This window comes from Labilibaculum sp. (genome assembly GCF_041595635.1).
Classification (GTDB): domain Bacteria; phylum Bacteroidota; class Bacteroidia; order Bacteroidales; family Marinifilaceae; genus Labilibaculum.
In genome coordinates this window covers 1-57,671 of sequence record NZ_JBFHJW010000019.1, presented here as the reverse complement: position 1 = coordinate 57,671, position 57,671 = coordinate 1, and the positions used below count along the sequence as shown (strand labels likewise).

Below are 57,671 nucleotides of genomic sequence, written 5' to 3'. Positions count from 1 at the left end.
TACCAAAAGCTATTGCCACAACTCGATGTGCCTGAAGAGTTAATTGTTTCTTATTGGAATTATTTGGATGTGTTTTCGACTTGGATGGTGAATTCTGAAGAGTAGAGAGACAGGTTAGATGGAAACAAAAAAAAAGCTGTTGAATTCAATTTCAACAGCTTTTTTTTATCGTTATTTCGATTTTAAATAATCAACATTGCATCACCATAGGTACCAAAACGATATTTTTCTTTGATGGCTTCTTGGTAAGCTGCCATTACATTATCGTATCCTCCAAATGCACAAACCATCATCATTAAAGTAGAAAGAGGCAAGTGGAAATTGGTAACCATGCTGTTTGGAACGCTAAATTCATAAGGAGGAAAAATAAATTTATTGGTCCAGCCTTCGAAAGGTTTTAAGGTGCCCATTGTCGAAACTGAAGTTTCGAGGGTACGAACAACTGTTGTTCCTACGGCACAAACATTTTTCTTTTTCTTTTTAGCAGAGTTTACCATCTCAACAGCTAAATCGTTAATTTCGATTTGCTCCGAATCCATTTTATGTTTGGTTAAATCTTCTACATCTACGGTTCTGAAATTTCCCAATCCAACGTGTAAAGTTACTTCGGCAAAATCAATTCCTTTAATTTCCAAACGTTTCATTAGTTCGCGACTAAAGTGCATACCAGCAGTAGGGGCAGCAACAGCACCTTCGTGTTTGGCAAAAATTGTTTGGTAGCGTTCTGCATCTTCAGGTTCTACTGGGCGATCGATGAATTTAGGAAGAGGAGTTTCTCCTAGACCGTATAGCGTTTCTTTGAATTCTTCGTAAGGTCCATCGTATAGGAAACGAAGTGTTCTTCCTCTTGAGGTCGTGTTGTCGATAACCTCGGCCACGAGTAAATCATCATCTCCAAAATACAGTTTGTTTCCAATTCTGATTTTACGAGCTGGGTCTACCAATACATCCCATAATCTTTGCTCGCGATTTAATTCACGCAACAAAAACACCTCGATTTCAGCACCTGTTTTTTCTTTGTTTCCGTGCAAGCGTGCAGGAAAAACTTTGGTATTGTTAAAGACCATAACATCCTCGTCGTCAAAATATTCAATAAGATCTTTGAATATTTTGTGTTCAATTTTCCCCGTATCTTTGTGAAGTACTAGTAAGCGAGATTCATCTCTGTTGTAAGCTGGATGTAACGCAATAAGTTCGGTAGGTAATTTGTACTTAAACTTCGATAACTTCATAATGCAGTATGACTTTTATTTATGGTATTTTTGTTAATAGGATAAGAACTAAGCTCTCCTTTTACGAGAAGATCGCAAGATAGTTATAAATTTTCTAAGAATTTTATAAAATCTTCAATTTCAAGAGCGTCTTTGATGTTAAAATCACCAATTTTTGTCCTCTCAAGAGCGGTTAAATGTGCGCCACTGTTTAATGCTAGTCCAATATCGCGGGCAAGAGCTCTAATGTATGTTCCTTTGCTACATACAACTCTTAATTTTAATAGGTTATCCTTAAACTCGATAATTTCAATATCATCGATAACAAGGGTTTTTTCTTTGATTTCAACTTTCTGACCTTGTCGGGCATATTTGTAGGCTCTTTTTCCATTTACTTTTACGGCCGAAAAATCGGGTGGTCGTTGCTTAATTTCGCCAATAAATCCGTGCACGCATTCCTCAATTAAATCTTTGGTAATGTGTTCGGTAGGATGGTTTTGGTCAACTTCTGTTTCCAAATCGAAAGAAGGAGTTGTTGCTCCCAATTTTAAAGTGGCAATGTATTCTTTTACCTGAGATTGGTAAGTATCTATTTTCTTGGTGTATTTTCCAACGCAAACAATAAGCAATCCAGTAGCTAAGGGATCAAGAGTACCAGCATGTCCAACTTTAATTTTTTTATAGTGGAATTTATGCTTGATTTTGAATTTTACCTTGTTTACTAAATCAAAGGAAGTCCATTTGTATGGTTTGTTCAGAAGAAGTAAAGCTCCTTCCTGAAAATCATTATCGTTTTCAAATAGAATCATTTAGAGGCGTATTTATTGCAAGTGCTATTTTTATTTAGCCTGCAAAAATAGCAATAAGTCCGATAATCGAGCAATAAATTGCAAAATAGATGAGTTTTCCCTTTTTCACCAATTTAATCATCCAGCTACAGGCCAGTAAACCTGACACAAAGGCTGCAAGAAAACCAACTATTAGGGGAGTAGCTTGCAGCGATGTGTTAGTGGATAATTCACCACTAAAAAGGCTAAGTATATTTTCACCGATAATGGGTACCAATACCATAAGAAATGAGAATTTAGCAACATCGGCCTTTCTGTTTCCTAATAGTAAACCACTGGCAATAGTAGCTCCTGATCGTGAGATTCCGGGAAGTATGGCTACTGTTTGTGCTATGCCAATTAGTAAAGCATCGGTAAACGAGATGTTTTTTTCCTTTTGTTTGGCATAGTAAGTGAAAGCCAGAAAGCTTGCGGTAATTAAAAGCATGCAACCAACTAAAAGCATGATTTTATTGGTATTAAAAAGTTCCTCTACTTGATCTTTAAAAAAGAGACCGACGATTGCAATGGGAATCATGGAAATGGCGATTTTCGCTATGTATTGAGTTGATTCGTTCCATTGAAAACTAAAAAGTGCTTTTAGTAGTTCAAGAATTTCTTTTCGGAATACAACAATGGTACTCAAAACTGTGGCGCCGTGTACCACTATAGTAAAAATCAAATTATTTGTAGTAGTAATGCCAAGTAATGCTTTACCAATTTCTAAATGACCACTGCTACTTACTGGCAAAAATTCAGTTAATCCTTGCAGTAAGCCTAAAATTAAGGCTTCAATCCAGTTCATATAATAGAGAAAATTCCGCTTCGAAAAAGGGGGAGATAAATGTTAAAAGTGTTTACTATTCTTTTGGCTTTTTCATGATGGCGTAAATTTCAAAAGCGAAACCAAACAATACAACCATGGGTGCCAGAGTAATTCTTCGAAAGCTAAAAATACTTTCATCAAATACATTTGGGTCATGCGATCCGCCACCCATCATAAGTAGGAATCCAACAATGATGATCACAAAACCAATAAGTATGAGTTTATAGTTTTCTTTCGAAAGAGCAAAATCTAGTTTTTTATCTTGTTTATTCATGTTTTTAAATTATGTCGATTTAGACAAATGAATGCAAATTTACAATAAACTAATCAAAGTGCCTAAAGTAGCATAAGTATTTAGAAAAACATTCCCATTGCAGTTGACCGAAATACAGATATATTTTAGTTTTAATTGTGATAAACCTGTGTTTGTTTTTCTGTAAATGATTTTAATATAAAGATCTGGATTCCAATCGGAGGTACTTGTTTACAGCCAAAAGGGTGGATATCCAGGTAATGAAAAGTCCAATGAGTATAATGAGAAGAAACAGTATGCCAACCATTTCAACATCGTTAAAATTAATGACTTGGTTCAATTCTTTTTGCGATAAATAGATGACTCCGGAAAGCATAGCGTTGGCAATTAAGGCGCCTAAAAAACCATGTATTAGTGTTTTGGACATAAAAGGTCGTCGAATAAATCCGCGGGTAGCACCCACCAATTGCATAGTGTTAATGATAAAACGTTGAGAGTAAATCGACAAGCGAATGGTATTGTTAATCAAGGTAAAGGAAATGGTGAAGAGTAAAGCACTAAAAATTAGGATGATTAAGCTAATTCTTTTCACGTTTTCATTGACCAGGTGAACCAATGACTTCTGATAATCGAGTTCTTGGATTTGTGGTTGTTTGAGTAGATGCTTTTCGATAACGGCAATACTATCGGGATTGGCGTAGTTGGCGTATAATTTCACATCGATAGAAGCACGAAGCGGATTGTAGCCTAAAAACGAGATAAAATCTTCACCCAATTCTTTTTCAAAATCTTTGGCTGCTGTTTCTTTATCGACATATTCGGTTGCTTTTACATACTCGCTGGCATCTAATGTTTTTTGCAATCGACGAATTTCAACCTCTTTAATATTGTCTTTTAAAACAACCGAGATGCCAATGTTTTCTCTCACATAATTGGAAATCTGATTGGCATTTAAAATGAGTAAGCCCATTAATCCAAGCATGAAAAGAACCAGTGAGATACTTATAACCGAAGTAATGTAGGAGGAGCGAAGTCTTCGTTTTGTGCCTTTTTCCTTGTATGTCATTCGAAACAAATTAAAGAATTGTATTTGAGATAGTAGCCATATGTTCAGCAATAACTTGATTGACTGTCATGCGAAAATACAATTTTTCATTCAAAATATATCAACTACTTGCTTCAATTCGAAAGAGCAGTTACATTTGGCATATTTTCACAAGAATTCAATTTTGTTAAATTTGTCTTAAAATCAATAGCTAAAACTAAACATTAGGTGGGAATTATTCGTCAACAAACCATTAAAGGAACTGTAGTTTCTTATTTTGGAGCTATTTTAGGTCTTATCAATACCGGCATTCTGTTTCCACGCATTTTGGGCGAAGATCAGATTGGATTGCTTAACTGGTTGGTGGCGCTATCGACCATAGCTGCACAGTTTTCTTCTTTTGGATTTAATGGTGTTACGGCCCGTTTATTTCCTTATTTCCGGAACGAGAATCGCAATCATAATGGGTATTTGTTCATTCTATTTTGGGTTGGAATGTTTGGTTTTGCACTTTCGCTGGTGGCTTACTTTTTGCTAGAGCCAGTAGCTTTTGCGGTGTATTCTGATGAATCTCCTTTGTATTTGAACTATCTGTTCTACTTAATTCCTTTGGTGTTTTTTACTTTGTTCTATAACCTGTTTGATGGCTACAATCGGGTAATGTACGATGCGGTTTCTGGTACGTTTTATCGCGATATTGTATTCAAAGTAATTGTTTTAGGGATTATTATTTTGTATTGGAAAGAGCTTCTTGATTTTACTCAGTTTGTATTTTTCTATGTAATAGCCTTTTGTTTACCAACGGTTTTGCTCTTCCTTTTGCTTGTAAAACGAGGTCAAATTTCTTTTTCTTCTAATTTAAAATTTGTTACCCCAAAATTGCGTAAATCCATGATTAGCGTTTCTCTCTTTGGCCTTTTAAATGGCTTAAGCGATAAGTTTGCGAATCAATTGGACAGGATTATGATTGTTAGCTATATTGGTTTGGGAGCCAATGGAATTTATGCGACTATGGCTAATTTTGGGGTTCTGGTTTCTATGCCAGCCCGTTCGTTGCGAAAAATAGCCAGTACAGTAATTGCCGAAGCCTGGAAAAAAAAGGATTTAGATATGATTGCCAAAATTTATTCTCAAAGTGGTTTGCATCAATTTATGTTGGGATGTTTGCTTTTTATTGGTATTTGGGTAAACATCGATAATGTGATTGAGATTGTGACTAAGAATTATAGTACAGGAAAATATGTTGTTTTTTTTATTGGTATTTCGCACGTAATACAAATGCTTTCGGGCGTAAGTGGTGTAGTGATACAAGCTTCTCCTAAATATAGGATACAGACTCTTTTTATGGGGTTTTATGGAGTTTTTATTGTTCTTACCAATTTGATCATGATTCCGATATGGGGAATTGTGGGAGCTGCCATTGCCTCGTTTACCGCCAGTTTTTTGTATAACTTATTAAAGTACCTTTTTCTGTGGTGGAAATATGGATTTCAGCCCCTTACTATAAGGTATGTGTATGTATTAGGGATAGCCTTAATTGCTTACTATATTGGTTATTTATTCCCTACGATGGACTGGTTTATTCTTGATATTGTTTTGAGAAGTACTTTGGTAGGCTTTGTTTATTTATTACTGAGTTTTTCTATGCGAATTTCAGATGATTTTAATGGGTTTGTAAAGAAATATCTGAAACTAAAATAATTCGTTTTATTCTTCTTCAATAAATTTTTGAACTCTTTCGATTAATTCAGTTCTATATTTTAAATGAGCGTTAGGGTTTCCTTGCCTATATTTGTTTATTATTTCGTGAAGCTCATTAGAAGATTTTTGTTGGATTTCCTCCATATTAATTGTATTCAACATCGATTTGGTATAACTACTTAATCTACTTGAGTCAAACTTACGACTTAATTGACCATCGATAAAAATAACCGGAGTACCAAAAGCCAGACATGGCAGCGCTGTATGTAAACGCGAAGTAACAACTAGTTTCGCATTGGCAAGTTGCTTTAAAAAATCGGTGGCAACATCGAATCGTTCTTCGTGAGTGTATTTTTTTAAGCTACGTTCCTGAATTATGTATTTGGCTTTTTGCTGAATAGTTTCCGGGAATAGTTTTTTAATTAATTGTCTTTTCTTAAAGGCCTGAAAAATGACTTTAGGGGTTCTAAGAATACTTCGAATAAGTGTCTTGGGCGTTATATTAGGATTGTATCTTGCCATATTGTACAAAACATCGCTAAATATAATCTCATCCTTATAATCCTCATCTACATAGAGATGCTTATCCAGAGTCAGAGTCAGGCAACCCGAAAAATAGGCATTTACGCCTTTGGTTTTTAATAATTCAACAGTATCATGATCGCGACAACCAATAGGTTCGTGTAATTTATAATACTCAATGGCTTTATCGCTAATTAATAAGTCTTTAGTTTTAGGCGAAATATGAAAGGATACAAAAAGAGGATTAATATTTTTACTTGGTGGCCAGTTTTCCGGATAATGCATAAACCAGCCATTTAAAATCAGCTTGTGCTCATCGCCATAATATTCCGAAAGCGTTTCTTTGTTTAGAAATTGATCGACCTTAGGTAAGAAGGGAACTTGTGCTAAACTTTGAATGTATTCTCCTATATTTCTAACCTTATCCCAATAAACTAATAATCCGAATTTCATATTTAGCAGTTTTATTGGTTTATCTCTTAATATAAACAACCTGACCAGTAAGATCAGATAATAGGGTTTGTATAGAAATTTTTGCTACATCTTCCGATTTTAAAAGGCTATCTACCGGTTCGTTGCCAAAGTTCTTAACCCGCATAGGCGTTCTTGTTCTTTCCGGATTAATGCAATTTACACGAATTCCAAAATTTTTCCATTCTTCCGAAATTGCCTGAGTAAAATTAACAGCTGCCGCCTTTGTCGACGAATATAGGCTGTAGGATGCTCTTCCCCTGGTATAAGAGCTAGATGTGAACAAAAGTAAATGACCCTGTGTTTCTTTCAGGTACTCAAAGCCCTCTTTTGCTATATTAATCATACCCAGATAATTAACTGCAATAATTTCTTCAACAGTTTCCTGGTCAACGTTTATTAGTGCTTCTTTGTTTAATATGGCAGCTGTATTTATAATATAATCAATTTTACCTGTCTTTTGATGCACTTCTTCCAGGCTTTTTCTCACATCCTCAACATTTTTAACATTTACATTATTTTCTGATCTGCTAAAAGAGAAAACACTGGCACCTGCATTTTTACAGATATTGTAAATGTCTTTTCCGATACCATAACTACCACCAAAAATAACAATACACTTATTTTTAATCTGATTGATATTTTTAGATTCAAAATCAGAGGTTTTAAATTCCTGATTTTTTAGCTGGAATAGTTTATCGGCGATAAACATATCCAAATCGTAAGTAATCTTTATGTTTTCTGCCGAACCTTCTACCACAGTAATGGTTTCTTCGGGTAAATATTTTAACACCACACCACAATCGTCGGTTGCTTTAAAAAGCGGATCGGCAAGTGCTTTTTTGTAGGCTTTTTTAATGGTTTTTAACCGAAATGCCTGTGGTGTTTGTCCTTGTCGAAGATGATCGCGGTTGGGAACATTTACAATTTGATCCTGATCACTTACCTCAATAATGGTATCGGTCGCTTTTACGGCAACATCAACCGCATTGCAAGTGCTTAGGCTGTTAATTACCTCGTTAATAATGGTTCTGTTAACGAAAGGACGAACGGCATCATGAAATATCAGTTTTATTTGGTCAGCATTCTCCTCATCCTGGTATGCATTTATAGCTGCCAGACTAGAATCGCTTCTTTCTTTGCCACCCAATAATATTTTCTTAACCTTATTGTATTGATTGTTGTTTACAATGGTTTCTATTTCGTTGGTAAAGTTTGGGTTTATAACAATGGCTACCTCATCTATACTCTCGCATTTTTGAAAAACATCTAAAGTGTGTTCAATAATTGTTTTGCCAGCTACCTTAATAAACTGTTTTGGGAGATTGCCTCCAAATCGGGAACCATTCCCTCCGGCTAAAATTACACCAATATTTCTCATATTGTTTTTACCTGATATAGATGAGATGAAAAGATTTGTTCTTTGTTACGAGTGCGAATTTACTATTTATTTGGCTAGTAGGGAAGCCCGAAAGATATAATAGGAACTATTTCATTAACATTTTGTCTATTTCGTTACTGATACGCTCCGACGCTTTTCCATCCTTATAGGTGAAAGCAAGATCGCAAATCTCACTTCTTTTAGCTTGCTGTGTGTCCTTACCATCCATAAGTATATGACTAATCCAATCTAAAAGCTCTTTTTGTGAGTAGCACTTCTCACCTGCTGTAATCCATTCATAATCGAACTGAATAGCTCTATCTTTTTCGATATATTTTTCGTAATCGTAAGGATAATACAATATGGGTTTATTAAGCAAGAGGTAATCCATATAAATGGAGGAATAATCTGTTACTAAAAGATCCATCATTTTAAGAGCAGGATAAATGTCCAACTCATTATCGTACCATATAATATTCGAAAATATTTCCTGATTATCCGTTAAATCCGTGTAGGTGTGAAATTTAAATACAAATACAATGCGATTCCTTTTTGCATATTCGTTTAAGTCTTTTAATTGAATGGCACCGCTCGAAATAGGATCTCCTCCTGTTTCACGATAGGTAGGCGCATATAGAATAAGCTTGTAATTCTCCTGTTTAAATAGACATATTTTATGGTAGGCTTTAAGATCACATTGATTTAAATCGATATCTGTTATTTCTCTAAAAAAAACATCGTTTCGGGGATATCCGGTTTCAATTATTTTGTCCGATTTAAAAGCTCTGCTAAAAAGTTGTTCGCTGTAAAATTCCGATGTTGATATTAAAACATCGTATTTAGGATACAAAGCATATAATTTAGCCTCCATGCGAGGAAAAAACTTTTTCTGATCCTCGATATAGGAAGGACTGTCCAGTTGTATTCGTTTAAAGCCTACACCATGCCAAAGCTGTACTATTTTCGATCTAAAAAGTAGGAAATACCTGAAATCTTTAATCCATTCGTAGATATCGACAACTGCAATTTTACAGCGCAGCAATAGAAAAACCGATTTAACACTTGGATAGCAAACAACATTATTGTAGTATTTTTTAATTTCCTGATATTCGTTTTTGCTATAGGTTAAAAAATATAAGTTGTCGTGTGTTTTTTCAAGATGTTGATATAGGAACTTAATGTTTCCCTGAAAAAGGCCTTCTTTTCTACCACCAATAAAAACAACAAGATCTTTCTTTTTAGGGAAAAGGTAAGTAAGTGGAAGTAAAATGCACCAACCAATAAAGGCATAAATAACAATGCTTATTCTACGTATTATAATTTTCATTTATTAAGACTTACAATATTTTTATAAACTCGTTCGCAATTATTCTGATCGGTAAAGTAGTGATACGTTTTACAAACGCTTTGTCGCCATTCTCTATCCAGTTCAGGATTGTTAATATACTGGTGCAAGCCATCTGTAAGCTCTCTCATACTAGTGAACTTTTTTCCGGGGGTATTACGCTCGTAGTCCAATAAAATACCTTGATAACTCTTGTACTCTTCCAAATCGTAAGGAATAAAACACATAGGTTTGTCTAAAAGTAAATAATCGACCAAAATCGATGAATAATCAGTAATAAGAATATCAACAAATGGCAATAATTGTGTTACATCAACGAAGATATTCTGCTCGGCTTTTTTGACTCTTTCCAATGCAAAGAGAGCTGTATCTCTTTTTATACTTTTTCGTTTTACTGATTCTTTGTGACCTCTAATAAGAAGATAAGCATCATTTTTTTCTAAAAAAGTCTGCAATTGTTCAGGACTGTAATCTTCGAAAGGAAAAAATTGAGTTAGTTTGCCATCTCTCCAGGTTGGGGCGTATAAAATCACCTTTTTATTCAAATAAGGATGCTGTTGAAGTAAATCGGCATTTTTATTATTTTCACTCAATAAATAATCATATCTGGGCATTCCACTAATCCAAATCTGATTTAAATGCACTCTAAAGCCCGAAGCCAACATCAAGCACTCAATATCGGAACAGGCAGTAAGGTAGGAATAGGATTGCAGTTGGTAGGATTTTCCAAATTTATTCCATACCGGAGTTTGGTAACCAATTTGTTTTACGGGTGTTCCATGTCCCAGATAAATGATGTTTTTGCATTTTTCGTGCAAGTAATAAGGAAAAAATACGGCGGCACTGGTTCCATACGAAATGATTACATTTTTGGTTTGCAAAAAAAGCTTTACTGCTTGCAAAGACCATGCATAAGCCACTTCACCCGGAAATTTTTTATTTAATTCCTGATACAAATTTTTGTTGGCAGTAAACAGAAGGCTGTTAAAGTCGTTCTGTGTGCGCATGTATTCGAACAGGTATTTTGAATTGTCGTAGTAAAATTTTTCAGTGAGGAAAAATAGAGCAATGTGATGATTTTTGCGCACCAATTTTTCCAGTAAGTAATAAAAATTCCGCATACAAAACACCACCAAATGCAGAAAGACAATTTTCTGCATAAAGTTTAAGAATTGATATGTTCCTGCGTGTTTGCTACTCATTTTTTAAAGGTTCTTTTTTGTAATTTTTAATTCCAAAAACAATACCACCAGCTGCAAGCAAGAAGAATAAAATCATGCTTGCCAGTGATATATTTTCACCTATGTAGTAGCCTTTAGGTTCAAATTTGAATTCTATTTTATGATCTCCTGCTGGCAATCGCATTCCTCTCAATACATAGTTTGCACGAAAGTGCTTGGCTTCTTTTTCATCGATATAAGCATTCCAACCCGGTTGATAGTATATTTCGGAGAATACCGCTAGCTGTTCCGTTTTTGCGTGGTAATCGTAAGTAATGGCATTGGGAGAATAGTCTTTCATTTGAATACTTGCGGTAGAATCGGAAGCAATAGTTAACCCTTGCAACTGATCTTCGAAGCGCTTGTCTACAAGTACTTCTTTGGCAGGATCGAAAGCAGATAATGCCATAATTTCTTCGTTCGAATTAGCTACGATCTTAAAGGATTTAACCAGCCATGCGTTTCCCAAAGCATCCGGATTGTAATTTGCCTGCATTCCTTTATCACCTTGAGTGATTTGGTAGCGTACGTTTAGCATGTTTACTACTTTCGCATTGCCTTTTTCAATTTGATAATCATATAATTCCTGAATGCGACGAAGTTTAGCTCCGTGGTAACCTCCTATTGATTTATGAAAGTAGGAAGTTCGTGCATTTTGGAATGGAGAGCCTGTTTTTTCAAAAACCCGATAATTGGTATGGTAGGTAACGGCCCAAAGTTGAGCAGCTACTTTCTCATAATCGGTGGCTTTTCGATGCTCGCGAGTATATTTCGTTAAGGCATCATTAGCGATGGTCTGTAATTTTGGATTGTTTTTTAGTTCCGATTGAAGAATCTGATAATCGGCCATATTAGGCATGTAGGCCAAACTCAAATCTTTCTTTTCTACAAAGTTGTCGTTTGTAGTAAATCGTTTGTTTACAGGATATAAATCAGCAATTATTAATACAACAAGAGCAATAATAAACACTTCGGTTTTGATGTGTTTTTTGAAGAATGCAAACAAAGCCACTATGGCTAATGCTATAAAAACAATGGATCTTAGTGCATCGGCTCTAAATATATCAATTCTTGCCTCTATCAGATCGTTTTGAATTTGGCTGATTATTCCTATTGCATTTGGGTTGGCTTGACTAATTTGTTGGAAGTAATTTACTTCCATTTGACTCAAAAAATCTAATCCTAAGGTAGGAATCAGGTAAAGAAGAGCAGAAAGTCCAGCGGTTAATGCTAAAGGAATAACAAGTACATTTACTGAAAGTGAGGAAATGGATATTTTACTTTTTAGGATTTCGGGTTTTTCAATGATTTTTTTTACGGTAAGTATTGCCAATAAGGGAACACAAAGTTCTACAATAACCAGAATTGAAGAAACAGCTCTAAATTTATTGTACAAAGGCACATAATCGAAGAAAAGGCTTGTTAGTGGTGGGAAATTGTGTCCCCAGGAAAGCATAATTGCCAAAATAGAAGCAGTTAGTAAGCCCCACTTTAATCGTCCACGAAGAATGAATAATCCTAAGATAAAAAGGAAAAGTATAATGGCTCCTAAGTAAACAGGTCCAGCTGTAAAAGGCTGATTTCCCCAGTAGTGATGGTTATCTACCTGTTCTAAACCGTAGTAATCGGCAACACTTTTCATTTGCCCGCTGTTGATATAATTTAGCACTTGCATGCCTTCTTGTGGGGCTCCAGCTCCACCTTTTACATTCGGAATAAGCAAACTTAAAGTTTCCTGAATACCGTAACTCCACTGAGTTCCATAGTCTTTATCAACTCCTGATGTTTTGTTGTCTTTATCGCCTAAGCTAAGTTCAGATTTGGCACGTATGGTTGATTTTGTGTAGTCGTAGGAGTTGTATAAATTGGTGAAATTTACGCCCAAAGCTATAATAGATGCTATAGACAGAACACCAATTGCTCTGAAAAAATGAGCTAGTTTTTTCTGTTTAAATTGATGATAGAATTCAAAACCTAGAATACAAAGAACCATAATTACAAAGTAGTAGGTCATTTGTATGTGGTTGGAATAGAGCTCCATGATTAGGAAGAATGTTGCGAGTAATCCACCCCAAAGATATTTTCCTCGGAGCACCATTAATATTCCGGCCAGGGCAGGAGGAATAAAAGCCAATGCATTTACTTTCCACAAATGACCGGCTCCAATAATAATAACAAAGTAAGTGGAGAAAGCATAGGCAATAGCTCCAGCTATGGAAAGCCAAGGATTAACCCGAAGGCTAATAAGTAAAATGTAAAAGCCAATCATGTATAAAACCAGATACTTTACAGGATCGGGAGTGTTAAACTCCATCAGTTTCTTAAAAACGGACATGTCTTTTGCTTGATAATCGACATTAATGTGGTAGGAAGGCATGCCGCCAAACATGGAGTTGGTCCATAAGGCATTTTCCCCTGTTTGCTTGCGATAATCAATAATTTCCTTCTTTGCTCCCCAAGCATTTATCGAGTCTCCTTTTTTTAATACTTTACCTTCTAAGGCAGGTTGAAAATAAACGAAAGCAATACTTACAAATATGATTATGGAAACCAGATGTGGCAATGCCGATTTAAATATCGATTTAAAACTCATATTTAATTATGAATTAGCAGTTATAAATTATGAGTGAATCAATTCATAATTTATCATTAATAATCTTACTTTTCGATTCAGCGCCTAAATTACAAAAAGACCAGAACAAATTTATACAGAGCTACACTTAATATTCTATCTTGCTGTTTTTCTGTCTTGCCAGCTACTTTTTAAATTGGGAGATTATGGTTTGTTAGAGGGGAAGGCGAGTTAGATAGGAATACAAAAAAATGGCCATTCTCATTGAGAATGGCCATTGCTATATTTGTAAGAAAAACTTATTTCAATTTCTTGAATAGTTTTTTCATGCTTACTTGATCTTCAACAATAGCAAATAGTTTAGAGATTTCAACACGTTCTTGCTCCATAGTATCGCGATGACGAATGGTAACGGTATTGTCTTCTAATGATTGATGATCGACAGTTACACAGAAAGGAGTACCTATGGCATCCTGGCGACGGTAACGCTTCCCAATTGAATCTTTCTCGTCGTACTGACAGTTGAAATCGAATTTCAAGTCGTTGATGATTTCACGAGCTTTATCGGGCAAACCATCTTTTTTCACCAATGGCATCACGCAAAGTTTAACCGGAGCCAAAGCAAGAGGTAAACGAAGAACAACACGTTCATCTACCTTACCATCTTCTTTTTCAATTTTTTCTTCCTGATAAGCTTCCGACATAATTTGCAGGAACATACGATCTACTCCAATAGAAGTCTCAACTACATAAGGAACATAGCTTTTATTCAATTCAGGATCGAAATATTGAATTTTCTTACCCGAGAATTTCTGATGCTGGCTTAAATCGAAATCGGTACGAGAGTGAATTCCCTCTACTTCTTTAAATCCGAATGGGAATTTAAATTCTACATCCGTAGCTGCATTGGCATAATGAGCCAATTTATCGTGATCGTGAAAACGGTATTTGTTATCCTCAAAACCAAGAGCTTTGTGCCAACTCATACGAGTTTCTTTCCATGCGTTGAACCATTTCATTTCATCGCCTGGGCGAACAAAGAACTGAAGTTCCATTTGTTCAAATTCACGCATGCGGAAAATAAACTGACGAGCAACAATCTCGTTACGGAAGGCTTTACCAATCTGCGCAATTCCAAAAGGAATTTTCATGCGACCCGTTTTTTGAACGTTTAAGTAGTTCACAAAAATTCCCTGGGCTGTTTCCGGACGAAGGTAAATTTTGCTGCTTCCATCTGATGTTGATCCCATATCGGTAGAGAACATCAAGTTGAACTGACGAACATCTGTCCAGTTTTTCGATCCCGAAATAGGACAAGCAATCTCATTATCTACAATAATTTGCTTTAATTCGTCCAAATCGTTTTTATCCAAGGCTTCTACAAAGCGAGCATGCACAGCATCCATTTTTTCTTTGTTAGCAAGCACACGAGGGTTGGTTTCGCGGAATTGAGCTTCGTTGAAACTCTCACCAAATCTTTTCTTGGCTTTGGCAACTTCCTTGTCCATTTTTCCTTCGTACTTCGCCATCAGATCTTCAATTAAAACATCAGCTCTGTAACGTTTTTTCGAATCTTTGTTGTCAATCAATGGATCGTTAAATGCATCAACGTGGCCAGAAGCTTTCCAAATGGTAGGATGCATAAAAATTGCAGAATCAATGCCCACCACATTTTCGTGCAGTTTTACCATTGAATCCCACCAGTATTTTTTAATGTTGTTTTTCAACTCAACGCCCAATTGCGCGTAGTCGTAAACGGCACTCAATCCATCGTAAATCTCCGATGATTGAAACACGAATCCGTATTCTTTACAATGAGCTACCAGTTTTTTGAAAACATCTTCCTGAGCCATAAATCTTATATTTTGTAGTTTGTTAAAATTTTGGTTTTGATAAATAGTGTCTTTTTGCTTGAAAATCAGGAGTCCTAAAAAACAAGCAGGGAGCAAAAGTACAAAAAAAAGCCAATTAACGCTTTAGCCAATTGGGTTTTTAATTTTGCAACGATCTTAGCTTAATTAATCATCTACTTCCTCGAAATCCACATAGTCGCCAATATCTTTTTTGTTTGGATTTCCTTTTGTAGTACTGGTTTTGTCGATGGTGACTTCGCCTTCTTTCTTTGTTTGTTGCTGTTGTTGTTGCTTGGCTTTGTCCTGCATTTTATCGAAGGTCTTTTGCACCAAAAAAGGAAAGATCGCTCGAATTGTCCACTTTAGTAGATAATAAATGCCAATGGCTATGATGATAAATTTTAATAATCCCATGTTCTTTTGTTTTGAAACACAAATATAAGCATTTCATTATTTTTTCAACTGTTCTTTGGCATCGACTTTTGGTCGTTCCTTTTGTGCTGATTTTTCCTTGCAAGTTCTCTCTCTTGTTTCTCGCTTTGGGGGCGTTACTTCAATTGTTGAGGCATATGACGCAATTAGATATTAAAAAAAGACTGCCTTGTTGGGCAGTCTTACTTGAGTGGTGGTGTACTCATATTTAGCGATACAAAGGTTTCTTTTTATTTTTGATTTTGTCTTCGAAAGAGCAGGAATTCTTCTTTTTGGTTTTGTCTTTGCATCCAAACAATAGGTTGATTCCAAAGCGAACATTCGCCAAATGTGCTGAATTGGGCTGAATGGCAGCCATTACATTATCGCTAACCACATAAAATTGGGTAGGTCCTAGTTTTGCAGCCAAACCAAATCCAATGTTGTTGTATGAATTGTTAACAACCGAATAGCTTAGGCTTGTGCTCAAATTTCGGAAGAAGCGAGCGTTGGCCGATAATGTTAATGACGATTGAACGGTACCATTAAAAATTTCGGTTCTGCTTAATGCTCCAAGATTTACTTTTTTGTTGAGGTCGTATGTTCCTCCTAAGTAAATTTTTGTAGGCAAAGCAACCGAGTAGGAACCCGTTGCATCGTTTACTCGAAACTCATCAACAATAGAATCGCTTAGGTCCTCAAAAACATCTTCAATTTCTTCATAGTTTGGATCATTTGAGTTCCCCGATTGTGACCAATCGGCACCCTCCCAAGTAAAGCTTCCATCTTGAGAAAATTCGTAACCGTCGGTTTTCCATTTAATGGCACCAATATCTAAAATACTAGCATAAAGGCGAGTTCTCTCATCCATCTGATAGGTCATACCAAGGTCTACTGCAAATCCTTTGTTGTCGGTATTGGTAAAGAAATCAGCATCGTAATCGTCTCCTTCAATATTGATATCGTCTACATAGCCATCGGAATCTAGGCGAATTTCGTTGATTGGCATAGAAACTAACAAGCGATGTTGAGAATTTAGAACAATCTGATCGCCAGTAGATGAGGTGAAAACCGACATAGCAGATTCTGCCATGTGCATGTTGGCAATTCCAAATAGCATTTTTCCCTTCACACCAACCGTCCATTTGTCGTTGATTTTTTTCGATACGCCCAGCGCTATTTCATGGTAGTAGCTAGCATCCAAACCAAGTCCTCCCCAGTTGGATGTTCTTCCTCGGTAATCGTAGTTTCCATCCTTTAGAAAAGTGATCATTTCCTTGTCGAAATTAAAACGAGAATCTTCCTTTTCAATCACATCAAGGGTAAAGTAGTAGTCTTTGGCACGTATTCCCAGTGCAAAAAGGGTGATTTCTATCTGTTGCGATACAAAATTTGTAGTTTGTAATGCATCGTGAAAGCTATTGACATCTACCACCAAGGAGTCTGCTTGAATTCCTGTCCCATCGGTAATTACATCATTATAGGCAAAGCTACTGTTGCTGTAGTTTAGATAGATAGAACTTAGGGCTGGAAATCCAACGAAAACTTTACATTCGGGTTGAATAGCCGGATTTAGTTGATTCGATTGCGGCACATTTTGCATCAAATACAAGCTGTTGTTCATTTTTTGTCCAGAAACAGAAAGGGATAGAAATAGGAACAAAAAGCCTGTTAAAAGGATAGTATGTTTAGAGTTATTCATAGGTGAAAAGACTGGTATTACTTAGTTTGAAAGATTGACTTGAGCTTGAACTGAAATTGTGAATACTAATTCATCGTCGCCCATTAGTTTTACAGCAATGTTATCATTATCGGTGCTCACACTCGCATTGATGATCAGGTTTTTGGTTTGGTTTAGGTTTTCGATTTGACTTTCGGTTAATTCTATTTCGTGTGTTACTTCCTGAATTGATGATTCGTCGACTTCACCTATATTATCACCAGTTGTAAATACTTCAGCGGCATCAATTACTTCCTGATCGGAAATGGAATCGATTATCTGGTAATTCTCATCTGTAAAGTAAATTTTATCAATACTTACGTTTAGGGGGTATCCATTTTCTGCTACAATAATAATTGCGGCATTCATAATGTCTTCTGTATCGCTAATGTCTAAATTGTTAACGGTATCTTTCAGGGTTAAATTGTCTGCTGTAAGATTTAGAGGAACATCAATTTTAATGTCGACATCGATGGCCGATTGGTTGCTAATGATGTTGGGCGAACTTGAACTTGGAGCAGTACTTCCTGGATTTAAAGTTACGGAGCCTGAATAACTCAATTGCTCAGAAGGTGGCAAAGCCATTAAATTAACAATATCAGAATTGTCTTTGTCGAAAATTAGGGTATCGGTAATGCCGCTGGCCACTTCTGCAATAGTAGTCGGGAAATTCTCAAATTGTGCTTCACTTGAAGGATTTAGAGAGGCAGTGTTTCCATTGCTGCTGTATCCGGTAATGTCGGCGTTAATTTGAAAGGGAACGCCAATGGAATTTTGTGCGTAAAGAGAAATGCTCGGATCGGTAAATTGATAATCTCCTTCCACATTGTCCCAAAAATCAACATTCATATCTATGTTTCCACTTTCCAGGGTAATAATTTGATTTCCAAAATCGCCTTGGGCCAGAGAAAAATCGATATCTTCAACTGCCAGGGTGATTTCCAGATCGCCAGAACCTGTAATAATGTGACTAGCATTATCCTGAACTGCAATTTCGAAAGTAATGTCGATTTCGTTACTGTTTGTATAGGGATTATTGAATAGTATGTTTAAGTCGGATAAACTTAGGCTTTCCTCCTGATTCGTTGCGTTGGCTGCTATGGTGTAGGTTTCCGTAACGCTACTTTCAGTAGAGCTGGCATTGGGTAGGCTAATGTTAATTTCAATTTCGGTATTCAAAGGATTAGTGAATAAAAATTGGATGTTCGCATCCAGATCCAACTCATAAAGAATAATGTCTTCCTCAGATGTTATGATCTGAATTTGATCAGTTTGAGGATCAGGATTTTCAAAAGATGAGTAAGAGATTCCTAAAGATGCATCGGGCAGGGAATATGAAAAATCGAGAGCTTCTTGATTTGGGAAATCCAATACATCTGCCACAGTGTAAGAAAAAATATCTTCCTGAGAGTATTGAATGTGAAGCAGTCCTTCTTCATCCAAAACAATACTTTGATCTTCGGTATTTGCTTCGTGCTGATTGAGTAAGTACCAAAGTGAATAACTTCCGTAACTTACGGGAACAATTAGGTTTGGTGTCCATTCAATATTATCAGAAAGTCTATCAAAGTCGTAATCATCTTCGTTAAAACAGGAACTTATAGAAATGGTAAGCAGCCCCAGTAAAAGAAAGGCTGTTAAGATTCTAGGTCTTGATTTCATAGGTTTTTTTTTATGCAAAAATGTAAAATTTTCATTCGTAAAAAAGAAAAGAAAAAATTCATCAACCTATAATTTGGGTTGATGAATTATCTCTTTTTAGTTGATAAATGGCTTATTGTACGGAATAGTTAAGCAGGAAGTTTCGATTATTTCCTACATAAAGATTAAAGGATTTATTGCCTTTTTTCGAAAAGCCAATTGAGAATTCCGTATTGCCTTTTAGTGGAAATCCCACGTGGTTATTTCCTTCATTATCAATTAGGAAAATCTTATTCTCATCTTCAAGGCAGATGCCAATTTCGGTGTTTCTTCTTGAGAAACTGTACACATTTGGTTGAAAGCTTATTCCAGAATCGAATTTTTTATCGAGAATTTGTTCACCCAAATCATTAAATATCTTTAATAAGTTGTAATCGGCAAAGAGGTATTCATTTTTTCCATCGGAGTTCATATCGGCAGCCAAAAAGAAATGAGAATCGGAGAGTTGGGTAAATACTTTTTGTTCCACTTTCCCATTGAAATAGATGTAGTAAATGCTTCCATTTACATCAGTAGTTACTAATCTGTCTTCTTGTTTTCCGATAGATCTTTCCAGATAAAAAGTATTCTTTTCCGATTTGGAGAATTGATCTTTTAATTTCACTCTTTCTTCGCCTCGTCGGTTTAAGATGTAGACCCGATATTGGTCGGCATAAACGATATAATCTTTGTTGTTGACTCTGAAATGTTGCACTTCGCAAGTAATTTTGTTTTCAGCTTCAGCGGGATTCCAGCCACTAATAATCTTTCCATCTTTGCTATAGGCATAAACCTTTTTATCTCGACATGGAATAAAAAAGCGATAGTTCTTATTCTTGTCGTAATCGAATACCGAAACGCCATGAGCAGCATCTGCTTTTAAGCGAATGGGGTAATTGCTTACATTATTTCCATTTCTATCGACTAACTGAAGATGGTTTTTAGTGGCAAAAAGATATTGAAGTTTTCCATTTTTAAAGAGATCTATTTGGTGAACTTTGCCAATGATTTGAGAGTCAAGAGGCTTTTTCCATAAAATTCGTCCTTCAGGATTTAGAAGATAAAGTTGATTGCTGATGTCCTGAATCAGGATTTCGGTTTCTTTGGTATAATGATTTGTAACCAAATAGGGTTTGTGTGTAAAGCAGGTATCGAGGTGAGATTCCCAATCGGTTTGAGGAGCTAACTCCACAATGGGATCGTATTGAACGAATAAGTTGTTGTAAATCAGATTTCTATTCGAGCTAATTTGCAAGCCCAGTGCTTGAAACTTGTTCACACTTTCTTTGTGATTCTGAACCTCTTTTTGCAATAAAGGATTTAACATGCTCGACAATAGAGCATTTGCTTTTGGTGTTGATGCATAGAAATAAAAGTTTGCTTTGTTGGAAAGGAACTCCTTATTTTCCATATAGTTTTTATTGGTGTTGAGTGTTTTTCCAAGTACCGATTCCTGAATAAACTGCGAAAGAGAAGCCCGATCGGGTCCCATTACCATGTAGTTACCAATAAAGGTAAAGTAGGCCGATGAGGCATCACTAAAGAAGCTTCCAAAAAGTTTTTCAGGAATGCGATCTTCAGGCAGTTTAAAAATATCAAAATGGGTTTCTTTATCGAGCTGATAAGTATACTGATAGTAGGAAAGGCTACGTTTTTGTTTTTGCGCGTAGGAAGAAATCATTTTTAGCATTTTTTCCTGAGCAATACTTGCACTTTTTGTTCTAATGATGGTAAATCGCTTGCCGTTTTTTCCTTCGCCAAAAGTCAAGCCAATTTCTTTGTGAATGATGGAATAAATCAGCTCTTCGTAATTGACTCCTGTTGTATTTTTTATCTCGTTGATATTTTTCTGATAGTTCGATAATTTTCCAATCTGATCGAGATATTTTCGGTATTTGCCTTTGTGTAGTGCAGGATCGTTCATTCCAAGAATGGCTAAAATACTAGTACTCGATGGAATCATATCTTCCATTTCCATTTTAATTGGTTCTTGCTGAAGAAAGAGATTCATTAGTTTGCCTTGTTGAGCATCGCTATAGGTAAAACCATTTAGCAGGATGATGTCATTTCTGAAACTCAGATCCAATTCGGTCCAATTGGCAAGGTTGGTGTAGTTACGAATGAATTTGCTGTAGCTATTGTCTAGAGATAAAGAAACTTGTTTGGGAAAAGTTTTCAGATTTAGAAAAATATTGGCATCCACATTTTTGCCTATGGTTCTTCTTATCTTCTCAAAGCCTTTAGTTTTCGAAATGGAATTTTCAGTACTTAGCTGTAATATTGAGTTTTCGAGGAGTAAGATCGATCGACTGACAATAAATAATCCTTTTGAGAAAGTGAAATGGGTGCTTTTAGCTTCTTTTTTGGCAGGAATGCTGTAAATGTTTGTTTTGTGGTATTGTCGTTCCGAAACCGATGAGTCGAGTCCTACCCAATTAAGAATGGCATTTTTAATTTTCTTTTCTTCCAGATAGTCCGAAATGGGAAGAATGTAGAGGTATTCAATTTCATTTTTTCCTTGTAAGTGACTTGCCAAAGTAAACGATCGATCCAAAGAGATGGATCCTTCCGAATCAAAATTTCCAATTAAACTGTCTAAAAATTCAAGGTTTTGGTTGATTTTTGCAATCCCATCGAATTTACTGAGCTCTTTCCACGCACCCGTATTGTTTTCCAATTTTGTAATTAAGTGTTCTAAACTTTCAAATTGAACAATCATTTCGGAATTCACAGGAATGGCAGAGAAAGGATCGATGCCTTTGTATTCGCGTTGTTTTTTAAGATATAAATAGCCTAAAGTGGTAATTGCCAGAAGCAAAAGAATTAGCAAAGAGGTCAGAATTTTTCTTAGCATGGTAATTAGGTTGTGTGGTAAGGTAATGCATCAAAAATAGCAATTTAAAGAATCTTTAGGAAATTATGTGTTGGATATTATTCCTCTTTAATTCGGATTTAGGATTCGTGTAAACACCTGTTTTTGTGGGCTTTTTATTTTTCTTTTTTAGAATGCGCTGCATGAGGGCTATTAAGAAGCGAATAAAGAGAAATTATTGATTGATATTATTGATAATAAGAGTCAGTTTTGTGTAGAAAGAAAAAATACCCCGGCAATTGTCGGAGTATTCATTTCAGAATAAATGTAAGTGTTTGGTGTGTTGTTTTTAAAAATCAAATTTAATTCCTTGAGCTAAAGGCAAGTCTTCGCCATAGTTTATGGTATTAGTTTGTCGTCTCATATAGGTTTTCCAAGCATCAGAACCCGATTCTCGACCACCTCCGGTTTCTTTTTCTCCTCCAAAAGCACCGCCAATTTCGGCTCCCGAAGTTCCAATATTCACATTGGCAATTCCGCAATCGCTGCCCACAGCCGAAATAAACGTTTGAGCCTCTCGCATGTTCATAGTAAAAATTGATGAGGAGAGTCCCTGAGGCACATTGTTGTGTAATTCAATGGCTTCATCAAGAGTTTTGTATTTCATGATGTACAGAACCGGAACGAAAGATTCATCCTGCACAATTTGCCAGTGATTTTGCACCTCGCAAAAGGTAGGAACCACAAAATTTCCGTCGAGAACTTTATCGCCAAAAACAATTTTTCCGCCCGCTTTCTTTACTTCGGCAATGGCCTGTTTGTAAACCTCAACAGCAGCGCTATCAATTACTGGTCCAACCAATGTTTTTGCGTCAAGCGGATTTCCAATTTTTTCTTCTACTTGTTGGTAGGCATTCAGCAATCGGTTTTTTACTTCCTCGTAAATACTTTCGTGGATAATCAGTCGTCGGGTAGAGGTGCATCTTTGTCCAGCAGTACCTACCGATCCGAAGACAATTCCCGGTATGGCTATGTCTAAATCGGCTGTTGGAGCCATAATAATTGCATTGTTACCTCCCAATTCGGCAATGGTTCTGCCCAAGCGAGCACCTACTTTTTCGGCTACTCGTTTTCCTATGGCGGTTGATCCGGTTACTGAAATCAAGGGAACACGTTTGTCTTCTATAAAATTATCACCCATCACAGAGGATTTGGCAACCACCAAGTTGAAAACGCCTTCGGGTACATTATTTTCTTTTAATACTTTTTGAATGATATTGTGGCAAGCGATAGCGCACAAAGGTACTTTTGAGCTTGGCTTCCAGATGATAACATCGCCGCAAACTGCTGCCAACATTGCATTCCAAGCCCAAACGGCAACGGGAAAGTTAAAAGCCGAAATTACACCTACAATTCCCAGTGGATGATACTGATCCATCATTTTATGATTTGGGCGTTCCGAATGCATGGTAAACCCGTAAAGCATTCTCGACTGGCCAACAGCAAAATCACAGATGTCTATCATTTCTTGTACTTCGCCTAATCCTTCTTGGTAGATTTTTCCCATCTCGAGACTCACCAGTTTTCCCAAATCTTCTTTAGCCTCGCGAAGTGCATTTCCTATTTGCCGAACAATTTCGCCTCTTTTGGGTGCAGGCATTTTTCTCCACACCTTAAATGCTTCCTGAGCAGTTTCCAATACCTTTTCGTAATCGTTAAGATTGGCATTTTTAACCTTTGCGATTAGCGATCCATTAATGGGAGAGTGAGATTCGCTTGTATTACCCTTGCAATTGAACCATTTTGTTCCGGTAGAAACTCCTTCATTAAGGGGAGCGATTCCCAAGCGTTTAAGTGTTTCCTGAACTCCAAAATCTTTCATTTTTTGTATGATTTGTGTTTGCCAGAGAGTGAATCTCAGTCAAAAAAGGATTTATAATCTCAAGTTTTTATTCGTAAATACAAGATAATGATTGTAAGTGCTTTTCAATATGATATATATCATGTGAGTCGTTTTGATTTGAGTGCAAAAAACTACACGAATCAACAGAATTTAGCTTGCTTTGCTATCAGTAATTATTCATTTAAAGAACAAAATTTCTGAAATTCTTCATGAATTGTACTCTTTCAAAAGCAGCGGGATCATTCGATTTCGATTGGCTCATTTTGCCTTTAAAATCCTCTATGCTTTTAAAATTGTGTTCTTCCATCCAAGCGTAAATTTCCTTCGAAAGAACATCAATGTATTCAGGTCCGTTTTGATAGAGAATCGAGGCTATCTGAACAGCATCGGCACCGGCAAGTAGATGTTTTATAATACTTTCGGATGTGTGTATGCCTGTGGTACCAGCAAGAGAACAGTTAACTCGCTCCGACATAATTCCTGTCCATCGTAAGGAATTTTTATAATCGTCGGCATTGGATAAGATCTGTCCGCTTGTTACGCGTAAGGTATTAATGTCGAAATCGGGACTGTAAAAGCGGTTGAACATTACAATTCCATCGGCATTCATGTCATCGAGACGTTTAATTAAGTTGGACAGGTTGGAATGATATGGACTTATTTTTAAAGCAATGGGAAGTGCAACTTGTTCTTTTACTGTTTTTAGAACATCGTAATAAATTTGTTCATTTTCATCGCCTGTTCGGTTCATGTCGGTGGGTAAAACAAAAAGGTTAATTTCCAAAGCATCAGCACCTGCTTTTTCTATTTCCTGAGCAAAGTAGGTCCATTTTTGGGCGCTTACACAATTAATGCTTGCAATAATTGGTATGGAAACAGCCGCTTTGGCTTCTCGAATCAAGCGTAAATATTTTCGAACAGTGTCCTCTTCGGGTTCTTCGTTCATGTAATCGAAAGTCTCGGGATAAACAAAAGGACGATTGGTCATGTTTTGGATTTGTTCATCCATTTCCATGATAATTTCTTCCTCGAACAGAGATTTAAGCACAATTGCTCCTGCTCCGTGCACCTCTAATTCAATGATTTTCTCAATTGAATCGGTGAGTCCCGAACTGGCAACGATTATAGGGTTACTAATTTTTAATCCGAGATATGTGCTAGCTAAGTTTGGCATGATAGAAAGTTTAGTTAATGTGTTGTTTGATATTTGTACCTGAGTGATGATTGGAATGTAAATTACAACAAAACAAGTAATGTGTAATGCTAATATAGAAAATCTTGTTTTGATTCGCTAGGATGTTTCTGGGGGAAATGAGTGCTTATTTTGATTTTTTGCGATGGAATCAATTTTTGTTCTTTGAAAATAACAGTGCCTTTTTACAGATATAATTAAATGAAGCTCAGTACATCCGATGTTTATTGACTTATAGCTTGTCTTAAGAGATGAAAAAAAAATCAAAAAAATGCAGTTTTTGTTTTGTGGGAATGAAACAAAGGTCTATATTTGCATCGCATTCAAAAGCAATGCCCAGGTGGCGGAATTGGTAGACGCGCTGGTCTCAAACACCAGTGGGGCAACCCGTGCCGGTTCGATCCCGGCCCTGGGTACACTTAATAAATGGAAGTATCTAAAACCCTGTTAGTTATCTAGCAGGGTTTTTTATTTGTCCCCATCCTGTCCCCATATTTCAAAATTAATTGGATATTTTTTTCCGTTCTCCAAAAAACTAATTATTAGGCTCAAAAGTTAAGTTTCATTAAGTTCTTAATCATTTGCGCTCTTTTTAGATTTACGGAAATGCAAATTTTTTACCATTCGATATTTATTGGCTCATCAATAGTACTATTGACTGTATTGATTTTAGGTAAGGCGTAAGGCATTAATTTAATTAAGATATCTAGTCTATCTTTTGGGTCAAGACTTTTCAATTGATTTTGTAATTGTTGCAATTCTTCGTGAATAACATTCTTTAGACTTATTCTTAATTCTTTGGTCAACCTGTTTGGCGTGCCTTTTTTTCTACCTCCATGTTTTATTCTTTCGCTCATCGTATTTTCTATTATTGACTACTTTAGTAAAAGTAATGATTTTTTATTTTCCATAGATTTTATCTATCTAGGTTGATCAACCAACATTAAATAAACGATATTGATCTACTGGATAAATTCGTTTCTGTTTTATTTCAATATTGCTTTTGGTATTCCTTATATTGTGGGCAATCTCTTTGACTTGCTTTTTTAAATCAGGTTCATCCCAATAATCAGATAAATATTTTCGTTTCAACATTTCAAATATTTTCGGGTAATGCTTTTGATAAAAATATAATCCTGTATGCGATAACATTGAACTATCTTTTTTCTGTTCGTATATCGGTAAGCCTGTAACCAAACAAATTTTATTCTCTTTCGATTGGGGTATCTGAATTGACAATATAACTAAAGGGTCAATAAGGATACCCTTGTCCATTTTTATAGTGTGCAAAATGGGAAAGTTTGAACTGTGTTTTTCTTTATCTTCCTGATTCAATTCTTGGTCAATTCGGATACCCCTACAAGAAAGGATATTTCCTTTTTGCTCAATTAGGTTTGTAATCTGTTCTGATATATTGTCAGAATTTTGATTAATTAGTTTAGATAACTGTCTTTTATGCTTTTTAAATGAAGAATTTGAACTTCTTTCAATAAGTTCCTGCCAATACATCGGATTTTTATATTTTAGTAGTAATCTACTGTCTGATTTGATAGTAGAATCATAGAATAAAATCCTTTGCCATTCCTCAACCAGTACAGATACAAAGTTTTCTAATTTGTAATTAAGTAAGTCCTGGAGGTTAACAATTCCTAACTTCTTTACTTTCTCCATTTTCCGATACTTAATCTCAAACCTAAGTAATTCATGTTCAATATTATATCCTTTATCTCGATATTGTTTTGCTTTGTTGTAAATTTTTATAAAATATTGCGAGTGTTTCGCCTGTATGTATTCGCCATTGTTTTGAACATTACACCATTTAAAAGGTTCTGAACAATGAATAAAACAAGACCTTAATATTTGCTTTGTATCGTGCGTTGGTGTGATGTTTACGCCCAATTCTAAACCTTTTAAAATCATTTGATGAGGTGCAATATTAAATTTGTCTTGTATGTCCTTTAAAACGTTTAAAATTGATACAATATTGAAGTCGTTGTAATTGTGTTCGCCATTGTTCCAGTATTTATGCAAACTGCCTTGAATAAGTATGTAATTACTCGGGAAAATTTGAAATAACAAACCTCTGTATTTTGCTTTTCCTTTTAGTACTTCGCCCGTTGCTTCGTCAAATTCACCAATAAAATTCAAATACTTATTTTCTTTTAGTTCTGAAATATTGACGCCTTGCAATTGAACTTTGATATAGTCAATCATATTCCTAACTTAGTAGGGTAATGCGTTGCCAGTATTACTACATTTGAATAATACGAAAGGAGGTTTTAACGCCTCCTTTTGCTTTACCCTGTGATTTCTATTGGTATTTGTCTAATATTGCTTTAAAATTGCCATTGGTAGGGTAGTATCCTTTGTAGTAATCTATCAATAGATACTCTTTGTCTTTAGAGAATTTAAAAACGATGAGGTTCTTTTTTCCTAAGTGCATACGGTCGCCAAAAAACACGTTTGGGTTATTGGTTTTCTTTAATCCTGTAACCTGTTCACACTTCGCCCAATTGGTAGTATCTCTTAATCTCAGATATTCATCAAATCCTTTTCCGTTGCTGAATTTCCGAAACTGTTCTATTCGGATTAAGTCGGTTAATACTCGGATTTGTGCACTTGGTTCTAACTGATAAACTGTGTAGACCTTTTTCGCTCTCTCTACCTTGTAGATGTGGCGAATGTATTTTACGTTGCCAGTCATCACCTAAATAGATTGAATTGGAATAATTGCCTGTTCTACTTCGTGGCGTTTGTAGTAAATGCGGTTGCCTATGCCATACGCCTTTAGTTTGCCTTTCTTAGTCCAGTTGTGAACCGTACTCAGGTCAACATGAAGTAATTCCTTGACTTCGTTTCTGGTCAAATACTCGGTGGGTTCTTTCGGTTGAAACAGATCTTTTAAATCGTTTAACTGTTCCTTTACGCCTGTAATAATGGCTTTTTGTAGTTGCTCAGGTGTTACCTGAATGAATTGAATTGTGTTGCTCATAACATGAAGTATTAATTTGAATTATTAATATTTCAAAGGTTGTATGCAACACGTATTGCAGTGGTTACGGTATTGTATTTAGTCGGGTACGGTTCTGTATTTGTTAGTTTTTCTATTGTTTTTGCTTGTATTTGATCGTACCTAGTTCAAATTTATTATTTCTATTTTTTTCAGATTTTAAGTCAATTGATTTTAATTGTGACAAATTTGTATTGAAATGCTCGTTCATATAATTGTAAAACTCTTTAGGTGGCGTTTCGTCATGTATAAATTTGGGTTTCATTTTGGTAAATAGATAACTGTAATCTGTAACATTACCAGGTTTTGGGTCAAAGTATTCAACTTGATGAACAAAAAATAAAAACGATTCATAATTTTTAAAAATCCGACTATTATATCTTTTGTCTTTTTCTGTTTGTTCTTCGTGTGGTAGGTTGGTGTTTGTTTTTGTGGTTAGGTGAATCTTGTTTGATGGAGAAGTGGTAGATTCAGATAGTTGATTATCTAATAAAGCATCTCGTTTTTTTATTGAAATTTCTAGTTTCTTTTTCAGAAATGCCAATTTTCTTTTTGCAGAATTTCTTACTAATCTTTCATCTGATGTATAATAACTTGGGTCAATATCATTAACGTTATTAGTTTCTACAAGTGGTTTAAGAAAACTTATTTGTTCTTCAATATATTCAACTTCTGTCATGTCATACCAATCATTTAAAACAAATTTATCTCTATTTGTTTCATAATTTGATATGTAATCTTTGGAAGAACATAATTTGTCTTCGTTATTTAGGAAGTGTTGATTGGTGTCTACTATTATTTTTAGTGCTTTTTTAACTTTTTTTGATGGTTTCATTTGAATAATATTATTAATGTACGTTGCCAGTTTAATAATATAGAATTAATCAAAAACCACTATCTTTTGCGATGTGGGTTTGTTTTTTGTTTTCGTTATTGTAGGAATTCATCCACCAGTCATAATTCCATACCATTAGTTTTACAAGATATACGGTTCTGCCCGATAAGATGTAACTGATAGGATACATTTGTACAATTGTTGAATTATCACTTTTATTTAGTACTAATCCCCATTTGCTATGTGAAGCAACATAGTTTACGGGTGCATTCCACCATTCATTATCAATAAAAGTTTCGTAACCAAGAGATTCAAAAAAACCTCGTGTGTGAGTCAGGTAATTAGCAGCAAGATCATAAGACTGACCAAAAGCACTACCTTTGGGAGTTAGAAGAATACCTGCCAATTTTCCATTGTTATAGACAAAGTTTTGGGTGTATATTCGATAAATAAAACCATTTCCAATATCTATGTTGGTGTATTCTAATTTATTTGTCTTGAACTCCTTTTTTGCTTCTGATTTTGTCATGCCATATTCAAAACCTTTGAAAATAGTTTGGCTGTAACAAAAACCGCATAGAATAATTCCGATAAAGACTAAGACTAATTTTTTCATAAAATAAATTTAATGATATTTTTTTATGTGTGTGTTAATTTGCCTTTTTAATAATTTTTAATTGCGTTTCTTGCTTTGCTTCCAACGTTTCTTTAGTCCAGTATTCTGCTAATTGTTGGGCTTGATCGGTTGCACTTTTGCCAATATAGATAAGGAATTTTTTTTCTGTGGCGTGTCCTGTTGCACTCATTAGTAAAGGGGTTGGAATATCACCGTAATAATTGGATGCAAAAGAACGCCTGCAAGTATGTGAGGTTATAAGTTCATACTTTGGATAAACTCCTTTTTCTTTTCTTTTGGTTTTTGGGTTGATCTTAGAACCGTTAATAAGTTGATCAATACCCGCAAGTTTGCATACTTCTTTTATGTACAGGTTAAATTTAACGTCTGATATTTTATAAGGAAAATAACCCTCTCTTTTATCTAGTATTTCTTTAACTTCGGGATGAAGTGGTAAGGAAATTTTTTTACCCGTTTTGATTTGAGTCAGTTCTATTAATTGCAAACCACTTTTAAATACAATATTGTCCTTTGTTAGTTTTAGAAGATCTGAAACTCTTTGTCCTGTAAAACACCCAATTATTAACCAATCTCGTGCATTGCTCAATGCCTCTCTTTTGTAACTGGTTTTTTTTATCTGTTCAATTTCTTTAAACGTTAATATAATCTTTTCGGTATCTTCCTTAACTCCTGTAATGTTATCAAGGTTGGGACTAACATTTAAACCATCTTTTCGTGCGTTTTTACACATGGTTTTTAGATTAATTGAAAGAGTACCTATGTAATTATCTGAATAGTTATTCTTGCGAAGAAAGGCATCGAACAGATTTATAAAATCAGGATTAATATCCGATACATTGTATTTTCTATTTTTTGCTTCTTGTAAATCAACTAATCTTGCTTTTAGAGTTACAAATTTTTTGATTGTATTTTTAGATACGCCTCTTTTTCCACTTCTTTGTACATGAGTAGGTAAATAATTAATATAATAGTCAGTATAGGTTAAGAGGTTGCCTTTTTCTTGTTGTTCACTTGTACCTCTGTTCTGTATGATGTTAATTTGATCTGCGAGCCATTCGGGAGTAATAGAAATTCCGTTTTCAATTGCTTCATTAAAGTTACTGAGTAAAGATGTTTTAAGTTTACTTAAATTAAGTGCAATTATTTTTCCCTGTTCGGTAGTTCCTTTCGGTTGTTGCTTTTTAAGATTCCAATCTTCGGGCAAAACCTTGAAACTTGTATCTTTTGAAAGATCTACATTTTTCCCATGTCGCAACCTTAAATAAATTGGCATTAATTCTGCCTTTCTTTTTACTATAAATCGTATCGTTGCCATAAAATGAGGAATTGATTTAAAACAAATATAGTTTTAATATTTGTCTTGTCCCCATCCTGTCCCCACCTTGTCCCCATCTTATTCAATTTATTTCAATTTACATCAATAATGTAATTAGTCTCCAAATCACCTGTATCTATTGAGTTTGTTGCGTTAGTCTTTGTTTTTTGGGTGTTTGCTAAAATGTGCAAAATGACTGGTTTGTACTTCGGCCCTGGGTACATATTAATCCTTTCGATATTTTCGGAAGGATTTTTTTTTGTGAAAATCTTCGGCTTGATCCATTTTCAGTTCTCTGATCTTTTCTTTACATTATTAGGTTTCTTTTTTTTAGCGGTCGTCAGAAACTTTAGTAGGGCAGAAATCTTTATTTCATGTCTTCTTAGAGTTCCGAGGCAGAGATATTCTTTAGGCTTTTTTGTATAAAGCCGTGCTATTTAAAATCTTCTACGTCGTAACGTCCTGCAAATATTGGTATTATAGGGTCTTTTTCTCCTGAAGCATCAATGATCTTATGTCGGAAAGTTTTATTGTTAAAACCCTTATGATGACAAAGACCTAATATGCCCATATTCTCACGACTTCCAACTTGTGCACGAAGTTTTGTTTTGGGAATAAAGTCTAAGATTACAGAATCGACCTGAAATGAATTGAGGATTTTTTTAGGATCGTCTTCTTTTAAAAGCGATTCTGGTACCGAAGCATAAAGATCATATAGGGCTGCAAATGGCTGAATACAGTTTAATCCATATGCCTTAAAAACAGATATTTCACGATCGGATGTGTCTAGTCCGCTAATTAGTATATCTTGAAGAGCTTTTTTACCAACTCTTGGGAGTTTGTAATATTCAACACCATCAATAAATTCACCAGCATAGTCACAGGTAAACTCGTTCATTAAATCACCGGTCAAAATAATCACTTTTTCATCGTCAATCGCATTCTGTGTATCGATATATTCTTTAATATTTGATGCAAGAAGGATATTTAATGCTGCACAATGAACATTAAAGTCCCTAAAGTCTTGACACAATACTGGGGCTTTCTCGAGAGCTTGAAGTATTTTTTCTTCATTTGTTGGGAAAACAAGATGTTTAATACCTAGCTGCGATGCAATTTTTTGGGATTTCTCAGAATCTTCTGATTTACCTAAATCAAGTGTACAAGCGATAGGGTTTTTAAGAAACTGCTTAGCTTTAGATGCAATAATAGTACTATCTAGTCCACCAGATAAGGCTACAAAAAAGGTCCAACCATTCTTCTCAAGTTCTCTAAATTGGGTATACAAAACCTCAAGACGAGTAGTAAAGCGTCGTCTGAAATTGAGGACACTTTGATCCTTATTTTTTTCAAAAGCACTTTTGTATAGGTTCTCATCAATTATTTTTGGAGCTCCAATATTTCGGACCAATTCACGTCGACCTCCTGAGCCAATATTTACCATCGTTCCAGCAGGAACTGAATAAATACTGCTTTTATGTGCGAATAAATCAGCAAACTTCTCAGAGAAATGGATTTTACCATCAGGAGTTTCAGTATAGAATATTTTGCCAATTCCGAGCGGGTCACGTACGGCACTAAAAAGTCCTTTTTCAATTTCTTTTATTGAAGCAAATTGTCCGAGATGGTATCCTTCTTCAAAAACTGTTGGATCGGCTGGTTTGAGATCAAAAGGAAATCCCAAGTGATAATAATAATTTGGTTCTAAGAGAATTGGATTGATATGTTCTGTTTTTTTCATTGTTTGAGATTTAACTGTTTTTGGGCTGTATTGTGCTCCTAGTTATGATGACAGTTTAAATATTATCTTTAGAACTTTACTAAAGTATCAAATCTAAACTAAGATTCATATAGTTAAAGTTGATAACTTTATTATACTTTCATCTGTCGTTCTTCTGCAACTTCCTGTTGTTACACCGAACTTTCAGCTCTCTGAGCTTTTCTTTATTTTTAGCGGTCGTCAGAAACTCTAGTTGGGTATAAATTATTATCTCATAGTCTTTTAAAGTTCCGTAGTAGCGATACTCTAGCATAATTTGAAAGTATTTAGAGTAGAAAATAGTCTGTTAAAATATATTATTTTTCAAGATCACTATAAATACTTCTGTATTTTTGCATCAAATTAAGGATTATGAATTTTAAAGACAAAGAGCTTATTATATTCGACTTTGATGGAACGCTGATCAATAGTATTCCAGATTTAACCTTGGCAATAAATAGGATGTTATCGCATTATAATTTATTCCCATTAACGATGGAACAAGTTACTCCCTTTATTGGAAATGGAGCTAAAGCTCTTGTTAAAAGATCCTTGGAGTGTTCAGTTCCAGATCAAAAAGTATCGAAAGCGTTTTTAGAAGAAGCTTTTGAAATTTATTTTGCGGCTTATCAAGAAGTTACTTGTGAAGAAACATACGCCTATCCTGGTGTAATAGAAACCTTAAACGATCTACATAAAAAAGGGTATAAAATGGCAATTTGCACGAATAAACCTTATGGTTTTATTGAGCCCATTTTGAATAAATTAAGCATTAAACAATTCTTCAACTATTGGATTGGTGAAGATTCATTGTCTAAAAAAAAGCCAGATGCGGCTCCTCTGTTGCACTTAGCTAAGAAGATGAATATAAGCATAGATAAAAGCATAATGGTCGGAGATTCTAAAAATGATATTCTTGCAGCTCAAAATGCAGGGATGGAAAATATTGGTCTGACTTACGGCTATAATTATAACCAAAACATTGCAGATTATAAGCCAACGGTAGTTGTGGATAATTTTGCGGATCTACAAAAATTATTTTAACATGGGTAAAATTTATAATTTAGGTATCATAGGCGGGGGAGTTTCTGGAGTTGTTACCGCTTTACAATCATCTAAATATGGAATAGATACTATTTTGTTTGAACAAGAGAAAAGCCTTGTAAACGGACCACCATTCTGTCATTTGCATGCAGGTGGAAACTTATATACAGATATATCTGATGAGCAATGCAGAATGCTTATGAAACAATCGATAGATATGGCGCGATTATTCCCGCAATCTATCGACGAAAGACCAACATTTATTAGCATTCCTAAATCAGAAAAATACGAAGTAGATAAAATTGCGAGTCGTCTTGAAATGCTAGTGGAGTATTACAAGGAATTAATTAATGAAGATCCAGATAATGAAATACTTGGTACTCCAAAAGCTTACTATAAAATATATACTAAAGGAGATTTACTTGATTTAACGGAAAAGCCAATTGTAAAAATTCCAAGATCTGCTGATGAATGGATGTCTAATACGATTAAATATATTGATCCCGAAAAGTTAAAAGTTCCTGTAATTATCGTTCAAGAATACGGCTGGAACCTTTTTAGATTCGGAGCTCAAGCTCAATTAGCTTTAAGTAAAACGGAGAAATGCAGTCTGAAAACAAATACCACGGTTACGAATATTATAGATGTTCGGAATCAAAATTTAGATTATAATTGGGAAATATGTACTAAGGATAAGGTTTATAAAGTCAATTATTTGGTGAATTCATGTGGATTTAAGACTGGGGAAATTGATCAATCTTTACATTTGAATGCGAAGCGTTTGATTGAATTTAAAGCGGCCTATATTTCTAAATGGGAACCCATTCCAGGTTTAATTCCAGAACTTATTTTTCACGGTGAACGCGATACACCACATGGAATGGCACAACTGACTCCTTATTGTGATGATTACTATCAGCTACATGGCATGACAAAAGATATTACATTATTCGAAAATGGATTGGTACAATCAAAAGTTAATGAGACACAACCTAAATTTAATAAAGGTATCCAGCAAAAATTATGTGGTGCTTGGGAAGAAGATGAAGTCAAAATAAGAACTGAAAATGCGATTGAATTTGTTGCTAAATTTGTTCCTTCATTTAAATCTGCAACTGTTGGAGGACCGCCATTGTTCGGAGCGCAGCAAATTCCCGGTGAGGATTTAAGCTTACGAGTTGGGGAAGTTAGTTTTCCATGTAAATCTTATGCACGAAGCGAAATTGTTAAGGTTTCTTCGGCCTTAACTGTAGCCAATCAAATCATCAATAAAATGCAGGAAGAAAACATCATTCCTACAATTCACACAAAATCAAAGCAAAACAGATTATTAGATGATATTTCGAAAAATGAAATTGACAAATTGGCTTGTGAATTAGCGGTTCAACGTAATTATCCTGAAGCACTATCCCGATTGATGATTAAAAGAAACTGATGGGACTATTTTTAGGGGATGGATAAAAATATTAATAAGGGATGTGACAAGGATCGTAGCATCAGAAGCTAGGATCCTTATCTGTTTTTTATTCTGTTTTTTTGTGGAAAGTTCGTTTGCAGTAGTCAAGCAGGATATATAGTGCCGCTCAATGAACACTAAAAAACTTACTCTACCTGATTTGATTCCGTAAGATCATTAAAATGGGATCAAAATAGAGAAGAAAAAGAGAATTGATTTTACGCTTTTATTCCATTTATTTAAGCAAGATTTGAGCGGTGTTGTAAATCATATAATTGACCAGAACTTTTTTCTGATATAGTGTCGATCTTATGCGCTGGGCTTAATATTCTGATTGACCTTAAATAGATTGTTTGGATCGTATTGTTTCTTAATTTGAGCCAAGCGATCGTAATTATGTCTGTAACTTGCCTTAACACGTTCTTGTCCTTCGTCCATTAAAAAATTTGAGTATGCACCACCGGAAGAATAATCGTGTAAGGCTTCCCAATAGTCCTTGCACCATTTGGTAATTTTGTTTGCGTTAACTGGATCGGGATCCACTCCAACAATTACCCCCGTATACTTAGCATCACGATATGCCCAGGCAGTTTCTTCTTTTCCAATTCTGCTGGCCGCGCCACTAATGGGGTATAAATGCATCTGAGAGAGTGGGGTAGGAATATTGGACCCATATTTTAAATGTTGTGCTCTTACCTCTGCTCCCAATTCATTAAAAAAGTCAGCTCTCCAATACCATTGCATTCCAGGAGGCATTAAGCCGTCAAAAAGTGTTTGTATTGCAGGATAAGGCATTTCTCCAACATGCTCAAATATTGGATTTTTAGCTAATATGGGTTTGAAAGCTTCTTTCGCTTTAGCCATATCTCCAGTATAACACCAAACAATACCACAGAATTGTTTAAGGTGTAAGAATTCTGGGAATGGAGGCCCTGGAATAGTCATTGTGGCAATAAAGCCATTTAATTCATCGGGAGCATTTGTAATGAAATCATGATACCATGCCATTATTTCCTCAGTTTGTTCAATGGGCCATAAGGTAGGTCCCCCAAAAACTGTTTTAACAGGATGTGCCTGAAATTTAAAGGCAGTTACTATGCCGAAGTTGCTACCTCCACCTCGTATAGCCCAGAATAAATCAGTATTTTGATTGGCATTAACAATCACAAAAGAACCATCTGCCAAAACCATATCAGCTTCCAATAAGTTATCAATGGTTAAGCCATATTTTCGAGATAAATGCCCCACACCACCACCTAGGGTAAGACCTCCAACTCCTGTTGTTGAGATGATTCCTGCTGGAATCGCCAAACCAAATGGATGTATAGCATGATCAACCTCTCCCCAAAGGTTACCTCCACCAACCCGAACGGTATTGTTCGAAGTATCTACTCGAATAAATTTGAGGCCAGACAAGTCGATTACCATTCCGGCATCGCATAAGCCTAATCCTCCACCATTATGGCCGCCACCTCTTATGGCTACCAAAACATCATTTTCTCTGCCGAAGTTGACCGAAGCGATCACATCGGCGACATCAACACACATTACAAACATACCCGGACGTTTATCAATCATTCCGTTGTATACTTTTCGTGTTTTGTTATAGTTCCCATCAGTAGGCATCACCACTTTCCCTCTTAATTGACTCTTAAATGAGTCAATGATCGTCAAATCAATATCTCTTATTGCCTTCATAATTATGGATTTTATATGAATGATGTATCAAAATCGATAAAGTAAAATTAGAATATGTATATGTCAATTCATCTCACAATTGATCCAATAAATGATACAATTGATTCATTATGAGTTAAAACTGCATAGATAATTAGGAAGCGGAGAGTTTAACAAATAAAGTGGGCAGAATAAGATTCCTTTTTCTAAATACTCGTGTAAAATAAGCTATACTGCTAAAACCCAAGTCATAAGCTGTTTCAGTTATTGTTTGATTATTGTCTTTTAGTTTTTTCAGAGATTGCCGCAGCCTTACTCCCTGAATAATTTAATGTTGGGCCAGTTAATGATTTAATTTTTCGATATACATGCTTTGTTCTATTGTAAGCTTTTTGAGGAGAGTATGAATTGAATGATTTCTACTCGAAAAAATAGATGAGTAGTAGTAGTTTATGGGATGGATAATTCTATACCATTTTGATGGATATCCAATTATAAAAACTAATTTCATTCTGATTTTAAGGCAGTGGGAGAAGAGATAGGGCTTACTAGAAATGATGGCTCGAAGTATGGAATATTTTCTTAGTAGAAGAATCCGATTGTGATTTTTTGAGTCTGAAATTTCTTTGTTTCGTGCTCTCAGGGTGGTGTGTTTAGTGAAACTAACTCGTAAAAAGATTAGAAAAAGATCCACCTTACTATTAATTATAGGTCTAAAATAATAACTTTATTTATGATTTTAAATAAGGAGTAGGAAATCATGCTTTTCTACCATTAAAAATAAATAGTTAACATGAAAACTAAAATTGGGATAATCATTGTATTTGTAATGCTTATTGTAATATTTGCGCTTCAAAATACAGAAATAATAAGCGTTAAACTTTGGTTTTGGGAAGTTCAAACACCAAGGGCACTATTAATTCTTTTGTGCATAGCAATTGGATTGTTTATAGGTTTCTTGGTTCCTTCTCCAGCTAGAAAAGAAAAACAGGATGAAGAGGAATAGTATTAAATTTATATTCAAAAATACTATGAAATAGATTATGCAATAATGACCAGATGTAACTATGTTAAATTTTGAATGTTATTGCTTTAATATACAAAGCAATCAAAATAAGTGCAGCAAAAGAGTATTCGCAATAAGAGAAAGGTAAAAACCAAGATTTAAAATAGATAATAAGTAACAAGATGGCTAAAGCAAAAAAATTCGGAACTTTTGGAGGCGTATTCACTCCTTCGATACTGACAATTCTTGGTGTGATTATGTATTTGCGTTTCCCTGCAATTATTGGGCAAGCAGGTTTAATAAATACCATTGGCATTATTTTTATTGCACACATCATTTCCATAACAACCAGTCTTAGTGTGGCTTCTTTATCTACCGATAAGCCAGTCCAAAACGGAGGTACCTATTTTATGATTTCACGAAGTTTAGGTTTACCTATTGGGGGAACTTTAGGCTTAGCATTATTTGTGGGATTATCTTTTAGTGTAAGTTTATATCTGATTGGTTTTGCAGAAAGCTTTTTGCAATACTGGGGCATAGCCAATACAATATTTAATATCCGGATAGCGGGTACCATTGTACTTGCTGTTGTTACAACAATTACCTTTATAAGCACTTCTTTAGCAATAAAATCGCAGTATTTTATAATGGGTGCTATCGTATTATCACTGCTTTCTATTTTCTTGGGGAATCATGATTTTGCTCCCACTGGCGTAAATTTAAAACCATTGGCCACATCAGCTCCTTTTATGTTACTATTTGGTATCTTTTTCCCAGCAGTTACAGGTTTTGAAGCTGGTGTTTCCATGTCTGGAGATTTAGAAAATCCGCGTAAGTCACTGCCATTAGGAGCCATTATGGCTGTAGGAGTGGGATTTGTTGTTTACATAGCACTGGCTTTCTTTTATGCTTTTACCGTTAATTCGGATGCATTGGCTAACGATCCTGACATCCTTTTTAAGATTTCTCTTGTTCCTCAATTGGTTATCGCTGGTATTTGGGGAGCCACATTATCATCTGCTTTGGGAAGCATTTTAGGTGCTCCGCGTATTCTCCAAGCCATAGCAATGGATAAAATAGCGCATAGAGTTTTTGCTAAAGGAACCGGTGCTACCAATGAGCCCAGGAATGCATTGCTAGTAGCATTTGTAATTGCAGAAGCTGGGATACTTATTGGGGAGTTAGATGTAATTGCACGTATTGTATCTATGTTTTTTATTACCACCTATGCTTTTTTAAACTTGGCTTCAGCTATAGAAAGCTGGTCTAGTTCAGACTTTCGCCCTGCTTTTAAAATCCCAAAATTTGTAAGTATTTTGGGTGCTTTATCGGCTTTTATAGTCATGATTCTTTTAGATTTTCTGGCACTAGCAGGAGCAACAATTGTATTGGGTTTACTCTATTTCTATTTACAACGAAAAGAACTGATTTTAGAGTCGGGTGATGCATGGAGCAGTTTTTGGACCAATTTGGCAAAAAAAGCACTTTTAAAACTGAGTGTTCAAAAAGTGAATACTCGTAACTGGCAACCTAATATCATTTTATTTAGTGGAGGTGAAAATGCACGGCCTTACCTTATTGAAATGGGACTTTCGTTAACAGGAAAGTTGGGAGCTTTAACCGATTTTCAATTGTTAGTTGGTCAGGAAAGTAGGTCTGTAAAGGAACTTTCTGTTGCACAAAAAAAACTGACATCAAATTATTTTACGCGTCAGTACTCCAGTGCAACATTAGAGGAAGGCATTAAAACGGTGACCAATGCCTACGGATTTACAGGTTTTGAACCCAATACCATTCTAATGGGATGGAGCAAAGACATAAAAAATGCTGAATTTTTAACCCATGTACTTCAAGATTTTAAAGCTAAAAGTTTAAATGCCATATTTTTAAACTACAATAAGGAAGTTGGTTTTGGGAAAAAACAAAATATCGATATTTGGTGGAACGGAAAAGGAAGAATTCTGAATTTGGGTCTTCAGATTATTAAATTTTTATTGATAGATCCTAAATGGAGAGATGCAAAAGTTCGCATTCTAATTATTAACAATAATACATTTGTTGGTGATACCTTACAACGCAACATTAAAGAATTACTCGATGATAGGCGTATGGTTGCAGAGGTTAAAATTATTGGTAATGATTTTGGAACACGTACGAAAGAATCAATTATCAATACAGAGTCGCAAGGTTCTGATTTGGTATTGTTAGGCTTATCACAAAAAAGAGAAGCATATAATTCTGAATACATTAATACGGTTAATCAGCTTACCAAATTACCTGCAAGCATACTATTTTTAAGCCCTTCTGATGAATTTGATGTTATTGATTTAATAAGTCCTTTGGTGGATGCAAAAGCAACAAGACCAGCAATTGTAAAAGGTATAAACCTACCATCAATACCCGAAATAGAAAACACACTTGTTAAATCCAACATTAGTAGTTTGGAAACGAAACTTACTTCCTTAAGCAATCCGCTACTAGAGGAAGCTTTGCTTCAAACTGTTGATAGTGAATTGTTGATATTAAACAGTATTCGAGATTTTGCTCTAACTAACCATTCCAAGTTAGAAAGTGAACTGGCTGAATTAGGAAGGCATGAATATGAAAAAACCATAAACCGCAATCATCAAGCTTTCCTTAGAAGTATTAATAAGATTGTTGAGGTAAAAAATCCTCAAGTATTACTAGCAGCTCAAAAAGACATAAATGCTGGTATTAATGAATTAACAGCAAAAAAAGGCAATTTAATTTACGAGACAGCTGAACAGCTATCGGTTGCTTTCACAAATTCAAATAAGCACAAAGAAATCAGGTATAAATTAAGCTACAAAAAAGCCATCGATTATTATCTGAATAACGAACTTATTCCAAAAATTTCTGATCAGTTAATGGAATTGGATGAGTTCTCGGTACAATTATTTACAACGCTTAGGAAATTCATTTTTGGCATTAATGATCAATATGAAAAGCTTCTATTGCAAAAAGATAGCCCGAAAGAAATTTCTCTTTTTGATCTATCAGAAAGTTTATCCGAATTAAAAAAGCTTGAAGACGAATTACTAGAATTTAAGTATCAATGCAATAATGTAATAACACGTTCGGTTCGTCAGGTTTTGATATCCCTTGCAGAAGATTTGGACAACCCAAAATCCATAAAGTCTGCAAATGCAAAATTTAAAACGCGAAATATTTTACAAGATGAGTACCTAAGTTCGTATGCTGACAATTGGGAAACGGCAGTTCATTTAATTAATGAATCTTTACATCTTGATATCCTTATAATTTCGCAACAAAAACTTGGAGTTAACCTCTTGCTTGCTGGTAATGAGCGCATGTATTCACACATTCACGAATTTGTAATTAATCCAATATCCAAATTGGCTGAAAATATAGATAGAGTTGCAAAGACTGATATTGCTAATGTGAAATCTCAAATTTTTCCAGATAATTTACAAATACAGACCATCTTTAGTGAATCATATACTAAATTGTCCAAAATCATTGATGAACTACCTGAAAATATTCAACTACCAACAGCTATTTACAAAAGCTCTAAAGCTGTTCCTTTTAGCGAACTAACAAGTATAGAAATTAATCTTCGGAGAATGGGATCTCATTCTTTTGATACTTTGTTTTATGAGCCTTTTTACCGTGAGGTATTAAGTCTTGGTGGGGTCGTTAATAAAGCTGTTATGGAATGTAGAGAATTCAGTAGTTTGCTTCAGTTTCGATTAAGCAATAGAGATAAAAAATCGGATGCATTCAAGGAAGAACAAAGTCAGCATCAAGAGTTTTATCAAAAATTAAGTCGTAAGGTATTAACCGAAAAGGTAAAGGTAGAGGAAGCTTTATTGGCATTAGATAAAAAGGCCATTGACCTGATGTTAGAAACATTCTCCAACTTTTTCTATCATGCTATTTTAGAATCAGAAAAAAAGATAAGTACATTAAAACGTGAGAGTAAGAATAAAAAACTAAGTAAAAGTATTAGCGACAAATATCAATTTTTAAAAAGTAAAATAACTAATGTATTTATCCAATTACTCAATAATACAAGTAGCGGGATTATTCTTTCAAAAAAATACCTAACAAACGTTAAGCCCAACAGTCCAAATGCAGATGAAATTCTTGACATTATTGAACAACTCATTCCCAACAAAAGAGTTTATCAGCGTGTTCCCGTTTTTTACCGTAGTTTATTGAGTGGGAGCTCAAAAATATCAGATGAGTTTTGGGTTGGCAGAGATGAGGAGTATGCCAAAATAAAACAAGCAATGCAGCGCCATATCAATGGCATAAGTGGTGCGGTATTGATACATGGAGTGCATGGGTCAGGTAAAACGGCTTTGTCGCGGTATGCCGCAAACAATTTGGGTAAGAAAAATAATGTCTTTTGGGTCAATCCACCCAAAAATGGTTCTGTTGATCCCAAGGTTTTATTAAGTTGCCTGCAAGAACAAGTGGTTAATATGACTGATTTTGATGCTATTTTTAATAGCATTCCCCACAATAGTATTGTTGTAATGAATGATATTGAGCTGTGGTGGGAGAGAAATCATAAAGGAGGTGATGTGATAAACAAAATTATCGATCTAATAGAAAACTATAGCAGCAAGGTATTTTTTATTCTGAATTGTAATAAGTATTCATACAACGTTATAAAGGAAACATTGCCGCTTCAAGTCCATCTGCTTTCTGTTATTGAATGTGGTAACTTTAATACTGAGCAATTGCAGAAGCTAATTATTTATAGGCATAAATCAAGTGGTCTTAAATTAAATTACAATGGTAAAAACGAAGAGGATATATCGCCACTTAATTTGTCCTTGTTGTTTAGTGCCTATTTTAATTTTACAAAAGGCATTCCTGGAATGGCATTAAATACCTGGAAAGCCAATATTGTAGATTCAGAATCTGGCATTATAAGTATTAAAAAGCCGTCTAAACCAAATATGGAGATATTGAAGCGATTGGATGCTGACCTCTTAATGGTTATTGCTCTTTTTATTCAACACAAACATATTGATGCTGAAAAGCTTAAGCGCATTACTGGTTACGATTCTAAAGCTGTAGATTTACTACTACTAAAGTTGAATAATTTAGGACTTATTGTAACCAAAGGAAACAACACATTGAGCCTTGGTCGCAATATTGAGCCTTTTATGGTAGAAACATGTATAAATAAAGGAATTATTTAAGCACTAAGCATATGTCTGTAAAATTTTTAGTTATCGTATTGGGCATTCTTGTAACATTCAGATTAATTGGCCTTATTAATCGATCCTTAAAGTACTCAGCTACTATTAAATATCACACTACCTACTTATTAACATTAACAGAGCTTTTATTGTGGCTCGTTATGCTAATATGGTTGGTTAGACATTACTATAATTCTGAAAATACATTTGGACTCATTTCGGTGGGAATTGTTATTACACTTGCAATTGTGCCTTCATTTTATCTTCTTAGAGACTTTCTTTCGGGAGTCTATTTAAAGATTCAGAATAAATTAAGTGAGGGTAGTATTATTGAAATAAATGGGCTCAAAGGGAAAATAGAAAAAATTGGGAATTTTAGTCTTAACCTTATTGATAAAAATGGCGATATTAAAAGCATTCCCTATCATAAAATAAGTGCCACCATTATTAGTAAACAAAGTAATAATCCTAACCTTAATAAAGTTAATCTTAAGTTTGTTTTTCCTAGCTCTGTACGGGCCAATTACATCATACCCAAACTAAAGGTTGAAATTATTAACTCAGCTTGGGTAGCTGTATCACAACCTGTTATTATTGAAAATATTGAACACCTAAATGATGAATATTCTATTGAAGTAGTGATATATACCTTACAGCCTCATTTTGCCGAAGACATAAAAAATAGAGTTGAAGAAAACATGAAAAGCTATTATTAAGCTAGGTTTTATTTTAAAAAGCTGTGGCGTTCAACTTCTTAGTCTTTCTAAAACAATTCTAACACAAAAAATCTATAAAATAGGAAGCCGCATTTTTGTTGCCTACAAATAAGAACGATCTGATTTCTGGTAAATCGTGTCTTTTTTGTGCCAATAAGTGTTAACCATTTAAAATTACTATTATTAAAGCTGACATATCTATGGGTGTGCTTAGCTCTAATTTTAAATAGCCAGTATTCAGGGGATTAATTCTTTTTTTGTGCTTACTTATAATATCTGATGCCCAAATTTCCTGTTCATTTCTCATTTATTCACATTCCATTCATCGAATAATTGCATCCATACTTCTAGATTCTGCCGTGATCAGTCTAAAGTGATTGCGCGAAGCATGAGAATAGTCCAAATTTGCTACTGTAAAAATTTCATAGTTGAATAAGTGTTAGAGGTATATCATTTCCCGAACTCATTACACCGAAACTAAAGAATGTAATGAGTTCGGGATGATTTACTCTTAATATTGAAGATTCAATAAACTGAATAAAAAATTAAAAACAATGAATACTTTATTGAAAATAGGCTTGCTATTTTGTGTGCAGATGAGTTTGTTTGTGCTCCCTGTGAAGGCTCAGGATAAGGCTTTTACACTTGATGATTGCATTGCATATGCATTGGACAATAATACAACTATTGGGAGGGCCAATAATGAAATTGAGAGTCACACATCTTATCTCGAACAACGAAAAGCAGCACAAGGACCTGATTTGTCAGTGTCGGCAGCAAATACCTGGTCTTCGAGTAATTCTCATAGCAATACTTACGCTACTTGGAGTAGAAGCACTGGTAACGATGCTTCTGTAGGGTTAAGTTCAGATCTTACCTTATACAATGGAGCCTCACTTAAGAACTCTATCAACCAGGGAAAGGTGAACCTTTCGGCAGCCGAAATCAATGTGAAAACCGAAAAAGAACTACTCTCTTTGGATGTGTTAGCTGCCTATATTTATGTGATGCAGGCTAAAGAGCAGGTTCAAAATAGTCAGTTACAGCTCGAAACTACGAAAAAAGAGTTGGAGGAAGCTACTATTCGTCGAGAGGCTGGCGTGATGGCTCCTGCCGATTATTTAAATATTAAATCGGAATATTCATCCGATAAGGCAGATTTGGTAAGTTCTCAAAGTGAATTGAGAATTAGCCTTGTTTCTCTAATGCAACTGATGAATATGCCAGTTAGTGGTAGTTTTGATATTGAAGATGTGGATTTGGAAGCCTTACTAAAAGAGAGTCCGATTACCGATCCTTCTACCGTTTATTCGGTTGCAGTAGGAATACAACCTTCGATAAAAACAGCCGAATTGGATGTGAAAAGTGCAGATTTTGATATTAAACTTGCCAAAGCAGCAGCTTTGCCTACTTTAAGTTTAAGTGCTAGTTTATATAGTTACTATGATGATGATACGGATGTGAATTTAGGCGGGCAGCTATCGCACGCAATTACACCTTCGCTTGGTTTGTCCTTGTCTATTCCTATCTATCAGCGTAAAGAGGTGAAAAACAATATCAAACAAGCTACCATTCAAAAGCAATCCTATTTGTTCGATTTGTTGGATATTAAAAACGATTTACGAAAAGCTATTGAACAGGCTTGCACCGATTCACAAACTGCGAATATTACCTTTTCATCTTACCAAGAGCAATTGGAAGCGGAACAGGAGTCTTACAAATTGGCTCAGAAAATGTTTGCAGAAGGCATGCTTAGTTCTACTGATTTTTTGACTTCAAAAAATAATTTGTACGAAGCTGAAGTGAATTTAACTTCCTCGAAATATGATGTACTTCTTGAAAACGAAATTCTAGAATATTACATGGGTGAACCCATCGGATTTTAAGCTTATTTCATCAAGCTTAAAAAAGTTTAATTAGTAAAATATAAAATTCAAGATATGAATAAGAAAGGAATAATTTATGCATCTGTTGTTGGCTTTATAGCTGTAGCGGGAATTGTGTTTTTCCTGAGTAAAAACAGCAGCTCAAATTATGTTTTTGATACGGTGAAAGTTGCACGTGGCACCATTAGCAATACGGTAACGGCTACCGGAACTTTAGAAGCTACTGAAACTGTTGATGTAGGTTGTCAGGTGTCGGGAGTGATTGAAACCCTTTATGTGGATTACAATTCCATTGTGAAAAAAGGGCAACTTCTTGCAGAACTTGATAAATCGACTTTGCTGTCTACTCTTAAAACATCAGAAGCTCAATTGGAAGAAGCAGATGCAGATTATGAATATCAGGGTAAGAACCTGAAGAGGATGAAAACATTGTTCGAAAGCAATGTTTTGGCAGAAAGTGAATACGATGAAGCCATTTATACCTACAAACTAAGCAAAGCAGCTGTAAAATCAGCGCAAGCAACAGTAGAGAAAGCCAATCGTAATTTGGGTTATGCCAGTATTTACTCTCCTATCGATGGAATTGTGAAGGATGTTGAGGTAGAAGAAGGAAATACGGTAACTGCTAGTTATAGTACTCCCGAGTTGTTCATCATTACCAACGATCTGTCCGAAATGCAGGTGGAAGCAGATATTGATGAGGCTGATATAGGACAAGTTAAATTAGATCAGCGTGTAGATTTTACTGTGGATGCTTTTCCGGATGATACATTTTCAGGTAAAGTATCGGAGATTCGTTTGGAGCCTACCGAAGAATCGAATGTGATCACCTATACCGTTATTATTTTGGTTGGAAATCCTGAAAAGAAGCTAAAACCAGGTATGACCGCTAGTATTACCGCCTACGTTCAGGAAGCCAAGGATGTTTTATTGGCTTCAGGTAAAGGTCTTCGCTTTACTCCCGATCGGGAAATGATGACAGAATACATGAGTGATTTGCCAGAGGGTCAAAGAATGGGACCTCCTAATGGTGAAAATGGCAAGGGTTCAGGAATGAGACAAGGTGCTTCAGGAGGAAAACAAGGACCTTCTTCGGAAATGGCAGAAGAAGACGATACGCATAAAACCCTATGGATTAAAGAGGGAGAAATTATTAAACCCGTTCAAGTTGAAATAGGAATTAATGATGGAAGTCAGATACAAATTTTATCGGGACTCGAAGAAGGACAGGAAGTGGTTGTGTCGATGAAACAAGGTGATGATGAAGAACAACAGGCTACCGTAGCAGCAAGTGAGGAAGAAACGAATCCTTTTGCACCATCAAGACCAGGAGGAGGACCAGGAAAAAAATAGAAATTTAACAGCAGACGGATATTTGAGAAAAGCAGAAGTATCAGTTTTAAACTTTGGGTAAAACCGGAGTGTTTTTCGAGCATTTATTTGTTCTGATTGGAATCTATTTTAACCGTAAACTTTGTAATTATGAGCAGTGATTCAATTATAGAAATAAAAGACTTACATAAAAATTATCAGGTTGGAGACGAGCTTGTAAGAGCACTAAGAGGTGTTGACCTGACCATTAGTAAAGGAGAGTTTGTAGCTATTATGGGCACAAGTGGCTCTGGAAAATCAACCCTATTAAATATTCTAGGTTGTTTAGATAAGGCATCGGAGGGAGACTATTTTTTGGATGGTAGAAATGTAAAATCCTTAAAGAGAAATGAATTGGCTGAGATCAGAAATACGAAGCTGGGTTTTGTATTCCAATCCTATAATTTATTGCCACGAACCACTGCTTTGGAGAACGTAGAATTACCCTTGCTTTATAATACTTCGGTGAGTAATAAATTGCGCCGCGAAAGAGCCGAGGAGGCTCTGATTGCAGTAGGACTAAAGGATAGAATGAAACACCTCTCCAATCAAATGTCTGGTGGACAGCAGCAGCGTGTTGCCATCGCTCGTTCCTTGGTAAATAATCCAGTAATTATTTTGGCCGATGAGGCTACAGGTAATCTCGATTCCAGAACTTCTTATGAGATTATGGCCTTGTTTCAGGAGTTGAATGATAAGGGAATAACCATCGGTTTTGTGACTCACGAGGCTGAAATTGCTCGTTTTACAAAACGAAATGTGGTCTTTCGTGATGGTAGACTGATTAAAGACATAATGGTGAAAGACCGAGGAATTGCCAAGCAGTCTATTTTAGATTTAAAAGATGAAGATTATAATTTTTCATCCTAATTAAACACTGAAAAACAGGAAATATGAAGATTATTAATCTGTTAAAAATAGCCATTTCAGCTATTCGACGAAATAAATTGAGATCTTTTCTTACCATGTTAGGAATTGTGATTGGAGTGGGAGCTGTAATCACCATGCTAGCCATTGGGCAAGGATCCAACGAAAGTATCAAAAGTAGCATTGCTTCTATGGGTACAAATCTTATTAATGTAATGCCTGCAAGTCGTAATAATGGTGGAGTGCAACAGGATAGAACCAGTTCGCAAACGCTGAATGAAAAGGACGTGGAGTACATGAAAAAGAATTGTACTATGGTAAGCTATATTTCACCAGAAATGAATAGCTCTGGACAAGTGGTTATGGGTTCAAACAATTGGCCTACGAGCGTTAAAGGGGGAAACGAGGATTATACTTCAATCAAGAAATATGAAATTTCTTCGGGTCGTTTCTATACCGCTAAAGAAATTAAAACGGCGGCCAAAGTTTGTGTGCTAGGGCAAACTGTTGTCGATAATCTTTTTCCCGATGGCGACGATCCAGTGGGACAAACCATACGTTTCGAAAAGATTCCCTTTAAAGTGATTGGGGTTTTTAAAGAAAAGGGCGATAATACTTTCGGAGATGATCAGGATGATGTGATGTTGGCTCCCTACTCAACGATAATGAAAAGGATTACTCGCGAAACGCATTTACGAGCCATTGTATTTTCAGCATCATCGGAAGATAAAATTACCGAGACCAGTGCCGAAATTGAGGAGCTGATGCGAATTAGTCATCGAATAAAAGATGCTGAGGATAATGATTTTGAGATAAGAACGCAGGAAGAATTGATCAGTAATTTTGGTTCGATATCAGAATTATTAGTGGTTTTGTTGGGTTCTATATCAGCGATTTCCTTACTGGTTGGAGGAATTGGGATTATGAATATTATGTACGTATCGGTAACCGAAAGAACTCGTGAAATAGGTCTGCGTTTAGCTATTGGCGGAAAAGGAAAAGACATTTTATGGCAGTTTCTAATTGAAGCCATGCTCTTGAGTGTGTTTGGTGGAATTATAGGTGTGATATTGGGCTACTTAGCCTCCTTTATTGTCGAGCATGTGATGAAATGGCCGGTTTTAATTACCGAAAGTTCGGTTGTTTTATCCTTTATGGTTTGTACTTTTATCGGCGTATTCTTTGGTTGGTATCCAGCCCGAAAAGCATCGGCTCTCGATCCGATTGTTGCTTTGCGTCATGAGTAATTGAATTATGATTCAATTTGCTTTATCGCGCTTGAACTGAAAGATATTCCTTCTCATCATTGGGTATGTAAATGCCAAATGATGAGTTGTTGTACACGATTCAGTGATCATTAAAAAATTAACTTTGCTCTATGCTTACAATTAATAATAGATTGAGAAATGCATTGCCACATATTATTGGCATTATTTTTATTTTGTTACTGCCCTTGTTTGTTTTTGGCAGAACCGATAATCATTTAACATTTTGGGTTTACAACTACTACTATCATATCTTTTTTACAATTCTTATTTTCTATGGAAATTTTCTATACTTAACTCCTCGTCTTTATTTTAGACCTAAGAAAGTTCTGTATGCACTTAGTTTGCTGACGTTCATGATTTTTATTGTGGTGATATCGCAATACGGATATTATTTATTTGGAATTGATAAACTCAGGGAACCTATAGGTTTAATAGACAATACAAACTCGGCTCCCAAACAGTTTTTTATTCATCCTCGCTTAATTGATAATTTTTTCTTGTACCTACTGGTTTTAGGAGCAAGTTTGGGTGCAGCTATTATTAAGCGCCAAAACCAGAACGAGAAAGAGCAACAGGAAAGAGATAAAGCGCATCAGGATACTGAGTTGGCTTTTTTGAAAAATCAGATTAGTCCGCACTTTTTTTTCAATGCTTTAAATAATATTTATGCATTGATTGCCATTGATGGCGACAAGGCACAAAAATCAGTTGAGAAACTTTCTGGCTTGATGCGTTACCTAATTTATGAGTCGGACATTAAGCTAATCGAGCTGAACAAAGAATTCGATTTTACCAGAAACTATATCGAGCTAATGCGTCAGCGTTTAAATTCGAAGGTGTCTTTAGATGTTGATATTCAGGAAAATGTAGCTAATGTAACAATTCCTCCTTTGCTATTCATTCCTTTTATCGAGAATACTTTTAAGCATGGAGTAAGCTATCGAGAAAAATCCTTCATAAAAATCTCGCTGAAAACGGAGAAAGATAAACTTCGTTTTAATTGTGAAAATAGTATTTCTCAGCACAATTCGAAGGAGCAAAACAAAAAGGGAGGTTTGGGAATCAAAAATGTGAAGAAAAGACTCGATTTAATGTATGGAGATAAGGCCCAATTAAAAATGGATATTCAGAATAATACATTTATTGTAGAATTAGTGATTCCTATTTAGTCGGTCTGTACTATCTTTATCCATTACAGAATTCTCGAATTTGCTGTGAAAAGGAATTGCCTTTACCAACTTTTATTGACTACTTGTAGGGGGATCTTTTCTGATGGTAAGAGAATATCAGTACATTATTAAATAAACTCGCATAATTTGAACCAATGAAGACAATTACCTGCATAGCAATTGATGATGAGCCTTTGGCCTTGGGATTGATGGTTTCTCACATTAAAAAGACTCCTTTTTTAGAACTTATTGGCGAATTTGATAACCCTATTGATGCCATGGAATTTCTTCAGGATCATGAAGTGCAGCTTATCTATTTAGATATTCAGATGCCTGATTTAACAGGCGTAGAGTTCGCTAGAACTTTAAATAATGCTAGCAAAGTGATTTTCACGACAGCCTACGAGAAATATGCCTTGGAAGGTTTTCAGCTTCATGCCCTCAACTATCTCTTAAAACCGGTTAGTTACGAAGTATTTTTAAAAGCAGCCATTCATGCCAAAGAACAATTCAATATTGCAGAAGCGGCTTCAAATTCAACATCGGAAAATGAAATTAGTTCCAGTAACGATTACTTGTTTGTGAAGGCTAACTATCAGCTCCGACGCATTAACTACCAGGACATTATATATATAGAGGGTTTGAAGGACTACGTGAAGATTCATCTGGAATCGGAGCAAAGACCTCTGGTTTTTAATGCAACCATGAAATCGCTTGAGGAAAGACTTCCCAAAGAAAATTTTATGCGTGTTCATCGCTCCTTTATCGTCAACCTCGATAAGGTAACAACCATCGAACGTTATCGAATTGTTTTTGGAAAAGAGCGTATTCCTATTAGCAAACAATACAAAGAGGCTTTCGACGACTTTGTAAAATTAAAATTTCTGAAGTAAGATCTAAAAATGCTTGCTCAATCAATTTGCCTGTGCTTTTTCATCTTCACAGGCTGCAAGTTTGTTTTTGTCTTTCCATTGTAATTACTTTAGAAGAATGCTTTTCCATTTAGTGGCTATTACTTTTGCAAAGGCAGCATATTCTTCACATGAAATGCAATGCTGTTAGTGAATTTTCGCCTAGCATTTATAATACTGCAAAAGGTCCTGTTCATTGCGTTTTATATTACTCACTTTCCGATAATGATTTCACATTCTTTAACATTTGTTCTCCTTTGTTAACTCTATTTTAAGTTATATTTGAAGTATAAGATAAAGGTTTAGGTTTTTCATAGATATAGTAGATTAGAAATTTCAAATAGATTGAAGCTCGGTTCATCACCGAGTTTCTTTTTTGGGAAAAAAGAGTTTCTTTAGAGATTAAAGATTTTAGGTTTATAATTTGTAAATGAGTCTGGTTCGGTACCAGACTTTTTTATTTGGAGCTTTTTTTCTTCCATTCAATCCTATTTTTTTATTGGTGCTTCAAATAGCTTTTTTATTCACAAAAATGATTATTTGTTCTTATATTATTGGGGTAGGAAACATATTTTGTAGCTTTGAATCGAAAGACTTAGAGAATTTTTTCTAATCACATTAGAATATTTACATCATGAAAAAATCGTTTTTAGTATTTTTAGTATTTTTAAGCTTTACCCTTAGCGCTCAAAACACAAAAGTAGAGGTGTTAAAAGAGTTTTTAAAAGGTAGTGTTCAATTTCAGCCTGCTTCAGTAAACCTAGATCAGCCAATATTTACAATTAATGAGTTGGCAGCTGTTCAGGCCGATAAGGTGTTCGATCTAAATAAAGAAAATGTAGCCGAAGTTTTGGCAGAAGCAAAAACATACTCAACCTGCATTATTACTGTAGGAATTCATACCATAGTGAAGGTTACTAATTTTGATGATTGCAGTCCGAGTGGTGTTTGGGGCGTTTGCATGCCCATGGGAAAAGGCTATATTCAAAAGGCCAATGTGTTAACAGAAGTGAACGATTATCTTAAAAATATTATTGGGCGACCAAGTTCTCAGGAACATAAAGTATTTCTTTTTAAATAGAAATCATCCGTTTAGGAAAGAAGGGAAGTCTTATCAAAAGAAATTGATAAGACTTTTCTTTTGGTAAGGATAGAGTTCTGAATTGGTTTGGAAAAGTAGGTAGCAGTAGAAAATATTTTTTATTTATTCTGAGTAGTTTGATGCTTTTGTCCTACGAAACTGCTCAGGGAAATTTGTTGTATTCTATATTTATCGAGAAGCTATTCTCCCGATATATTTTATACATTTGTTTAAATCATTTAAAAGAAGAGAAAATAGATGCAAAATGATAAACAATTAGAGTCTGATCAAAAACAAGATAATTTAGATCGACGTTATGTGAGAATGGCTTTAATTTGGGCTGAAAATTCATATTGTGTACGAAGACAAGTTGGGGCTTTGCTTGTGAAAAATCAGATGATTATATCGGATGGCTATAATGGTACACCTTCTGGTTTTGAGAATGTTTGTGAGGACGAAAATTGTAAAACCAAGCCCTATGTATTGCATGCCGAGGCCAATGCAATCACTAAAGTTGCTAAATCGAGTAACAGCAGCGAAAATGCAACTCTTTATGTAACGGCTACTCCTTGCATCGAATGTGCAAAATTAATTATTCAGGCAGGAATAGTGCGGGTTGTTTATTCTGAAGAATACCATAGTAAAGAGGGAAAAGAGTTGTTGGAAAGAGCAGGCATTGAAGTGAAATATGTAAATGTAAAAGAAACGAAATAAATATTTTTCCATGGGAATTAATAATAAGAGAATTACAATTTTATTTCCAATACTTTTGGCTTGTGCCGTGGTGTTGGGCATGTTTTTGAATTCAGTTTTTCAAAAAAGAACAGGTGCTGATACGGGGATTTTTAAGTTGCCACAAGCAGGGAATAAACTGGATATTGTTCTCAATATGATTGAGAAAGATTATGTAGACACGGTGAGTGCTGCTGATTTGGTAGAAGATGCGATTCCAACTATTTTGAAAGATTTAGATCCTCATACGGTATATATACCTGCGAAAGATTTGCAAAGAGTAAATGAAGATTTAAAAGGTAATTTTGGTGGCATTGGAGTTCAGTTTATTCGCTATCAGGATACTGTGGCGATTGTTCGGGTGATTCCGGGCGGACCTTCGGAAAGTGCTGGAATATTGGCTGGCGATCGAATTGTACAGGTTGATGATTCGCTTGTAGCAGGTATCGAGATGTCGGATAATGAAATTATGGATCGATTAAAAGGTCCTAAGGGAACTCCGGTAAAAATTGGAATTTATCGCCGAGGAGAAAAGGGTATTATCCAGAAAGAATTGGTGAGAGGATCTATTCCTGTGGCTAGTGTTGATATTGCTTATATGCTTTCGGAACAAATTGGTTACATTAAAGTGAGTCGATTTGCTGCAACTACCTATTTTGAGTTTTTTGAAGGCCTTCAGAAGTTGAATGCAAAGGGAATGCAAAAGCTAATTGTTGATTTACGAAGTAATACAGGCGGTTATCTTTCCGAAGCAACTAATATGATAAATGAATTTTTACCCAAAGGGAAAATGATCGTCTACACACAGGGCAAATCACAACCGAAATCGGATTACATGTCAACAGGAAATGGACAATTTCAAGAATTGCCCATTATTGTTCTGATTGATGAGGTATCGGCCTCGGCAAGTGAGATTTTTGCCGGTGCAATTCAGGATAACGACCGAGGTAAGATTGTGGGACGTAGATCTTTTGGAAAAGGATTGGTTCAGGAGCAGAGAATGCTTTCTGATGGATCTGCACTAAGATTAACAGTTGCCCGATATTATACGCCTACAGGTCGATGCATTCAAAAATCATACGAGAATGGAACAGAGGATTACTACAATGATTTGAATCATCGCTATTTAAACGGAGAATTTGAAGAGCAGGATTCCATTCATTTTAATGATTCTTTAAAATACATTACACCAGGCGGAAATATAGTGTATGGTGGAGGTGGAATTATGCCGGATGTATTTATTCCTGCCGACACTTCTGGTTACTCTAACTATTTTCGTGATTTAAGAAGAAAAGGAGTTATTTACCAGTATGCATTTTCATTTGTAGATAAGCATCGCAAAGAAATGTTGGGCTTAAAAGATTATCAATCGGTATTGGCCTTTATAAAGAACAAACCAGTAATAAAGGAATTGGTTGCTTATGCAAAAAATAAAGGAATACCAGCCGATTCGAAAGGATTAGCAGAATCGCGTACGGTAATTGAAACTCAAATAAAGGCATATATTGCCAGAGATGTTATTGACGATGAAGGATTTTATCCGATTATTAAAGATGTTGATGCAACTTTGCTGGAAGCCGAAACTTTGTTCGATTAATTTTATCTCCAAAATATCTAAAAAAGACTCGCTTTGTGCGGGTCTTTTTTATTTCTGATATGTTTCGATTAAACCTTTTCGAAAATTGAAGGTCTAAAACCCGAAATCGATTTACAAATGCACAGAAATTAGGAAGGCAGATCCTAGTATTTAAGTATAACAGAAAATAAAGTGAAAAGATGAAAAAAGCAAAACGAAGTATTGTGGTTTTAGGATTGGTTAGTTTATTCATGTGTGCTGGTTTCTTAAATGTAAATGCACAAAAAAACAGACGATCGCCAAATAATTGCACACAAAGAATTGAGTTAAGTGATCAGCAAAAAGAGCAAATGCAACAAACTCGTATAAAATTTGCCATTGCCACTAAGGATATAAAAAATAATTTGGCAGAATTACGTGTTCATCAGCATACCTTGATGTCGACAGATAAAGCAGATTTGAATGCTATTTATGCGAATGTTGATAAAATTAGCGACTTAAATAATCAGTTAATGAAAGAAAAATTTGCCATGAGAATGAGCATGCGTTCTTTCTTAAACGAGGAGCAAATTCAAATGCTGGGCGAAGGCTTTGGTCCTAAGCAAGGCAGAAATTTGAAAGGAAAAGGAAGAATGGGCAATGGACAAGCTAAAGGCGATTGTGATGGGATTGGTTTAGGTCAAGGACAAGGACAAGGACAAGGTTCAGGTCTGGGTTTTGGAAGAAAACAAGCCGCTGGATATGGAAATCAGAATGGAGAAGGTCGTGGTCCTAACGCGAAAAAAGCAGGTAGATTCGATAACAATTGGTTGAATTTATCGGACGAGCAAAAAGAGAAAATGCAGGAATTGCAACTTGCAAATCGGGAAGCAAACAAAGTATTGAGATTCGAGATGGAGGAGTTGCAATTAAAACAAAAACACTTATTAAGCTCCCAAGTAGTGGATGAGAAATTGGTGTTGAAAAATTTAGATCGTTTATCAGAAATTAAGAATCAATTAGCAAAAAAGAGAGTCGATCAGAAAATGGAAGTGCGTAAACTTCTAGATAAAGATCAATTAGTGTTGTTTTTATGTCAATCAGCAATGGATAGAGGTAATCGCAATGGACACAGGTAAAGACATTAAACGATTAACTTTCATAGATTTGTGAGGAGGGCTGCCAAGTGTTTGGCGCCCTTTTTTTAATATCTTATGTTCTGATAATTCAGAATGTATTTTTATTTGTATCTTTTCAGCCTTAAAATAAAAGTGAAAATGAAAAGAATTTGTATTTATTTGGGTCTTGTTCTTGCCGTATTTATGAGTTCGTGTGGCAATGAGAAGGCTGAACATGTTAGACTAAAAATTTTAGGCACTAGTGATGTTCATGGGGCATTGTACCAATACGATTTGGTAGAAGATAAAGAAATATCTTCTTCCCTAGCGCAGGTGTATTCCTATGTTGATCAGGAACGGAAAAATGGCGATTCAGAGGTAATTTTGCTTGACAATGGTGATATTCTTCAGGGAGATCCTTTGGTATACTATTCAAATTTTGAGAAAACAGAAGCAGAACACCTTTGTGCTGAGGTAATGAATTTTATGAAGTACGATGCAGGTACTGTTGGCAATCACGATATAGAGCCTGGTCATGCAGTATACGATAAATTGGTGAAGGAATTCGATTTCCCATGGATGGCAGCGAATGCAGTTCGAAATTCCGATGGAGAACCTTACTTTACTCCTTATATCATTCTAAATAAAAAAGGAGTGAAAATAGCTGTGTTGGGCTTAATTACACCCGCAATTCCTCAGTGGTTACCCGAAAAAATATGGTCTGAAATGCATTTTGAGCCGATGATAGAATCGGCAAAGAAATGGATAGAGATTATTCAGGAGAAAGAACAGCCCGATTTTGTGATTGGTTTGTTTCACGCCGGAGCAGGTGAAGAAAGTAAAGCTTGTGCTGGAGTGGTTGAGAATGCATCGGTTCTAGTAGCCAAGCATGTAGCAGGATTTGATATGGTAATTTGTGGGCACGATCATCAGGAGAATATTATTTGGGTAGAAAATCCCGATCATCAGAAAGTTGTGGTTATTGATCCACAAAGTAGAGCTCGTTATTTGGCTCAGGTAGATGTTGATTTAGAATGGAATAAGGAGAGTGAAAAATACAACAAAACTCTTACTCCTAAATTAATAGAGGTAGAAAATTTGTCTTCTTCTAAGGAATATATAGATCGTTTTCAAGCACAATTTAACGAAGTGGAAGAATATGTTTCTCGTCCGGTAGGAATGTTTAAGCATAGTATTTCTACGAGAGATGCTATGTTTGGCGATTCCCCTTTTATTGATTTGGTGCAGCAGGTACAGATGGATCTGACTAGTGCTGATATTTCTTTAGCAGCACCACTGTCTTTCAATGCAAGTATCGATTCAGGTGAACTTCAGATTCGGGATTTGTTTAAATTGTATCGATTCGAGAACTTGTTGTACACCATGAATTTAACAGGAAAAGAAGTAAAAGACTTTTTGGAGTACAGTTACAAATCGTGGTTTCAGCAAATGAAAAATGCTTCCGATCCAATGCTATTTATCACAAGTAACGAAAAGGGAAGTCGATTAAGTACTATGTTTTTTAACTACGACTCGGCCGAAGGCATCGAATATGTTGTTGATTTATCAAAACCTGCCGGCCATCGAGTAAAAATTCTACACATGAGCAATGGAGAGGCTTTTGATGAGGCGAAAACCTATCGAGTAGCATTAAATTCTTACCGAGGAAATGGAGGCGGCGGACACCTTACCGAAGGTGCTGGTTTAAGTCATGAGGAGTTAACTTCTCGCTTGGTGAACTCTACTATTAAAGATTTAAGGTACTATTTAATGAAATGGATAGAGGAAAAAGGGATCGTTGATATTCATTGCAATCAGAATTGGAAAGTAGTTCCTGAAGATTGGCACAATGAGGCGGTAAAACGCGACTACAAATTACTTTATGGTGATGAGTAAGCGGTAAGCAAAATAAGAGGTAAAACAAAGAGCCAGTAAGGAATGTGATTCCATGCTGGCTCTTTTTTGTGCAATTTTGGACACTGTCCCGCAAAGTGTGTAAGTGATATTTCCAGGGTTAGACTTTAGTTAAGTCTGACCCTTTCTTCAAATATAGCTAAAAACTGATTGAGTATCACTCCCCAGTTTTGGATCGGCATCGTCCATTTTATGGTCGCT

General features: G+C 35.4%; 45 protein-coding genes and 1 tRNA gene (1 of these 46 running past the window's edge). 19 read left to right on the top strand and 27 right to left on the bottom strand.

All coding sequences use genetic code 11. The features are described 5' to 3' along the window. Window positions 1-105 carry the end of a hypothetical protein gene (locus tag ABYT26_RS07760; protein ID WP_372752568.1) on the top strand. It extends 327 nt beyond the left edge of the window, so only the last 105 of its 432 coding nucleotides appear in the window; its start codon lies off the left edge, out of view; it ends in the stop codon at window positions 103-105. A gap of 77 nt (window positions 106-182) precedes the next feature. Here the strand turns inward: ABYT26_RS07760 and queA are convergent, their stop codons facing one another. The 5 genes from queA to ABYT26_RS07735 form a co-directional block, all read right to left on the bottom strand. After that, window positions 183-1,232, bottom strand: coding sequence for a tRNA preQ1(34) S-adenosylmethionine ribosyltransferase-isomerase QueA (gene queA / locus ABYT26_RS07755; RefSeq protein WP_372752566.1), 1,050 nt, complete (start codon window positions 1,230-1,232; stop codon window positions 183-185). Window positions 1,233-1,315: 83 nt separating this feature from the next. Continuing rightward, window positions 1,316-2,020, bottom strand: coding sequence for a tRNA pseudouridine(55) synthase TruB (gene truB, locus ABYT26_RS07750; RefSeq protein WP_372752564.1), 705 nt, complete (start codon window positions 2,018-2,020; stop codon window positions 1,316-1,318). A 34-nt stretch (window positions 2,021-2,054) separates the two neighbouring features. Further along, window positions 2,055-2,843: an undecaprenyl-diphosphate phosphatase gene (locus ABYT26_RS07745; protein WP_372752562.1), complete on the bottom strand. Its 789-nt coding sequence runs from the start codon at window positions 2,841-2,843 to the stop codon at window positions 2,055-2,057. A gap of 55 nt (window positions 2,844-2,898) precedes the next feature. Then, window positions 2,899-3,138 carry a DUF3098 domain-containing protein gene (locus ABYT26_RS07740; RefSeq protein WP_372752560.1) on the bottom strand — a complete coding sequence of 80 codons (240 nt, stop codon included), beginning with the start codon at window positions 3,136-3,138 and terminating at the stop codon, window positions 2,899-2,901. 172 nt (window positions 3,139-3,310) lie between these two features. Next, window positions 3,311-4,183 (bottom strand): cell division protein FtsX, encoded by an 873-nt coding sequence (locus ABYT26_RS07735; RefSeq protein WP_372752558.1) that lies wholly within the window; start codon window positions 4,181-4,183, stop codon window positions 3,311-3,313. A 207-nt stretch (window positions 4,184-4,390) separates the two neighbouring features. On the opposite strand from ABYT26_RS07735, the gene ABYT26_RS07730 reads away from it, so the two are divergent. Continuing rightward, on the top strand, window positions 4,391-5,863 hold the full coding sequence (locus tag ABYT26_RS07730; protein ID WP_372752556.1) for a lipopolysaccharide biosynthesis protein: 1,473 nt from the start codon (window positions 4,391-4,393) through the stop codon (window positions 5,861-5,863). 6 nt (window positions 5,864-5,869) lie between these two features. Here the strand turns inward: ABYT26_RS07730 and ABYT26_RS07725 are convergent, their stop codons facing one another. The 12 genes from ABYT26_RS07725 to ABYT26_RS07670 form a co-directional block, all read right to left on the bottom strand. Then, window positions 5,870-6,838, bottom strand: coding sequence for a polysaccharide pyruvyl transferase family protein (locus ABYT26_RS07725; RefSeq protein ID WP_372752554.1), 969 nt, complete (start codon window positions 6,836-6,838; stop codon window positions 5,870-5,872). Window positions 6,839-6,857: 19 nt separating this feature from the next. After that, a complete protein-coding gene (locus ABYT26_RS07720) occupies window positions 6,858-8,237 on the bottom strand; it encodes a D-ribitol-5-phosphate cytidylyltransferase (RefSeq protein WP_372752552.1) in 1,380 nt (459 codons plus the stop codon). 106 nt (window positions 8,238-8,343) lie between these two features. Further along, window positions 8,344-9,564, bottom strand: a complete 1,221-nt coding sequence (locus tag ABYT26_RS07715) for a CDP-glycerol glycerophosphotransferase family protein (protein WP_372752550.1) — start codon at window positions 9,562-9,564, stop codon at window positions 8,344-8,346. Beyond that, window positions 9,561-10,784: a CDP-glycerol glycerophosphotransferase family protein gene (locus tag ABYT26_RS07710; protein ID WP_372752548.1), complete on the bottom strand. Its 1,224-nt coding sequence runs from the start codon at window positions 10,782-10,784 to the stop codon at window positions 9,561-9,563. The genes ABYT26_RS07715 and ABYT26_RS07710 overlap by 4 nt, the downstream gene beginning before the upstream one ends. After that, window positions 10,777-13,395, bottom strand: coding sequence for a YfhO family protein (locus ABYT26_RS07705; RefSeq protein WP_372752546.1), 2,619 nt, complete (start codon window positions 13,393-13,395; stop codon window positions 10,777-10,779). The genes ABYT26_RS07710 and ABYT26_RS07705 overlap by 8 nt, the downstream gene beginning before the upstream one ends. Window positions 13,396-13,673: 278 nt before the next feature. Continuing rightward, window positions 13,674-15,227: a glycine--tRNA ligase gene (locus ABYT26_RS07700; RefSeq protein WP_372752544.1), complete on the bottom strand. Its 1,554-nt coding sequence runs from the start codon at window positions 15,225-15,227 to the stop codon at window positions 13,674-13,676. A gap of 165 nt (window positions 15,228-15,392) precedes the next feature. Next, the gene (locus tag ABYT26_RS07695) at window positions 15,393-15,641 is read right to left on the bottom strand and encodes a DUF4834 family protein (RefSeq protein ID WP_372752542.1); all 249 of its coding nucleotides are present in this window, start codon (window positions 15,639-15,641) and stop codon (window positions 15,393-15,395) included. Window positions 15,642-15,867: 226 nt separating this feature from the next. Next, window positions 15,868-17,340 (bottom strand): DUF5723 family protein, encoded by a 1,473-nt coding sequence (locus ABYT26_RS07690; RefSeq protein ID WP_372752540.1) that lies wholly within the window; start codon window positions 17,338-17,340, stop codon window positions 15,868-15,870. Window positions 17,341-17,361: 21 nt separating this feature from the next. Then, a complete protein-coding gene (locus ABYT26_RS07685) occupies window positions 17,362-19,020 on the bottom strand; it encodes a hypothetical protein (RefSeq protein ID WP_372752538.1) in 1,659 nt (552 codons plus the stop codon). 112 nt (window positions 19,021-19,132) lie between these two features. Continuing rightward, window positions 19,133-21,892, bottom strand: a complete 2,760-nt coding sequence (locus tag ABYT26_RS07680; protein WP_372752536.1) for a DUF3352 domain-containing protein — start codon at window positions 21,890-21,892, stop codon at window positions 19,133-19,135. A gap of 307 nt (window positions 21,893-22,199) precedes the next feature. Continuing rightward, window positions 22,200-23,732, bottom strand: a complete 1,533-nt coding sequence (locus tag ABYT26_RS07675; protein WP_372752534.1) for an aldehyde dehydrogenase family protein — start codon at window positions 23,730-23,732, stop codon at window positions 22,200-22,202. Between the two features lie 202 nt (window positions 23,733-23,934). Continuing rightward, window positions 23,935-24,927 (bottom strand): dihydroorotate dehydrogenase-like protein, encoded by a 993-nt coding sequence (locus ABYT26_RS07670; RefSeq protein WP_372752532.1) that lies wholly within the window; start codon window positions 24,925-24,927, stop codon window positions 23,935-23,937. Between the two features lie 352 nt (window positions 24,928-25,279). Here ABYT26_RS07670 and ABYT26_RS07665 point away from each other — a divergent pair. Then, window positions 25,280-25,361: transfer RNA gene (locus ABYT26_RS07665), tRNA-Leu, on the top strand. A 201-nt stretch (window positions 25,362-25,562) separates the two neighbouring features. Here the strand turns inward: ABYT26_RS07665 and ABYT26_RS07660 are convergent. From ABYT26_RS07660 to ABYT26_RS07625, 8 genes are all read right to left on the bottom strand, one after another. Further along, window positions 25,563-25,802 carry a hypothetical protein gene (locus tag ABYT26_RS07660; protein WP_372752530.1) on the bottom strand — a complete coding sequence of 80 codons (240 nt, stop codon included), beginning with the start codon at window positions 25,800-25,802 and terminating at the stop codon, window positions 25,563-25,565. 76 nt (window positions 25,803-25,878) lie between these two features. Continuing rightward, window positions 25,879-27,159 carry a hypothetical protein gene (locus ABYT26_RS07655; protein WP_372752528.1) on the bottom strand — a complete coding sequence of 427 codons (1,281 nt, stop codon included), beginning with the start codon at window positions 27,157-27,159 and terminating at the stop codon, window positions 25,879-25,881. 97 nt (window positions 27,160-27,256) lie between these two features. Continuing rightward, window positions 27,257-27,649: a hypothetical protein gene (locus ABYT26_RS07650; RefSeq protein ID WP_372752526.1), complete on the bottom strand. Its 393-nt coding sequence runs from the start codon at window positions 27,647-27,649 to the stop codon at window positions 27,257-27,259. A 3-nt stretch (window positions 27,650-27,652) separates the two neighbouring features. Beyond that, on the bottom strand, window positions 27,653-27,937 hold the full coding sequence (locus ABYT26_RS07645) for a helix-turn-helix domain-containing protein (RefSeq protein WP_372752524.1): 285 nt from the start codon (window positions 27,935-27,937) through the stop codon (window positions 27,653-27,655). Between the two features lie 112 nt (window positions 27,938-28,049). After that, a complete protein-coding gene (locus ABYT26_RS07640; RefSeq protein ID WP_372752522.1) occupies window positions 28,050-28,790 on the bottom strand; it encodes a hypothetical protein in 741 nt (246 codons plus the stop codon). A gap of 49 nt (window positions 28,791-28,839) precedes the next feature. Beyond that, the gene (locus ABYT26_RS07635) at window positions 28,840-29,406 is read right to left on the bottom strand and encodes a hypothetical protein (RefSeq protein ID WP_372752520.1); all 567 of its coding nucleotides are present in this window, start codon (window positions 29,404-29,406) and stop codon (window positions 28,840-28,842) included. Window positions 29,407-29,440: 34 nt separating this feature from the next. After that, window positions 29,441-30,742 carry a tyrosine-type recombinase/integrase gene (locus ABYT26_RS07630; RefSeq protein WP_372752517.1) on the bottom strand — a complete coding sequence of 434 codons (1,302 nt, stop codon included), beginning with the start codon at window positions 30,740-30,742 and terminating at the stop codon, window positions 29,441-29,443. A gap of 433 nt (window positions 30,743-31,175) precedes the next feature. Beyond that, the gene (locus ABYT26_RS07625; RefSeq protein WP_372752515.1) at window positions 31,176-32,483 is read right to left on the bottom strand and encodes an asparagine synthase-related protein; all 1,308 of its coding nucleotides are present in this window, start codon (window positions 32,481-32,483) and stop codon (window positions 31,176-31,178) included. A gap of 390 nt (window positions 32,484-32,873) precedes the next feature. Between ABYT26_RS07625 and ABYT26_RS07620 the strand changes: the two genes are divergently transcribed. Together ABYT26_RS07620 and ABYT26_RS07615 are read left to right on the top strand one after the other, a co-directional pair. Further along, the gene (locus ABYT26_RS07620; RefSeq protein WP_372752513.1) at window positions 32,874-33,545 is read left to right on the top strand and encodes a phosphoglycolate phosphatase; all 672 of its coding nucleotides are present in this window, start codon (window positions 32,874-32,876) and stop codon (window positions 33,543-33,545) included. Between the two features lies 1 nt (window position 33,546). After that, window positions 33,547-34,980, top strand: a complete 1,434-nt coding sequence (locus ABYT26_RS07615; RefSeq protein ID WP_372752511.1) for a hypothetical protein — start codon at window positions 33,547-33,549, stop codon at window positions 34,978-34,980. Window positions 34,981-35,310: 330 nt separating this feature from the next. Here the strand turns inward: ABYT26_RS07615 and ABYT26_RS07610 are convergent, their stop codons facing one another. Both ABYT26_RS07610 and ABYT26_RS07605 read right to left on the bottom strand, forming a co-directional pair. Then, a complete protein-coding gene (locus ABYT26_RS07610; RefSeq protein ID WP_372752509.1) occupies window positions 35,311-36,699 on the bottom strand; it encodes an FAD-binding oxidoreductase in 1,389 nt (462 codons plus the stop codon). 133 nt (window positions 36,700-36,832) lie between these two features. Then, window positions 36,833-37,003, bottom strand: a complete 171-nt coding sequence (locus ABYT26_RS07605) for a helix-turn-helix domain-containing protein (protein ID WP_372752578.1) — start codon at window positions 37,001-37,003, stop codon at window positions 36,833-36,835. 468 nt (window positions 37,004-37,471) lie between these two features. On the opposite strand from ABYT26_RS07605, the gene ABYT26_RS07600 reads away from it, so the two are divergent. The 14 genes from ABYT26_RS07600 (at window position 37,472) to ABYT26_RS07535 (ending at window position 57,452) form a co-directional block, all read left to right on the top strand. Beyond that, window positions 37,472-37,684: a lipopolysaccharide assembly protein LapA domain-containing protein gene (locus ABYT26_RS07600; RefSeq protein ID WP_372752507.1), complete on the top strand. Its 213-nt coding sequence runs from the start codon at window positions 37,472-37,474 to the stop codon at window positions 37,682-37,684. Window positions 37,685-37,866: 182 nt separating this feature from the next. Then, window positions 37,867-42,882, top strand: a complete 5,016-nt coding sequence (locus tag ABYT26_RS07595) for an amino acid permease (RefSeq protein ID WP_372752505.1) — start codon at window positions 37,867-37,869, stop codon at window positions 42,880-42,882. Between the two features lie 11 nt (window positions 42,883-42,893). Further along, on the top strand, window positions 42,894-43,598 hold the full coding sequence (locus ABYT26_RS07590) for a mechanosensitive ion channel domain-containing protein (protein ID WP_372752503.1): 705 nt from the start codon (window positions 42,894-42,896) through the stop codon (window positions 43,596-43,598). Between the two features lie 554 nt (window positions 43,599-44,152). Beyond that, on the top strand, window positions 44,153-45,484 hold the full coding sequence (locus ABYT26_RS07585; RefSeq protein WP_372752501.1) for a TolC family protein: 1,332 nt from the start codon (window positions 44,153-44,155) through the stop codon (window positions 45,482-45,484). A 54-nt stretch (window positions 45,485-45,538) separates the two neighbouring features. Further along, window positions 45,539-46,837 (top strand): efflux RND transporter periplasmic adaptor subunit, encoded by a 1,299-nt coding sequence (locus ABYT26_RS07580; protein WP_372752499.1) that lies wholly within the window; start codon window positions 45,539-45,541, stop codon window positions 46,835-46,837. A 129-nt stretch (window positions 46,838-46,966) separates the two neighbouring features. Continuing rightward, the gene (locus tag ABYT26_RS07575; protein ID WP_372752497.1) at window positions 46,967-47,725 is read left to right on the top strand and encodes an ABC transporter ATP-binding protein; all 759 of its coding nucleotides are present in this window, start codon (window positions 46,967-46,969) and stop codon (window positions 47,723-47,725) included. Window positions 47,726-47,748: 23 nt separating this feature from the next. Continuing rightward, window positions 47,749-48,969, top strand: a complete 1,221-nt coding sequence (locus ABYT26_RS07570) for an ABC transporter permease (RefSeq protein WP_372752495.1) — start codon at window positions 47,749-47,751, stop codon at window positions 48,967-48,969. Window positions 48,970-49,100: 131 nt separating this feature from the next. After that, window positions 49,101-50,159 carry a sensor histidine kinase gene (locus tag ABYT26_RS07565; RefSeq protein WP_372752493.1) on the top strand — a complete coding sequence of 353 codons (1,059 nt, stop codon included), beginning with the start codon at window positions 49,101-49,103 and terminating at the stop codon, window positions 50,157-50,159. Between the two features lie 155 nt (window positions 50,160-50,314). Next, window positions 50,315-51,052, top strand: a complete 738-nt coding sequence (locus ABYT26_RS07560; RefSeq protein WP_372752491.1) for a LytR/AlgR family response regulator transcription factor — start codon at window positions 50,315-50,317, stop codon at window positions 51,050-51,052. Between the two features lie 652 nt (window positions 51,053-51,704). Continuing rightward, entirely contained in the window at window positions 51,705-52,151 is a 447-nt protein-coding gene (locus ABYT26_RS07555; RefSeq protein WP_372752489.1) for a hypothetical protein, read from the top strand. Window positions 52,152-52,409: 258 nt separating this feature from the next. Beyond that, entirely contained in the window at window positions 52,410-52,865 is a 456-nt protein-coding gene (locus tag ABYT26_RS07550; protein ID WP_372752487.1) for a cytidine/deoxycytidylate deaminase family protein, read from the top strand. Between the two features lie 10 nt (window positions 52,866-52,875). Further along, a complete protein-coding gene (locus tag ABYT26_RS07545) occupies window positions 52,876-54,480 on the top strand; it encodes a S41 family peptidase (RefSeq protein ID WP_372752485.1) in 1,605 nt (534 codons plus the stop codon). Between the two features lie 179 nt (window positions 54,481-54,659). Continuing rightward, the gene (locus ABYT26_RS07540; RefSeq protein WP_372752483.1) at window positions 54,660-55,577 is read left to right on the top strand and encodes a hypothetical protein; all 918 of its coding nucleotides are present in this window, start codon (window positions 54,660-54,662) and stop codon (window positions 55,575-55,577) included. 138 nt (window positions 55,578-55,715) lie between these two features. Then, window positions 55,716-57,452 (top strand): bifunctional UDP-sugar hydrolase/5'-nucleotidase, encoded by a 1,737-nt coding sequence (locus ABYT26_RS07535; RefSeq protein ID WP_372752481.1) that lies wholly within the window; start codon window positions 55,716-55,718, stop codon window positions 57,450-57,452. Window positions 57,453-57,671: the final 219 nt, after the last annotated feature.

Excerpts from the sequence above, each read along its gene's own strand:
- queA (WP_372752566.1), bottom strand. The coding sequence starts at position 1,232 with ATGAAGTTATCGAAGTTTAAGTACAAATTACCTACCGAACTTATTGCG.
- truB (WP_372752564.1), bottom strand. The coding sequence starts at position 2,020 with ATGATTCTATTTGAAAACGATAATGATTTTCAGGAAGGAGCTTTACTT.
- ABYT26_RS07745 (WP_372752562.1), bottom strand. The coding sequence starts at position 2,843 with ATGAACTGGATTGAAGCCTTAATTTTAGGCTTACTGCAAGGATTAACT.
- ABYT26_RS07740 (WP_372752560.1), bottom strand. The coding sequence starts at position 3,138 with ATGAATAAACAAGATAAAAAACTAGATTTTGCTCTTTCGAAAGAAAAC.
- ABYT26_RS07735 (WP_372752558.1), bottom strand. The coding sequence starts at position 4,183 with ATGACATACAAGGAAAAAGGCACAAAACGAAGACTTCGCTCCTCCTAC.
- ABYT26_RS07725 (WP_372752554.1), bottom strand. The coding sequence starts at position 6,838 with ATGAAATTCGGATTATTAGTTTATTGGGATAAGGTTAGAAATATAGGA.
- ABYT26_RS07720 (WP_372752552.1), bottom strand. The coding sequence starts at position 8,237 with ATGAGAAATATTGGTGTAATTTTAGCCGGAGGGAATGGTTCCCGATTT.
- ABYT26_RS07715 (WP_372752550.1), bottom strand. The coding sequence starts at position 9,564 with ATGAAAATTATAATACGTAGAATAAGCATTGTTATTTATGCCTTTATT.
- ABYT26_RS07710 (WP_372752548.1), bottom strand. The coding sequence starts at position 10,784 with ATGAGTAGCAAACACGCAGGAACATATCAATTCTTAAACTTTATGCAG.
- ABYT26_RS07705 (WP_372752546.1), bottom strand. The coding sequence starts at position 13,395 with ATGAGTTTTAAATCGATATTTAAATCGGCATTGCCACATCTGGTTTCC.
- ABYT26_RS07700 (WP_372752544.1), bottom strand. The coding sequence starts at position 15,227 with ATGGCTCAGGAAGATGTTTTCAAAAAACTGGTAGCTCATTGTAAAGAA.
- ABYT26_RS07695 (WP_372752542.1), bottom strand. The coding sequence starts at position 15,641 with ATGGGATTATTAAAATTTATCATCATAGCCATTGGCATTTATTATCTA.
- ABYT26_RS07690 (WP_372752540.1), bottom strand. The coding sequence starts at position 17,340 with ATGAATAACTCTAAACATACTATCCTTTTAACAGGCTTTTTGTTCCTA.
- ABYT26_RS07685 (WP_372752538.1), bottom strand. The coding sequence starts at position 19,020 with ATGAAATCAAGACCTAGAATCTTAACAGCCTTTCTTTTACTGGGGCTG.
- ABYT26_RS07680 (WP_372752536.1), bottom strand. The coding sequence starts at position 21,892 with ATGCTAAGAAAAATTCTGACCTCTTTGCTAATTCTTTTGCTTCTGGCA.
- ABYT26_RS07675 (WP_372752534.1), bottom strand. The coding sequence starts at position 23,732 with ATGAAAGATTTTGGAGTTCAGGAAACACTTAAACGCTTGGGAATCGCT.
- ABYT26_RS07670 (WP_372752532.1), bottom strand. The coding sequence starts at position 24,927 with ATGCCAAACTTAGCTAGCACATATCTCGGATTAAAAATTAGTAACCCT.
- ABYT26_RS07660 (WP_372752530.1), bottom strand. The coding sequence starts at position 25,802 with ATGAGCGAAAGAATAAAACATGGAGGTAGAAAAAAAGGCACGCCAAAC.
- ABYT26_RS07655 (WP_372752528.1), bottom strand. The coding sequence starts at position 27,159 with ATGATTGACTATATCAAAGTTCAATTGCAAGGCGTCAATATTTCAGAA.
- ABYT26_RS07650 (WP_372752526.1), bottom strand. The coding sequence starts at position 27,649 with ATGACTGGCAACGTAAAATACATTCGCCACATCTACAAGGTAGAGAGA.
- ABYT26_RS07645 (WP_372752524.1), bottom strand. The coding sequence starts at position 27,937 with ATGAGCAACACAATTCAATTCATTCAGGTAACACCTGAGCAACTACAA.
- ABYT26_RS07640 (WP_372752522.1), bottom strand. The coding sequence starts at position 28,790 with ATGAAACCATCAAAAAAAGTTAAAAAAGCACTAAAAATAATAGTAGAC.
- ABYT26_RS07635 (WP_372752520.1), bottom strand. The coding sequence starts at position 29,406 with ATGAAAAAATTAGTCTTAGTCTTTATCGGAATTATTCTATGCGGTTTT.
- ABYT26_RS07630 (WP_372752517.1), bottom strand. The coding sequence starts at position 30,742 with ATGGCAACGATACGATTTATAGTAAAAAGAAAGGCAGAATTAATGCCA.
- ABYT26_RS07625 (WP_372752515.1), bottom strand. The coding sequence starts at position 32,483 with ATGAAAAAAACAGAACATATCAATCCAATTCTCTTAGAACCAAATTAT.
- ABYT26_RS07620 (WP_372752513.1), top strand. The coding sequence starts at position 32,874 with ATGAATTTTAAAGACAAAGAGCTTATTATATTCGACTTTGATGGAACG.
- ABYT26_RS07615 (WP_372752511.1), top strand. The coding sequence starts at position 33,547 with ATGGGTAAAATTTATAATTTAGGTATCATAGGCGGGGGAGTTTCTGGA.
- ABYT26_RS07610 (WP_372752509.1), bottom strand. The coding sequence starts at position 36,699 with ATGAAGGCAATAAGAGATATTGATTTGACGATCATTGACTCATTTAAG.
- ABYT26_RS07600 (WP_372752507.1), top strand. The coding sequence starts at position 37,472 with ATGAAAACTAAAATTGGGATAATCATTGTATTTGTAATGCTTATTGTA.
- ABYT26_RS07595 (WP_372752505.1), top strand. The coding sequence starts at position 37,867 with ATGGCTAAAGCAAAAAAATTCGGAACTTTTGGAGGCGTATTCACTCCT.
- ABYT26_RS07590 (WP_372752503.1), top strand. The coding sequence starts at position 42,894 with ATGTCTGTAAAATTTTTAGTTATCGTATTGGGCATTCTTGTAACATTC.
- ABYT26_RS07585 (WP_372752501.1), top strand. The coding sequence starts at position 44,153 with ATGAATACTTTATTGAAAATAGGCTTGCTATTTTGTGTGCAGATGAGT.
- ABYT26_RS07580 (WP_372752499.1), top strand. The coding sequence starts at position 45,539 with ATGAATAAGAAAGGAATAATTTATGCATCTGTTGTTGGCTTTATAGCT.
- ABYT26_RS07575 (WP_372752497.1), top strand. The coding sequence starts at position 46,967 with ATGAGCAGTGATTCAATTATAGAAATAAAAGACTTACATAAAAATTAT.
- ABYT26_RS07570 (WP_372752495.1), top strand. The coding sequence starts at position 47,749 with ATGAAGATTATTAATCTGTTAAAAATAGCCATTTCAGCTATTCGACGA.
- ABYT26_RS07565 (WP_372752493.1), top strand. The coding sequence starts at position 49,101 with ATGCTTACAATTAATAATAGATTGAGAAATGCATTGCCACATATTATT.
- ABYT26_RS07560 (WP_372752491.1), top strand. The coding sequence starts at position 50,315 with ATGAAGACAATTACCTGCATAGCAATTGATGATGAGCCTTTGGCCTTG.
- ABYT26_RS07555 (WP_372752489.1), top strand. The coding sequence starts at position 51,705 with ATGAAAAAATCGTTTTTAGTATTTTTAGTATTTTTAAGCTTTACCCTT.
- ABYT26_RS07550 (WP_372752487.1), top strand. The coding sequence starts at position 52,410 with ATGCAAAATGATAAACAATTAGAGTCTGATCAAAAACAAGATAATTTA.
- ABYT26_RS07545 (WP_372752485.1), top strand. The coding sequence starts at position 52,876 with ATGGGAATTAATAATAAGAGAATTACAATTTTATTTCCAATACTTTTG.
- ABYT26_RS07540 (WP_372752483.1), top strand. The coding sequence starts at position 54,660 with ATGAAAAAAGCAAAACGAAGTATTGTGGTTTTAGGATTGGTTAGTTTA.
- ABYT26_RS07535 (WP_372752481.1), top strand. The coding sequence starts at position 55,716 with ATGAAAAGAATTTGTATTTATTTGGGTCTTGTTCTTGCCGTATTTATG.